This window comes from Stagnihabitans sp. (genome assembly GCF_964946895.1).
This window is the reverse complement of record NZ_CBBQHX010000031.1, coordinates 1-53,949: the sequence shown is the minus strand read 5'-3', so window position 1 is coordinate 53,949 and position 53,949 is coordinate 1. Positions and strand designations below refer to the sequence as shown.

Sequence of the window (53,949 nt, the reverse complement as noted above, 5' to 3'; positions counted from 1 at the left end):
CGTCACCCGCGTCGCCAAAGGCAGCACGGTCAACCGGAAGAACGCCCGGTTCGCCTCCTGATAATTGGCATAGGTCGCATCCCCCGGGATCCCGATCAGCATCGGCGGCACCCCATAAGCAATCGAGATCTCCCGCGCCGCCGCCTCCTTGGTCTTCTGGAACTCCATGTCGCTGGGAGAGAACCCCATCGGCTTCCAGTCCAGCCCCCCCTCCAGCAGCATCGGACGGCCCGCATTGCGCGCGCCCTGATGATGGCTCTCAATCTCGCTCACCAGCCGCTCATACTGCTCGGCCGACAGCGTGCCCTGCCCATCCGCCCCCTTGAACACCATGGCACCTGAGGGCCGCGCCGCATTGTCCAGCAATGCCTTCGACCAAGACGCCGCCGAGCCATGCACATCGACAGCCACCGCCGCCGCCTGCATCGGCGACAACCCGTAATGGTCATCCTGCGGATGGAAGCTCTTGATATGGCAAATGGGCGAAACCCCATCGCCCACCGGGAACCGATGTGTCCGTCCCCCCACCACATAGTCATAAGCCGCAGGCCATCCATCCGCCCCCGGCACCACATTCATCCGGTCGGATCGCAGCACATGCAACTCCCCCGGCAACGCCCCCGCCCCCGGCACAGCCTCGACATAGGCATTCCCGGTCAGGAGCAGAAAGCCATAAATCGCCTCAAACAGCTCCGCCCGCCCCTGCGCCCCATTCGGCTTGCGGATCAAATCCAGCAAAGGATGCAGATCATACCGTGTGTTGGCATCTTGCAGAACCAAGGGCAAAGCCGCCGCCGCCTCGGCAATCACCTTCACCGCCCGGAACCCGATCGGATTGCCCAGAAACCCCGTCTTGATCAGGCTGACCGCGTCCCGCGGACTCCACGCCACCCGCCCCGAGGAGCCCCAAGCCACCACCCGCCCGACGGCAGACGCTTTCTTCTCCACCACCACATCCGGCACCGCCCCCGGCGCCCGCCTCAGGAAGTCAAAGACCATTCCGCCTCTCCTTGTTCCGTTCAGGCAAAACCTTGCCCCCCGCAAAAGCGCAAAGGCCCGCGGCGCCACGACCAGCCCGCAAACGCGCGCCGATCCCTTTTCATTTGTTCATAAATATCCCGGGGGGTGCGGGGGGCAGGCCCCCCGCTCCGCCGGTTACAACCCGCGCACCTGTGGCCGCTTGATAGACCCCGCGTCCAGCACCAGATCGGTCAGCGCCCAGACCAGCGCATCCACCCGGTCGGGCGACCGCGCGCCCTGATAGCCACTCCGCGTCATCTGGCACATCTGTTCTTCCAGCTTGCCCAGACCCCGGACGTGCAAAACCCGTCCCTGCTCATACAAAGCCGCCACCGGCTCGGCCCGCACGATCTTGCCGCGCGTCGCGTTCACCTTCTTGAACGCCACCAGCGGGTCGACCTGACGCACGACACTTTCCACCATGTCGCCGCCCTGGTTCACCTCAACCACCATCCGGTCCGCCTTGTGCCGGTCCATCGCCGCCACCGCCGCCCGCGCCCATTGATCCGGCGAGGCCCCCTTGACCGAGGCATCTTCCAGCACAACAGCCCGCCAATTCTGCGTCGGCCCCTCGGTAAAGGCCCCCACGACGACAATCCCGCATTCGTCCGACCCCTTGGTCCCGGTGACCGGAGGGTCCACCGCCACGACAATCCGGCTCAGAGGCGGGATCTTGTCGGCCTCCACCCGATGATCGTCCAGCGCCATCCGTGTCCATAAAGCCCCATCCAGGTCCTCGACCAGCATCCCATCCAGCTCCTGCAAGCCAATCGACTGACCGGCATAGCGCGCCGTTACCTCTTCCAGGAACGACTTCGCCAGATAGGCCTTGTTCGCCGCCGTCGGCGCATGCGTGGACACTGTCGACGGATTCTTCATGATCGCCTTCAACACCGCCACATTTTGCGGCGTCGTCGTCACCACCTGCTGCGGATTGTCCCCCAGCCGCAGCGCAAACTGCAGCATGTCCCAGGTGTCCTGGCCCTTCTTCCACTTGGCCAACTCGTCCACCCAGGCCGCATCAAACTGCGGCCCGCGCAAGCTGTCGGGATCATGCGCCGAAAACACCTGCGCCGTGGCCCCGTTGGGCCAGGTCAGCATCCGCCGCGTGCCATTCCACTCCGGCTTCCGATCCGGCGGCGAACAGGACATGATCCCGCTCTGGCCGAAGATCATCACCTCCCGCACCTGATCCACCGTCTCGCCCACCAGCGCCACCCGCTTGGCCCGCCCCAGATCGGTCGGCAAAGCGCCCTCCACCTGCGCCCTCACCCACTCCGCGCCGGCCCTCGTCTTCCCCGCCCCACGACCGCCCATGATGACCCAGGTCTTCCAAGCGCCTTCCGGCGGCAGCTGATGTGGCAGCGCCCAGAACTCGAACATCCAGGGCAGCGCCAGCAACGCATTGTCACTCAGCCCCCCCAGAAAATCGTCAACCTGGCCCTGCGTCGCGGAGGCGAGCCAGCCTGCGCCCGATCTCATCCCGTGCGGCGTGAAAGTCGAGCGCTCGGGTTCCGACAGTCCCGGCAACCTGTTTGCGGAGTTTATCAAAACGGCCCCTTTCTTCCTGAACCAGTTCGAAAGCGTCTTTTACGTTGCGGGTCAAAGCCGGTGTGGCTTTGACCTCCTCCAGTTTGCCGGCCCTGATCTTCATCAGACAGCGCCCCAACTCTTCGGCCGCCTCCCGCAGAAGGCTTTCCGTCACTTCCACCAGATCGACCGGCGGTTCATCCCCAGCGGAGAAATGTATCGTCATGCCTGCTCAACCTACCCCTCCGGTTGGCCGGGAAATGAAAAAGCGGCCAGGGGCCACCCCCGAACCGCTTGCTCACCTCTTCCAGCATGTCAAAACCTCTACTCCCGACAGTTCGGAAAGTCAATATAAAACGACAATGATATCAAGGCTTTACCGTGCGTGCCGTTAACCGTTTGTTAACCCGACCCGACCCGCCCCGGACCCCTACCGCAACCCCGCAGGACCCGGCAAATTCTCGCCAGACATCCCCGATTTCATCTGTTTTGAAATATCCCGCCAAGGGTCCGGGAGGGCGCGCAGCCCTCCCGGCGCAGGGGGTTTGGGGGGCTGCGCAAGCCCCCCAAGCCGGGTCCGCCGAGCGCCCACCCCGCCCGCAGCTCAGTTCCCAGAGGTTCCCGGCAGCGTCACATCCACCGTCCCCGATCCGGTTCCAGACACATCGCCCGTCCCCGCAGCCTGCAAGGCCCGGTACTTCGCCACATTCTTGTTGTGCTCGGCCAAGGTCGCGGCAAAGGCATGGCCCCCGGTGCCATCCGCCACGAAGTACAGCAAATCCGTGCTGTCCGGCTTCAGTGCCGCCTCAATCGCCGCCCGGCCCGGGTTGCAGATCGGCGTCGCGGGCATCCCCGGAATTACATAGGTATTCCAAGGGGTTTCCTTGCGAAGTTCACTCTGCCGCAAGCCCCGCCCCAAGACCCCTTGCCCCTTGGTCACCCCATAGATCACCGTCGGGTCGGTCTGCAATTTCATGCCCTGCGCCAACCGGTTCAAAAAGACCGAGGCGACCTTGGCCCGCTCCTCTGCCACGCCGGTTTCCTTCTCGACGATCGAGGCCATGATCATCGCATCCTGCGGCGTCTTGTAGGGCAGGCCGTCGGCGCGCGAGGCCCACAATTCCGCCAGAATGGCAGACTGCGCCGTCGTCATATCCGCCAGCAAGGCATTGCGGTCGCCGCCCTTTTCCACCTCATAGGACTGCGGTGCAAGGCTGCCCTCCGGTGGCACCACCTTGATATCCCCGGTCAGGAAGTCCACCGCCTTCAGCGATTCCACGATCTGCCACGAGGTCACCCCCTCGGCCAGCGTCACCCGCCAGCGCAAGTCAGCATCGGCTTCGGCGTCAAGATAGGCCTGCGGTGCAGGCCCCGCTGCCGGATCGAACTTTGCCACATCCGTATAACCACCCGTCGTCGCGTCATAGGACCGCAGCACCACCTCCGCCCCGCCGACCCCGATGCGCAGGTTGACATCCTGCCCGCAGGTCGACTGTCCCGAGGTGGTCAGCAACTCGGCCACGGCCGCCATAGAAGCGCCCGCCGGCACCAGATAGGACCCGAACTTCAGCTTGCCGGTCTTGCCGGAATACTCCGCCCCGATCCGGAAGATCCGCGCGTCGCTCACCGCACCTTGCTGCTGCAAGGCGGCGCTCACCGCGCTCATCGTCGCGCCTTTGCCAACCTTGACGCAGATCGTCTGCGCCAAGGGGCCTGGCGCGACGTATTTTTGCTCCCCCCAACTGATCAGCCCCGCCACCAGCACGAAGCCCACGATGAACAGCGTCAGCGCATTGGAGGCGAGCGAGCGCCACATCAGCCGGCAACCTTGCCCAGGATCAGGCTGGCATTGGTGCCGCCAAACCCGAAGGAGTTCGACAGCGCCACGTCAATCCGCCGCTTCACGGGCGCATTGGCCGCAAGGTTCAGGCGCGGCGTCACTGCGGGATTGTCCAGATTGATCGTCGGCGGTGCCACCCCGTCGCGAATGGCCAGCACGCAGAAGATTGCCTCCACCGCGCCCGCAGCCCCCAGCAGATGCCCGATCGACGACTTGGTCGATGACATCACGGCATTTTCCGCCGCATCGCCCAAAAGCCGCTCCACTGCGCCCAGTTCGATCGTGTCCGCCATGGTCGAGGTGCCATGCGCATTGATGTAATCAATGTCGGCAGGCGTCAGCCCGGCCCGCTTCAACGCCATCTGCATGGACCGGAAGCCGCCATCGCCATCTTCGGCAGGTGCCGTGATGTGGTAGGCATCGCCCGACAGGCCATAGCCCAGCACTTCGGCGTAAATCTTGGCACCGCGTGCCACGGCGTGCTCATATTCTTCCAGCACGACCACGCCAGCGCCTTCGCCCATCACAAAGCCATCCCGGTCGGCATCATAAGGACGGCTGGCCTTGGCCGGATCATCCGCCCGCTTGGTGCTGAGCGCCTTGCACGCGTTGAAGCCCGCGATGCCGATTTCGGAAATCGGCGCCTCGGCCCCGCCCGCGATCATCACATCCGCATCGCCCCACTGGATCAACCGCGCCGCATCGCCAATCGCATGCGCGCCTGTCGAGCAGGCCGTCACCACGGCATGGTTCGGACCCTTGAAACCAAACCGGATCGACACCTGCCCCGAGATCAGGTTGATCAGGCTGCCCGGGATAAAGAAAGGCGAGACGCGTTTCGGCCCCTTTTCCTTGATCAGCACCGCCGTCTCGGCGATCGAGGTCAGCCCGCCGATCCCCGATCCGATCATCACGCCCGTCCGGCAGCGATCTTCCTCTGTCGTGGGTTCCCAGCCGGAATCCTTCACGGCCTGCACCGCCGCCGTCATGCCATAGATGATGAAATCATCGACCTTGCGCTGGTCCTTGGGCTCCATCCAGTCGTTGGGGTTGAAGGTGCCATCGGTGCCATCGCCACGCGGAATCTCGCAGGCATATTGGGTGATCACATTGACCGGATCAAACCGGGTGATCTTCCCCGCCCCCGACTGCCCGGCCAAGAGACGTTCCCACGTCGCCTCGACCCCGCAGGCCAAAGGAGTAACCATGCCCAATCCCGTGATAACTACCCGACGCAAGCGTGCCTCCATGCTGATCCCGGCCGGGACCAAAGCCCCCAAACCCGGCCTCTCTGTTACACGCCCTGCCCCCAAGCTGCAACCGTGGCACCCCCAGACAAGCGACAGCCCGCAGGCGCAAAAATGTTTCACCGCGTTACATCCGTCCGGTTTTCCCTTGACGTGGGCGTCAATTGCTCTAATTCCGTGAATGAACGTTCATTCTCCGACGGATTCTGTCCTGATGCAACTTGCTGCCCCGCCCCAATTGCCCAGCCACGCCGACATCCGCTCGGCCGAAATTCTGGCGTCTGTGCGGCAGGCTTTCGTGGACAAGGGCTTTGACGGTGCCTCCATGCAGGACCTCGCCCGCGCGGCCGGGATGAGTGTCGGCAATTTCTACCGCTATTTCCCCTCCAAGGCCGCGATCATTCAGGCGATGATCCTGCGCGATGCCGCCGATCTGCAGCGCGACTTTGCCGCCATCATCACCTCGTCGCAGCCGCTGAACGCCCTGCGGCAGGTCATCCACCACCGCCTGACCGATGCCGATTGCGCCAAGGAGTCCGACCTTTGGGCCGAGATCGAGGCCGCCTCGCGCCGCTCTCCGGAAATCGCCGCCGCTTCGGCCCATATGGAATCCGAGGTGATCGGCCACTTCATAGCTGTCTTCGCCGCCGAAACCGGCGTGACCCAGGCCGAGGCAGATCGCCGCTTTTCTGCACCAGCCTCGTATATTCTTGTCTTGATCAAGGCCGCTTCCTGCCTTTCCAGCGCCGCAACACTGGACCAAACCGAAGTCCGCGCCATGATCCTGCGCAGCATCGACCAGACACTGGACGCGGTGAAAGCCAACGCTCCGGTCGCCCCTCACTTCGCCGTTCCGCCATCCGCCCCGTCGCCCGTCCTGACAGAACCGAAAGACCAGCTATGCGCCTGACCGTTTCCCGCCACGCTCTTCTTCTGGCCGCAGCCCTGTCGGGTGCCGGTTTTGCCCCCGTTGTCGCCGAAACGGCGGCCGCCCCTGCAGCGACACCCGCCGCTCCGGCCATTGTTCTGCCAGCCATCACCGTCACCCCCGTCGCCTCCCGCAAGCTGGAGGATCACGTGCTGGCCTCCGGTCTGATCAGCCCGGTCGAGCAGGTCTCGGTCGTGCCGCTGATCGAGGGGCAGCCAATCGAAACGCTGGCGGCGGATGTGGGCGACACGGTCAAGGCCGGTCAGGTTCTGGCAACCCTGTCGACCGCCACCCTGACGATCACGCAAAGCCAGTTGAAGGCGGCGCTCGCCTCGGCCCAATCCTCGGCGGACGAGGCGCAGAAGACCGCCGACCGCACCGCAGCCCTGTTCGCGCAGGGCTCTACCTCCAGTGCGGCCAATGATCAGGCCCAAGCCGCCCTGATCGGTGCCAAGGCGCAGGTCGCCTCGGTTCAGGCGCAGCTGGACACGCTGACCCTGCAACTGGCGCGCACGCAAGTCATCTCGCCGGTCGCGGGCCAGATCACCGCGCGCAACGCCCAGATCGGCGCCATCGCCTCGGCGCAAGGCAACCCGCTGTTCGTCATCAGCCGCGACGGTGCGCTGGAACTGCGCGCCGACGTGGCCGAGGCTGACATGCCCCGCGTCGCCGCCGGCCAGACCGCCACCGTGACCCTCGCCGCCAACATCGCCCCGATCACAGGTAAACTGCGACTGGTCGAACCTCAGGTCGATGTCACCACCCGCCTCGGCCGCGCCCGCATCACCATCGACAAGCCCGACCTTGTCCGCGCCGGCATGTATGCCGAGGCCGATATCCTCGTGGCGTCGCATGACGCTCTGGCCCTGCCGGTCACGGCACTTGGCTCGCAAGGGACCGAAAGCACCGTTATGCTGGTCAAGGACGGCGTGGTGCACCGTGTCATCGTCACCACCGGCATCCGCGATGGCGGCTGGATCGAAATTCTGACCGGCCTGTCCGCCGGCGACACCGTCGTGGCCAAGGCCGGCGCCTTTGTCTCGGACGGTGACAAGATCAATCCCGTTCCTGCCGCAACCAATTGAAAAGGGGGCAAAGATGAACTTCTCCGCATGGTCCATCCGCAACCCCGTCGCCCCGCTGCTGGCCTTCGTGCTGTTGCTGGTTCTGGGCTACCAAAGCTTCTACGCTTTGCCGATCACCCGTTTCCCCAACATCGACGTGCCTCTGGTCGCGGTCACCGCCAGTGAACCCGGCGCCGCCCCGGCCGAGATGGAAACCCAGGTCACCAAGGTGATCGAGGATGCTGTCTCGGGCATTTCCGGCGTCAAGAACGTCACCTCCTCGATATCGGACGGTTCCTCCACCACCGTGATCGAATTCCGGATGGAGATCCCCACCGACAAGGGCGTGCAAGACGTCAAGGATGCCATCGACCGCATCAAAAGCGACCTGCCCGCCGATGTCGAGGCGCCCACCGTCACCCGCATTGACGTCGAAGGTCAGGCCATCCTGTCCTACGCCGTGACCGCCCCCTCGATGACCTTCGAGGAACTGTCGTATTTCGTCGACGACACCATCAAGCGCGACCTGCAAGGCAAGGCCGGCGTGGGCCGCGTCGAACGCTTTGGCGGGGCTGACCGCGAGGTCCGCATCGAACTTGACCCGATCAAGATGGGCAGCCTTGGCGTGACCGCACAGGCCGTCAGCCAGCAGTTGAAGATCACCAACACCAATCAAGGCGGCGGTCGCGCTGACTTTGGCGATGGCGAACAGGCGATCCGCACCATGGGTGACGCCTCGACCGTGGCCAAGCTGTCGGCCACCCCCATCGCCCTGCCCTCGGGCCGCCATGTCGTGCTGTCCGACCTTGGCACCGTCACAGACACCAGCCAGGAACTGCGCAGCTTCTCGCGGCTGGACGACCAGCAGGTGGTGACCTTCTCGGTGTTCCGCGCCAAGGGGGCGTCGGAAGTCTCCGTCGCCGAGGTCGTCAATGCCGAACTCGCCAAGATCCGCACCGCCCACCCCGAGGTCGACATCAAGCTGGTCGATGACACGGTGTATTTCACCTACGGCAACTACACCGCCGCCATCGACACCCTGCTGGAAGGGGCCTTGCTGGCGGTGATCGTGGTGATGATCTTCCTGCGCAACTGGCGCGCCACGCTGATCTCGGCCATCGCCTTGCCCCTGTCGGCGATCCCGACCTTCTGGGTGATGAACCTGCTGGGGTTCTCGCTCAACCTCGTGTCGTTCCTGTCGCTGACGCTGGCGACGGGCATTCTGGTCGACGACGCGATCGTGGAGATCGAGAACATCGCCCGCCACATCCGGATGGGCAAGACGCCGTTTCAGGCGGCCATCGACGCCGCCGATGAAATCGGCCTCGCCGTGATCGCCACCACCTCGACCATCATCGCGGTCTTCGTGCCGGTGTCCTTCATGCCCGGCATCCCGGGCCAGTATTTCCGCCAGTTCGGCATCACGGTGGCGGTGTCGGTCGCCTTCTCGCTTCTGGTGGCGCGCCTGATCACCCCGATGCTGGCCGCCTATTTCATGAAATCCACCGACGGTGGCACAGAAGAGGGTCACAAGGATGGCTGGATCGGCAAAGGCTATGTCGGCCTGATCCGCTTCTCCACCGCGACGCTGATCGCCTTCAACAATCCCTGGCGCAATGCCCGCTGGGTGCAACGGTTGCCCGACCGGATTACCTTGAAATGGCGCTACAAGCTGTCACCCATCGGGCTGGTTCTGCTGGCCGCCCTCGCGCTCGATGCCTTCGGCGTGCTGCCCTTGTCCAGCTATCTGCCGGTCCAGCGCACGGCGCTGACCTGGTTGGTGGCCTTCATCATCTCGCCCTTCGGCGTCTTTCTGCAACAGATCGTGGAAGAGTTGGCCATCTCGCTGATCAAGCGTCCGCGCTATGGCCTGCCGAACTATTACTTCGTTCTGGCGGGGGCGCTTTACGCCGTGTTCTTCTCGGTGCAACTCATGTCCACCCTGCCCAATTCCTTCATGCCGCCCGATGATACCGGCCGTGTGACGGTGTCGCTCGAGCTGCCGCCGGGTTCAACCCTGGATGAGACGGAAAAAGCCACCCATGCGATCTACGAAAAGATCAAGGATATCCCGAACATCGACAAGATCTTCATCCTTGGCGGCTCCTCGCCCACGGGGACGCTGGATGTGCGGCTGGCCACTGTCTCGGTCATCCTGACCAAGCTTGATCACCGCCTGATCCTGAAACTGTCGCAAGTGGCGCACAAGCTGCCGCTGATCGGGCCCTTCATCCCGCAAGTGGCCGACCAAGGCCGCCCGGTGCCGCAGAACCTGATCGAGGCGGAAATCTTCAAGCGCCTCGCCACGATCCCCGACATTCGCGCCCAAAAGCTGGATGACCGCGGCTCACGCCCGTTGACCTTCAACATCCTTGCCGACAACGAGGCGGATCTGGACGGCGCTGTGACCCTGCTGCTGGACGCCACGCGGGGCGAGCCGACGCTGGCCGATGTCTCGGCCGACGGTGCCCTGCCGCGCCCCGAGGTGCAGATCACCCCCCGCGCCGATGAAGCGGCCCGTCTGGGTGTCACCGCCCAGCAGATTGCCGCAGCGGTCCGCGTGGCCACCATCGGCGACTACGACGCCGCCTTGGCCAAGGTCTCGATCGACAACCGCCTGATCCCGATCCGCGTCCGTCTCGACGATGCCAGCCGCGAAAACATCAACCGCATCGCGGCGCTGAAGATCCAGACCAAAACCGGCGACATGGTCCCGTTGTCCACCGTCGCTGACGTGCGGCTGGGCGAGGGTCCGTCGTCGATCAAGCGCTATAACCGGCAGAAACTGGCCGTGATCGGGGCGAACCTGCCGGTGGGCGTGGCCTTGGGCACGGCAACCGACCGCTTCAACGCGATTGCCGCCACCGTCAAGCTGCCCGGCACCGCCCGCTTCCAGGAATCGGGTGACGCGGAAATTCAGGCTGAAATGACCGCCTCCTTCGGCAAGGCCATGCTCTTGGGTCTGATGCTGATGCTGTCAGTTCTGATCCTGCTGTTCCGCTCGGCGATCCAGCCTTTCACCATCCTGTTCTCGCTGCCGCTGTCGATCGGAGGCGTGGCAACGGCGCTGCTGATCACCAACTCTGCCGTCTCGATGCCGGTCTACATCGGCCTCTTGATGCTGATGGGGATCGTGGCCAAAAACGCCATCCTGCTGATCGACTTTGCCATCGAAATGCGCGCCCGCGGTTTTGCCCGCGCCGCCGCGGTGGTAGAGGCCGGTCACAAGCGCGCCCGCCCGATCGTGATGACCTCGATCGCGATGTCGGCGGGCATGCTGCCCTCGGCGCTTGGCGTGGGGGAAGGTGGCGCCTTCCGCGCGCCGATGGCCACCGCCGTGATGGGGGGCATCATCGTCTCGACGATCCTGTCGCTCGTCGTGGTGCCGGCCTTCTACCTGATCATGGACGACCTGAGCGCCCTTCTGGGCTTTGTCTTCGGTCGTTTGGTCGGCGAAAAGGAAGCCGAACACGAAGGCCCCGCCAGCGACATCCTGGCCGAGCGGATTGCCCTTCTGGCCGCCGAACAGGCCGACCTGCGCGAAAAGGTTGCCGATCTGACCCATCCCGCGGTGCACGGGCGACAGGGCATGGCGGCCGAATAAGCCGTCCCGCCGGAAAGAAAAGGCCCCGAACCCACAGGTTCGGGGCCTTTTTCACGCGGGATAGGCTTAGCGCCCGATCAGCCCGTATTGCCGCGCCTTGTTGCGCAGGAAGGGCAGGCCCTGCCCTATGACCTCTTCGGTGCTGTCCGCCACCGGACGCCAGACCGCCAGCCCATAGGCCAGTTCCGGCGGCATGTTGATGAAGCTTTCCATGGCCAGCCCGCCCTTGAAGCCCACGGCCTTCAGCGTGGCGAAAATCTCGTCCCAATCGCAGGTCCCCGCCCCCGGCGTGCCCCGGTCGCTTTCGGACAAGTGGATATAGCGCAGATGCTCGCGGCCATCGATGATGCCGTTGCCCGCGCCCTTTTCCTCGATGTTCATGTGATAGGTGTCCAGATGCAGGAACAGGTTCTTGGCCCCCACCTTCTCGATCATCGCGACACCCTGCCAACCGGTGTTGATCAGATGGCTTTCATAGCGGTTGATCGGCTCGATCCCCAGTTGCAGACCCAGACGGGCCGCGTAAGTCGCCACCTCGGTCAGGCCGCGCGCCACGTTGTCCAATTCCCCGGCGGTCGGAGGCTTGCCGGTCCGCTCGCCAATCCCGCCATAGGTCACGCCGGACAAAGCCTCGGCCCCAAGTGCGTCGCAGCAGTCCAGTGCGGACTTGAGGAACGCCACCCCCTTCTCGGTGTCCTTTGACAGCCAGCAGCCCTCGGGCAGGCCCAACGAGCCAACGGCGCGCAGGCCGGTGCGGTCCAGCAAGGCCCGCGTGTGCGGCCCGTCGATCCGCATAGGGTTCAAGACGGCGATTTCCACGAAATCGAACTTGTGCCGCACCGCTTCGCGGATGGCGTGGTCCGCCGCCTCTGGTGTCCAGTCCATCGTCCAGATGCTGGAATGAATGCCAAAGCCTTCCATGATCCCCTCCCCGAGATTTTGGCTCAGCATAAGGCTGCCCTGACGCAGCACAAGCGTCACGGCTGGGGGGCCAGCCCCCCAGACCCCCCGGGATATTTGGGCCTGAATGAAGGGGTCAGGCCGGGAGCGCGTCTTTCAAAAGCTGCACCACGGTGTCGGGCGGGACGTCTTCGGCCACAAATGCCGCGCCGATGCCGCGGGCGAGGATGAAGCGCAGGCGGCCGTCGATCACCTTCTTGTCTTGGCCCATCAGTGCCACCAAGGCCTCGGCACTCGGCAGATCGCCGGGAATGTCGGCAAGGTCGGTCTTCATGCCCATCGCTTTCAGGTGGGCGCGCACGCGGCTGGGGGCTTCCTGACTGCACAGGCCCAGACGCTGGCTCAGTTCAAAAGCCAAGGCGCAACCGATGGCGACACCCTCGCCATGCAGCAGGCGGTCGCCGTAGCCGGTGGCCTTTTCCAGGGCGTGACAGAAGGTGTGACCCAGGTTCAGAAGCGCGCGCTCGCCCTCTTCGGTCTCGTCGCGTTCGACGATCCCGGCCTTCATCTCGACCGAGCGCGTGACGGCCTTCAGGATCACCTCATGGTCAAAGCGCGCCAGCGCCGGACCCTTGGCCTCAAGATAGTCAAAGAAGCCGGCATCGCCCAGAAGCCCGTATTTCACCACCTCGCCATAGCCTGCCAGCAGGTCACGGGCGGGCAAGGTGTCCAGCACGTCGATATCGGCCAGCACCAGCGACGGCTGGTGAAACGCCCCGATCAGGTTCTTGCCGTGGGTCGAGTTGATCCCGGTCTTGCCACCCACCGAACTGTCGACCTGCGACAACAGTGTCGTCGGAACCTGCACAAAGCGCACGCCGCGCCGCAGGACGGCACAGGCAAAGCCCACCAGATCGCCGACCACGCCGCCGCCAAGCGCCACCACGATATCACGCCGCTCGACCTTCTCGCTCAGCAGCCACTCGACGGTGCGGGTGAACTCCGGCCAGGCCTTGGTGCTTTCCCCAGCAGGCAGCGCCATTGCCGAGGCGCTGATGCCGGCGGCGGCAAAGGCCTCCAGCACGGCGGGCAGGTGCTTTTGCGCCACGGTCTCGTCGGTGACGATCGCAACCTTCTTGCGCCGCAACAGCGGTGCAACCTCGGCCCCGATCCGGCCGATCAGCCCCTCGCCAATGCGCACCTCATACGAGCGCGCCCCAAGGTTCACCGGAACCACATTGACCATGTCAGACCGTCTCCACCACATCCGGCCTTGTGACCAAGGCCTGCGCCACCCGCTCGGCCATCTGCTCGACCGAGATGTCTGCGGCGGAATCCACCGTCAGATCGGCGGAGGCATAGGCAGGCATCCGCGCCTCGTAAAGGCCTTTCAGCGTCTCGCGAGGGTTGGCGGTGCGCAGCAGGGGGCGCGTGGTCTTGTGGCGCACGCGCTGCCACAGCAGTTCCAGATCGGCCCGCAGCCAGACCGAGACCCCCGCCTCGTGGATCAGGCCGCGGTTGACCGGTGCCAGAAAGGCGCCGCCGCCGGTCGACAGCACGCAAGGTTCGCCATGCAGCAAGCGGTTCAACACCTCAGTCTCGCGCGCCCGAAAGAAAGGTTCACCATCCCGTTCGAAAATTTCCGCAATCGAGCGGTTGGCGGCTTTGACGATCTCTTCGTCCGAATCGAGGAAGGGCACCGCCAGCAAACGCGCCAAAGCCGTGCCGACGGCAGTTTTACCCGCCCCCATCATCCCGACAAGCACCACGGTTTTCTTCAAGCGCAGCATGGTTCCCGCCCGTTCCCCCTTCCGAAAGCATGCAGGGCAGGATAATGCCGCCCTTGCATGCAACTTTCCGTCCTGAATGGCGTGAAGTTGCGGCAAATGCCATATATATTCGCGTTGTCGGATCAAGGCCCCGCAAGTGGGCTCCGGCAGAGGTGCAGGAACAGGCGATAGAGGGCGATCCATATGGGACGACTGATTACGGCGGTGCTGGTGTTGGCCATCATCGGGTTTGCGGTGCTGGTGGGCTATGCCTATCTGGCGGACCTTTCGCCTGCCACGGCCGAGGTGAAATTGCCGGTGTCGCTGCATGCCGATTAAGGGCGGGGTCTTTGCGGTTTGTCTGGCTGCCGTGCCGCTTGCGGCGCAGGCCGAACAGCCGCTGTCGGCAATCGACTGGTTGAGCCAGTCGCTTGTGACCCCCGCCGCGATGCCCAAGACGGTCGAGCCTCCGGTCAGTCAGGGCGTGGCACCCGAGGGTGTTACCGTTCAACCCTTGGGCGCTGACACCACGGACAGCCTTGGCATCCTGCCTGCCACCGTCACCGGTCTGCCGCAGGCCCTGTGGGGCATGGCAACGGTCGCCGACATCTCGACCCTGCTGGCGCAGAACACCGCCGAGGATCTGCCCGCCTTGCAAAGCCTGCTCTTGACCCTGCTTCTGGCCGAGGCGGACCCGCCAATCGGTACGCCGCCGGGCGAAAGCATGTTTCTGGCGCGGGTCGATGCGCTGATGAAGATGGGCGCGCTGGATCAGGCGCGGGCCTTGCTGGACACCGCAGGGGCGGCCCGCTCGCCGGAAATCTTCCGGCGCTATTTTGACGTGGCGCTGCTGATCGGCGACGAGGATCGCGCCTGTCAGGCCCTGAAGACCGCGCCCGGTCTGGCCCCGGCCCTGCCGACCCGGATCTTCTGTCTGGCACGGGCTGGCGATTTCGAGACGGCGCAGCTGACGCTGGACACCTCCAAGGCGCTGGGGACGGTCAGCCCGGAAGAAGCCGCCCTGCTGACGCGCTTCATGAACCCCGAACTGGATGACACCGGCATCACGCCGATCATGCCCAACCCGGTGACGCCGCTGGTCTTCCGCATCTACGAGGCGATTGGCGAGCCTTTGCCCGACACCACCCTTCCCGTGGCCTTCACCTATGCCGATCTGTCCGATCAGGCTGGCTGGAAGGCGCAACTGGACGCGGTAGAGCGGCTGGCGCGGTCGGGTTCGGTCGCGCCCAACATGCTTCTGGGCCTTTACACCCAGCAAAAGCCTGCCGCCTCGGGCGGGGTCTGGGACCGGGTGGCGGCGTTTCAGGCCGTCGATGACGCGCTGACCGCGCACAATGCCAAGGCGGTCGAACGCAGCCTGCCGCCAGCCTGGGCCATGATGAAACAGGCCGAACTTGAGGTGCCCTTCGCAACGCTGTTCGCCCCGCAACTCGCCGGACTGTCGCTGACCGGCGAGGCGGCAACCGTCGCGCGTGAGGTGATGCTGCTGTCGCCCGACTATGAAAAGCTGACGCAGGGCCTGACCGGGACCGATGCGTCGGGCAATTTCCTGCTGGCCCTGGCCCGCGGCCAGATGGCGGGGGCCACGCCCACCGATGATCTGTCGACCGCCATCTTCACCGCCTTTACCCAGCCGCAAGTCCCCACCGATCTGCAGGCCCTGATTGATCAGGGCCGCATCGGCGAGGCGATCCTGCAAGCCATGGTCCTGCTGCGGCAGGGCGAGGCCGGTGATCTGCATGCCGTGACCGAAGGCCTGTCCACCTTGCACAAACTTGGGCTGGAAGACGTCGCCCGCCGCACCGGGTTGCAGATGATCTTGCTGGACCGGCGCGGATAATGCCGGCCTCCTCCGCCCCCGGTGACAGTCAACGCTGGATTTCCACCTTCCTGCAGGCCCATGCCGCCGAACACAACGCCGCGCGCAACACGCAAGAAGCTTATGGCCGCGATCTTCTGGCCTTCGCGGCCTTCCTTGCCCCCCGAACCCTGGCCGTGGCAGAGCGCTGCGACGTCGAAGACTACCTCGTGCGCTGCGAGGCCGAGGGCCTGTCGCAAAGCACCCGTGCCCGGCGTCTGTCGGCGATCCGTCAGGTCTACCGCTTTGCCCATGAAGAGGGCTGGCGCGCCGACAATCCCGCCCTGCAAATCCACGGCCCCGGTGCCTCGCGCCACCTGCCAAAGACCCTGTCGCAGGACGATGTCACCGCCCTTCTGACCGCTGCCGCCAAGACCGGACGCAGCCCGCAAGACCGTCAGCGCAATCTTCTCTTGATGGAACTGCTTTACGCCACGGGTTTGCGGGTGTCCGAACTGGTGGGGCTGCCGCTGGCCGCGGTGCGCGGCAACCCCCGCATGATCCTTGTCAAGGGCAAGGGCGACAAGGAGCGCATGGCGCCCCTGTCCGAACCGGCCCGTGTGGCGCTGGCCGCATGGATCCTCCTGCGCGATGCACAGGAAGATGCCGCCCGCAAGGTCGGCAAAGCGCCCAACCGTCATCTTTTCCCCGGCTCGGGGGCAGACGGCCACCTGACGCGCCAGCAATTCCACGGCCTGATCAAGGACATGGCGCTGACAGCCGGTCTCGACCCGGCCCGCGTCTCGCCCCATGTGCTGCGCCATGCCTTCGCCACGCATCTGCTTGCCAATGGCGCCGATCTGCGCGTGATCCAGACCCTTCTGGGCCATGCCGACTTGTCGACTACAGAGATTTACACCCATGTTCTGGAAGACCAGCTCAAAGAGCTGGTCCTGAACCACCACCCGCTTGCGACGTCAAAGAAGACCCCGACAAAGACTTGAGGATAAAATGGACTGGATCGCCGCCCACGCCACCATCGTGCTGACCGCCTTGGCGGTGACGGGACTGCTGTTGCTGTCAGCCTTCTTCTCGGGGTCCGAAACCGCCCTCACCGCCGCCTCGCGCGGGGTGTTGAAAGCGCAAGCCGACAAGGGATCGAAAGGCGCCAAAGCCGCCCTTGACGTGACCGAAGACAGCGAGCGGATGATCGGCGCGCTGCTTTTGGGCAATAACGTTGCCAATATCCTGTCCGCCTCGCTGACCACGGCGCTTCTGACCGACCTGTTCGGCACCAATGGCGTGGCGCTGGCCACCGTGATGGTGACTGTGCTGGTGCTGGTCTTCGCCGAAGTCCTACCGAAAACCGTGGCCATCATCTCGCCCGTCCCGGTGGCCGTGCTGGTCGGCCCGGCGATCAAAGTGCTGATCCTGCTGTTCACCCCGGTCGTGTCCACGGTGCGTGCCTTCGTCCGCCTGATCCTGCGCATCTTCGGCCTGCGCGCCGACCCCAACAGCCGCATCCTTGCCCTGCGCGAAGAAATCGCCGGGGCCATTTCGCTGGGCCATTTCGAAGGTGCGGTGGAAAAGGAAGACCGCGACCGCCTGCTCGGTGCCTTGGACCTGTCAGACCGCACCGTGGATGAGATCATGCGCCACCGCCGCGAGACCGAGATGATCGACGCTGATCTGCCCGCCGAGGAAATCGTCTCGCGCGTCCTCGCCTCCTCCCACTCGCGGCTGCCGGTCTACCGCGGCAGCGACGAGAATATCCTTGGCGTCATCCACGCCAAGGACCTGCTGCGCGAGGTGGAGCGGCTGGACCACATCCATGACAGCCATCAGAAGGCGATGGAAAGCCTTGATATCGTGAAGGTCTCGATGAAGCCCTACTTCATCCCCGACACCACGACGCTGGATGAACAGATGCGCGAGTTCCTCAAACGCCGGACGCATTTCGCGCTGGTGGTCGATGAATACGGCACCCTGCAGGGCCTGATCACGCTGGAAGACATCCTGGAAGAGATCGTGGGCGAGATCACCGACGAATTCGACGTCGTTGACAGCACCCACAATGTCAAGAAAACCGAAGATGGTGGCTTCCTCGTCGATGGCGCCATGACGATCCGCGACATGAACCGCGCCACCGACTGGTCCTTGCCCGATGACGAGGCCAATACCGTGGCCGGGCTGGTGATCCACGAGGCGCAGATGATCCCGGCCCAGGGTCAGGCCTTCAGCTTCCACGGCTTCCGGTTCGAGGTGGTGACACGGCGCGAAAACCGCCTGACCCGGATCAAGGTGCGCAAGCTCTAGCGGGCAGAGGATGGGCCGGTTGCCCGGCCCGCAGCCTCACAGGATCTGGAGGGCACTGTCCAACCCGGTCAAGGTGGTCAAACCGGCCAGATGGATCTGATTGCCGCCGCCGAAGTCGAAGAAGACTTCTCCGGTGCCGACATGGGCGAATTGGCTGACCAGATCGGCCGCCGATTTGCTGCCACTCCACAGCGTGTGATCAAGGCTCAGGTGGTCGGTCTGCGCCAGGCTGAAGTCGGTGATCTTGTCGGTGCCAAACCCGGCGCTGAACACGAAGGTATCGGCCCCACGGCTGCCCGACAGCACGTCATTGCCGGTGCCGCCGTTCAGCGTGTCGCTGGCCAGACCGCCCTTCAGCGTGTCATTGCCGCCAAAGCCTGACAGCACATCGTTGCCGCCCTTGCCCGACAGGGTGTTGTTGCCCGCATTGCCATCCAGATGGTTGCCCGCCGCGTTTCCGGTGGCATTCAGATTGCCGACCCCCAGAAGATCCACATTGCGGATGCCGGAAATCAGGGTGATGTTGCCCGAGGTCATGAAGGTGGTGTCGTCCACCACGTCCAGCTTGACGTTGCCATGGCTCATGTCGACATCGGCCTGGAAGGCCACCGTGCCAGACGTGCCGGTGACCAGCGTGACGGCATTGGTTCCCGCCGCAAGCGCATAGCCGCCCGCGTCCGCCGAAACCCCGGTCGCGGTGCCAACATGGAAGCTTGTCCCGGCCTTGCCCTCGCCGATGGAGTAGAAATTGTCGTTGTTGCGGTCGGTGTAGCTGACGCCGGTGAGGAACCGGGCAGAGCCGGACAGGCCGAAATCTTCGGTCAGCATGGCAGAGTTGAAGGCGGTGTGACCCTGCGTGAAGACGCCGGTCTGAGCCCCCAGCCCCACCTCGCGGTAGACGCCGTTCATCAGGTTGGTCCGGTGTTCGGACGACAGGAACAGGTTCTGGTTCAGCGTTGCAATGCTGCCTTCCAGCGACACCGCCCCGGTCGACCCGACAAAGGCCAGATTCTCGCCCCAGGCAGAGAAGGAATAGCCCTGCGCCGAGATCCGCTGACCCGGATTGCTGCCCCCCGCCCCGGTGTGCGAGAACGTGTCCTGATCCAGCATCCAGATCGAATGGCGGTCCGCTGCGGCCTGCAGAAGGGCGTTCGGGGCCAGCACCTGCTTGGCATTCCCGGTCAGGGTGCCGGGCGCAAGGTCCTTGTTCAGATCAATCCCGAACCGCGCAGCTTCGCCCAAAGGATCAAGACGCGCGCGGTTCATCAATTCAAGCAAATACTGTTCGGCGGCTGAGAGGGTCATGTTGGCCTACTATCCACAATGGCGTTGGCCGTACTTTGCCCTCCAAAGGTGACCAAAATTCGTTTCCACTGTGGAAAATCATCTTTGGAATGTGCCGATTTGTTCAACCTTTACCGAAAAGCCCTCCCAGAATCCCCCGCACCACTGCTTGCCCGGTGCGGCTGCCCAATTGGCGGGCAAAGCTTTTGGCGAAAGCGTCGCCCAACGAGTCCGTCCGGCTGGAGGGCGCACGCGGCGCTGCCGTGGCCCCGCCGCCGACTGGGCCACCATAGCGCCGGGCGTGTTGCAGCCCGTCATTTTGCGGCTGTGGCGCGGCACCGGCACCGGTCGGCTGCGGCACCTGTGCCGACGGGCTTTGCGCCGCCGCATCGGCCCGCGCCTTCAACCGCTCGTAAGCCGACTCCCGATCCACCGTCGCCCCATATTTCGCCCCCATGGCCGAGGCCGCGATGATCGCCGCCCGCGTCGCCGGATCAATCGGCCCGACCTGCGAGGTGGGCGGGCGGATCAGCGTGCGCTGCACGATGCCCGGAATGCCCTTGTCTTCCAGGAACGAGGTTACGGCCTCGCCCGTCCCCACCTCCTGAATGGCCTTGGCCGTGTCAAAGGCCGGGTTGGGCCGGTAGGTCTGCGCCGCTTGGGTCAGGTCTTTCTGATCCTTGGGCGTGAAGGCGCGCAGGCCGTGCTGCACCCGGTTGCCCAACTGGCCCAGGATCACCTCGGGAATATCGGCGGGGTTCTGGCTGATGAAATAGACCCCAACCCCCTTGGACCGGATCAGCCGCGCCACCTGTTCCACCTTGGCAATCAAGGCCTTGGGCGCATCGGTGAACAAAAGGTGCGCCTCGTCGAAGAAGAACACCAGTTTCGGTTTGTCCGGATCGCCCACTTCGGGCATCGTCTCGAACAGTTCTGACAGCAGCCACAGCAGGAACGTCGCGTACAGCTGCGGCGTCAGCATCAGCTTTTCCGCCGCCAGCACGTTGATCATCCCCGCGCCAGAGCCATCCACCCGCATCAGATCCGCCAGATCCAGCGCCGGTTCGCCAAACATCTCCACAGCACCTTGATTTTCCAAGACCAGCAACTGGCGCTGGATCGCGGCAATCGAGGTGCCCGCCACCAGCCCGTATTTCTGCGAAATCTCGTCGGCGTGCTGCGAGACGAAGACCAGCAGCGCCTGCAAATCCTTCAGGTCCAGCACCGGCAACTGTTCTTCGTCGGCCAGCCGGAATGCGACGTTCAGCACGCCTTCCTGCGTCTCGTTCAACTCCAGCATCCGGGCCAGCAGCAAGGGCCCCATCTCGGCCACGGTGGCGCGGATCGGATGGCCGTTCGTCCCCCAGATATCCCAGAAGGTCACCGGATAGGTGCGATAGACCAGATCGTGGTGGATCACGGCCGAGCGCTTCTGGAAGGCATCGTTCAACTTCTGGCTGACCGAGCCCGCCGCCCCGATCCCCGACAGATCGCCCTTCACATCGGCCATGAACACCGGAACACCCGCCGCTGAAAACCCCTCGGCCAGCACTTGCAGCGTCACGGTCTTGCCAGTTCCGGTGGCGCCCGCAATCAGGCCATGCCGGTTGCCGTATTTCAGCAAAAGGCTCTGCGCCTCGGCATAGCCCTCACCGCCGCCGCCCACAAAAATGCTGTCCGTCATCTGAATCCCCTCAAAAAAACACCGGTCCTAGCGACAGAGAATACATTCTTAACCTTCTTCTGCCAGATTGATCTGATCAGGCCAGCGACCTGTCGCCGCCTGATACTTCCTCCCTGTCAGACTGGCCGCACCCCCGGGTGCGGCCTTTTTTCGGGTGATGCGGAATATCCATTCTTTTCAAACCGCAAGCTCATCGCGAATTGATCGAGACGGTGCAAAATCCCAGTTGACGATTTTGTGAAACCGATCTAGCGTCCCGTCATCAAGTCGGCCAGTCCGACAGGGAGCAAAAAAATACAATGAGAAAGGGCCGTGCCTCGGCCCTTTTTCTTTTTTTGAACAACGGCTTGCCGTGACTTTTTGTCACACCCCTTGCGCAAGCTTTCGCCAGTGTGCCGCAGCCTGCGATTTGGGGCCTGACGGGGCGGCCGGGGCCGTGCTAAGGCAGGCCAAACCGGAACCCAAAGCCGCGCTGCAGCTGATCAAGGACACCACCATGACACTCCCCTTTTCCCGCCTCGCCCTTGGCCTCGCCCTCTCGGTCGCCCTGACCGGATGGAGCGGTGCCGCGATGGCCCAGACCACCACCGCCACGATCACCCCGCCCGATCCGGCGCAGGCGACCGCCCCGGCCAATGGCGTGTCGATGGGTGTCACCGACGGGATCCCCGGTCAGGCGCAAGCGGCCATAGGCGGGGTCTACCTTGCCACCAAGTTCGATGACTGGGAACAGCGCTGCGTCAAGACGGCGGACGGGTCCGACCCCTGCCAGCTTTACCAGCTTTTGAAGGACCAAACCGGCAATCCCACCGCCGAAGTCAGCTTCTTCACCCTGCCCGATGGTGGCCAAGCCGTTCTGGGCGCCACCGTTCTGGTGCCGCTGGAGACGTTGCTGACCGCCAACCTGCGCATTGCCGTCGATCAGGCCGTGGCCAAGATCTACCCCTTCTCGTATTGCACGGCGGCGGGCTGCATTGCCAAGGTCGGCTTCACGGCGGATGATCTGGCGACGCTGAAGAAGGGCACCAACGCCACCGTCACCATCGTTCCGGCCGCAGCGCCCGACAAGACCGTGGTTGTGGCCGTTTCGCTCAAGGGGTTCTCGGCCGGCTATCAGGCCATCGCGGACGCAGCCGCCAAGATCAAGAAGTGATCACGCCTGCCTGAGCGCAAGCACCGCGTTCAACCCGCCAAAGGCGAAAGAGTTTGACAGGACAGCCGTCACCGCGGCTGTCCTTTTTTCTGTCACAAGGTCAACCGGACAGGCCGCATCCGGTCCAAGGTAGCCAGCGGTCGGCGCAAGGACACCGGTTTGCAGGGCCAAAAGGCAGGCCAGCAACTCCACCGCGCCGGCCCCGCCGATCAGGTGGCCATGCAGCGACTTGGTCGAAGAAACCGGCGGAGAGGTTTGAAAGACCTCAACAATCGCTTCTGCCTCGCAGCGGTCGTTGGCGGCGGTGCCGGTGCCATGGGCGTTGATATAGCCGATCTCTGCCGGGGACAGGTGGCCATCCTGCAAGGCAAGCCGCATGGCGCGCACCGCCCCCGCCACCGAAGGCTGCACCATGTCGCCGGCATCTGTCGTTGCCGCAAAGCCCGCCACCTCGGCCAAGGGCGTGGCCCCGCGCGCCAGCGCGTGATCGCGGTCCTCCAGCACGAAGACCGCAGCGCCCTCGCCCATCACCATGCCGTCGCGGCCTTTCGAGAACGGGCGGCAGGCGGTCTCTGACAGCACCCGCAACCCCTCCCAGGCTTTGATGCCGCCAAAGCACAGCATGGCATCCGACCCGCCGGCCAGCATCACCGGCGCCAGTCCGGCGCGGATCATCTGAAACGCTTGGCCAATGGCATGGTTGGACGACGAACAGGCGGAGGCCACCGTATAGCTTGGCCCCATCAACCCCAGATCCCGCGCCACCAGCGAGGCGGCTGCCGAGGCCATCAGCCGTGGCACGGTGAACGGATGGACCCGGTTCTTGCCCGCCTGATAGACCGCCCGGTAATTGTCATCCACCGTCTGCAATCCCCCCCCGGCCGAACCGATGCTCACCCCGGCGCCCGGCACCGATCCCAAGCCCGCCTGCGCCATCGCCTGCCGGGCCGAGGCCACGGCATATTGCGCGAAAGGATCCATCCACACCAGATCGCTGCGGTCAAATTCCCCTGTCCAACCCGTGACTTGCGCGCCGATCTTCACGTGAAGCCGATCCAGGTCGGCCAAAACCAGCGGTGCAATCGCCGAGTGCCCCCGGGCCATCGCCGCATAGGTGGCCGCCACGTTATGGCCCAGGGGGTTGACCGTCCCCGCCCCGGTGATCACCACCCGGGCCATCAGCCCCGCACCAAAGCCTCGACCGCCGTCACGATGGCACCGATGGTGGAGGTGTCAAAGCTGTTGGCCGCCGGGTCCTGCGCGTTGAAGGGGATCGTGATGTCGAACGCCTCTTCCAGCGCGAAGATCGACTCGACCATCGCCAGACTGTCCAACCCCAGCTCCGCCGGTCGCGCCTCCAGCCGCAGGTCGGCCGGGTCGATCAGGGCTTGCGCGGCAAGGATCTGCAAGATCCGGTCGCGGATCATTCCTCGGCCTCGTCCACGGCACCCAGACGCGCCTCGATCGCGGCCAGACGGCCGGACAGGCGCGGCAGCCGGCGCATCGCCTTTTGCAGCGCGATATGGCTGTCCATCTTGATGGCCGGATAGCCCAGCACCACACGCCCTGCCGGCGTGTTTGTCATCAGCTTGGATGCCGCCCCGGCGATCACGTCATCGCCGACGAACAGATTGTCGCCCACCCCGACCTGCCCCGCCAACACCACCCGGTTGCCGATGCGAACCGAGCCTGCAATGCCCACCATGCCGCAGATCAGGCAATCCTCGCCCATCGTCACGTTGTGGGCGATATGCACCAGATTGTCGATCTTGGTCCGATGGCCGATCGTGGTAGAGCGGATTGTGCCCCGGTCGATGCAACTGTTGGCGCCGATCTCGATATCATCGCCCAGAACGACGGCGCCCAAGGAATGGATGCGGTGCCACTCTTGTTTTCGAATATCGCCGCGAATTCCAAGGGTTGCGCGGATTTCTTCAACCCCCGAAACCTCTGGCGTCACAAAAGAGAACCCGTCCGAGCCGATCACACAGCCCGGTTGGCAGATCACCCGGTCGCCGATTTGCACGCCATGACCAATGCGCACGCCTTCCAGAAGAAGCGCATCTGCCCCAATCACAGCACCCGCCCCAATCGAGACATGCGGGGCGATCCGGGCCCGAGGCCCGATCTTGGCGCCAGCCCCAATCGTCACGAAAGGTCCAATTGCGGCCCCCGCGCCAATCTCGGCAGAGGGATCGACCACGGTCATCGGATGCAGGCCCGGCGCAATCGCTGGCCCCATGTCCAAAGCCTGCGTCAAGCCCGCCATCGCCAGCCGGCCGCGCGGCGCGAAGATCGCGGCCTGCAGGCCAAGGGCACGCCAGTCCGCGCCCGGCCACAGCAGCGCCGCCCGCGCCTGACCCAGCTTCAGCCCTTCGGCATATTTCGGGTTGGTGGCCAGCGCCAGATCCTGCGCCCCGGCCATGGCCGGTTCTGCGGCGCCTGCAATCAGCAGGTCGCCGTCGCCTTCGAAGGGCGCGCCAATCGCGGTCGCTATCTGTGCGAGTCTATGGGCCACAAGCGCCTCCGTCCGGGGGTAGATCCGCCGGTCTGATTAGCTTTGAACGCCCGCCAGCGCCACCCCGGCGTCCTTGAGCGCGGCAAAAAGCTTCGCGTCGCGGCCATAGATGTCGCGCCGATAGCCGATGCGGTTCTGATCATCCGGCCAGGCGGTAAAGTAGACCAGATGCACCGGAATCGGCTGATCCAGGTTCAGCGTCGATTCCTTGCCGGTGTGCAGATAGCTGGCGAACAGGCCCTTGGGATCGTCCGACTGCCGGCTAAGCAGGAAATACGCGAAGTCAAAGGGCGCGCCCACCCGGATGCAGCCATGGCTGAACGCCCGAACTTCCCGGGAGAACAAGGACTTGGTCGGCGTGTCATGCAGGTAGATGTTGTAGGGGTTGGGGAACATGAACTTCACCTTACCCAAGGCATTGCCATCCTCGGGCGGCTGACGCAGCGCGAAGGGGAAGTTGTCGGGCGTGAAGGACGCGAAATCAACGGTGGTGCGGTCGACGATCTGGCCGGTGCGGTCCAGCAGTTGCAACTGGCTTTGCGCCGTTGGGTCTTTCTGGAATTGCGGCAGGTATTCCTTGACGACGATGGACCTTGGCACCGACCACGTCGGGTTGATGACCATGAACTCCATCTTGTCAGAGAATTCCGGGCTTTGCGTGTCTGCGCCGATCTTGCCGATGACCACGCGGCTTTCGAAGGTCGTCGCCCCATCGTCAACCACCTTGACGGTGAAATCCGGCTGGTTGACCCAGATATGCCGCTTGCCCAGATCAACATTGCCCATCCAGCGCAGCCGCTCCATCGCGACGACGACGGATTTGAGGCGGTCTTCGGCAGGCACGTTCAGGGCCACGACGGTGCCTTTGCCGGCCACGCCATCCGGCGTGATGCCGTTGTTCAGCTGGAATCGCTGCACGGCGGCTTGAATGTCGGCGTCATAGGTGACAGTGAAGGACCGTTCCAGATGGCCTAAGGCCACCAGTCGGTCGCGCAGCGCGGTGACGGCATCGGCCGGCGCGGTCAGCTTGATCTCGGCCACCGGAATGGTCGGGCCATAGCCGCCAGCGGCGATCAGATCCTCCAACGCAAATTTCTCAGCCATCAGACGGGCATATTCCGGCTCGGACGGCGGCAGGCCGGCCAGATAGCCGGCGAAGTCATAGCCATCGGCCTGCGACAGGATCAGCGCCGGATCGGGCCGCGGGATCACGCGCTTGATGCCGTCGTCCACCTTGCCAGGCTCCAGCGCACCGGAAGACAGGTCGCGGGCGAAGGCCAGATAGGCTGACGACATTGCCACTTCCAGACGGCCAAGATCCCCCTCGGTCTGGGCATTGGAAAAGGCTTGGCGCAGGGCGGCGGCGTCATAGCGCGGCACCGGCAGGCCATGATCGGCGGCCGTGTCAAAGGCGGACAGCAGCGCCGCGCGCCGGGCGGCGTCGGTCGGGCCGGTCCACAGCGTGGCATAGGCCCGGTCGCGGTAAAAGCCCGAGATGACGGCGTCCTGACCGGCGGCCGCAGCCAAAGCCTGCGTAAAGGCCGAAGGCAGGGTCGAGGCGGAAACGACGCCAGCCCGCAGTGCCGCCCCCAAGGCCAGGGCAGAGGTCATCGCCCGCAACACATTCCGCCTGCTTGTCACAATCGTCATTGCCACAATTCCCTTGTCGGGCTTCGTGCGCGCCCGCGCTGATCTTCTGTTGCACCAAAGGTATCCGTAAATCCCTGCCTTTGCAAACCTCACCCGGGCTTTCAATCGCAGCCGCCCCGACGTCTGTCGCAATTTGATCACTTGAACTTTAAGCGCAATCTCGGCGGAATGCTGCCCTTGAATTCAGCGAATTTTTGCCTATCGCGGCCAAACTGCCCGGATGCGACAGAAATGCCTGTTGGGAGCTTGGAAAAACTATGGCATTAGAACGATGCGCTTTGGGGATGAAGCAGCAACAAAGCCGTCGAAAAGACGGTTCAGCACGGCAAACGGGACAGGCTGATCAATGATGGATACACATGACGCAGGGGTTTCGCGGCGCTCGTTGTTGCGCGTCTTTGCAGCGAGCATCGTGGTAGCGGCACCCACTTACGCCAAGGCGACCGGCTTTCTGAAGGGCGCTGGCGACGTGCGACGGGTCAACATGTACTCGGGCCGATCCGGTGAGACGGTGAATGCGATCTACTGGGTGGATGGTAACTACATCCCGGAGGTCGTCAAGCAAATCAGCCACTTCATGCGCGATCTTCGCGTCGATTCCACCATCGACATGAACCCGCACAACATGGACATCATCGCCGCGACCCACCATCTGCTGGGCGTGAAAGAACCCTACATGCTGCTGTCTGGCTATCGGACACCGGCCACCAACGCCCTTCTTCGCTCTGAATCGCATGGCGTTGCGAAAAATTCCCTTCATATCCAAGGCATGGCGGCCGACCTTCGCCTGAAATCGCGTACCGTCGGCCAGATGTACGCCGCCGCGGTTGCCTGTGATGCCGGGGGTGTCGGCCACTACTACCGTTCGAACTTCGTTCATATGGACTGTGGACCGGTTCGCACCTGGGCGGGCTGATCGGGATCAGCGACAGGACGCAAAAGGGCACCCTTGGGTGCCCTTTGTCATTTCAGCCGGATGCGCAGCTGCAATCGGGCGAAGGTCACTCCTGCGTGACGGATCCCGGCCGGCCCCGGAAGCCCTGCGCCACCACGAACTTTTCGGACGAATCAGCGCGGCTGGCGGGGGGCTTCACATTGGCCACCTTGCGGAAGGCCTTCTTCAACTGGTTCTGCATTTCCAGCTCTGCCCCGCCGGCCAGAACCTTGGCGACGAAGGTTCCGTTCTCGTCCAGCACATCGAAGGCAAAGTCCAGCGCGGCTTCCACCAGGGCGATGATGCGCAAGTGGTCGGTGCCCTTGTGCCCCGAGGCCGAGGCCGCCATGTCTGACATCACCACATCGGCCTTGCCGCCCAGCCAGCCCTTGACCAGGGCATCGGCATCTTCGGACAGGAAGTCGAGCTGGTGCAGTTCACACCCGGCAATCGGCTCGATCTCTTGCAGGTCGATGCCCAGAATGGTGCCAATCGGCTTGTTCGCCTTTTCGCCCAACGAGTTGACGCGCGGCACCGCCACCTGACACCAGCCGCCCGGCGCGCAGCCAAGGTCAACCACGCGGGCGCCCGGCTTCAGGAAGCCATACTTGTCGTCCAGTTCCATGATCTTGTAGGCGGCGCGGCCCCGGAAGCCCTCGCGCTTGGCCTTGGTCACGTAGGGGTCGTTCAATTGGCGTTCCAGCCACAGTGTTGACGAAAGCTTGCGCCCCTTCGCCGTCTTCACCTTGATCCGCAGATCACGCCGTCCCCGGCCAGAGTCATTCACTTCAGTCATTCAAACGGTCCGTCTTCCAGAACGCCATCGGCGCTCATCTGTGCATATAACAGCCCCTCGCGCAGGCCGCGATCGGCTACGGAAAGCTGATCGGTGGGCCAGATGCGCATCAGCGCCTGCAGGATGGCCGCCCCCGACATGATCAGCGTATGCCTGTCACGCCCGATGCGCGGGTCCGTCCTGCGTCCGTCCGGACCAAGCGCCAGATAGTCGCGGATGACAAGGTCGATCTGGTCGGAACTCATCACCAAACCATCGACTTTCGCCCGATCATAGCGCCTGAGCCCCAAAAACGATGCCGCAACCGTCGTGACGGTGCCCGAGGTGCCGATGATCTGGAACCCCTTGCGCGGCTGCGCGGCCGAGGCCGGAGAGAAATTCGCCAGAGATTCCTCGAAGAACCACGACATCAGGGCAAACCGCGCCGCGTCATCCTCGACATCGATGAACTGGTCCTTCAGCGTGGCAACCCCCAGCGGAACCGAGATCCAGTCCACCACCCGCGCATCGCCCGCCCCCTGCCGGTCAAAGCCCGACGACAGCCGCATGATCGAGCGCGGACGATCCTCGGGGGCCACAGCGGACAGGTCGATCCAGACCAGTTCAGTCGACCCACCGCCAATGTCGACGATCAGCAACTGTTCCGATTCCCGACGCACCAGTGGCGCGCAAGAGATGACGGCCAGACGGGCCTCTTCCTCGGCGGCAATGATTTCCACCATCAGGCCGGTTTCGCGCCGCACCTGCCGGATGAAATCCTTGGAGTTTCTGGCCCTGCGGCACGCCTCTGTTGCCACCAGCCGCATCCGGCGCACACCGTGCTTCTCGATCTTCTTCTGGCAGATCCGCAATGCCTGAATCGTGCGGCCCATCGAAGCGCGTGACAACTTCCCCGACGCCTCAAGCCCGGCGCCAAGCTGGACAGTTTTGGAAAAACTGTCCACCACCAGAAACTGACTGCCCCTTGGCTGGGCAATCAGCATCCGGCACGAATTTGTTCCCAGATCAACGGCGGCATAAAGCCCTGATCCGGTCGTAAGGGGGCCAGACATTTCAGGCATCAGGGATCCCGTCACAGGATCGACCTCATGCGCTTGTGCGTCCGCCCCCGGGGGACGCTGGGGCGTCATCGCCGCCCTCCATCTGTGGTTGCCCCCATGCTAGCCCTGATGCGCCCCATGCTCAAGCCTGCAATGGACTTCGTCGCATCCTCGCGTTCCCATGTCGAAATCCGGCATCGGCTGTCGCAAATCGGCGCTACACAGGGGGCCACATCATCACGCCGGAATCACAGACATGCCCGAAGTCACCATCGTTTACTGGCGCGACATTCCTGCCCAGATCATCGTCGGCAAGGGACGGTCCGGCGCCAAGGTCAAACTGTCGGAGCGATTCGAACAGGCAATCGACCGGGTCGCGATGAAGATCGGCGCCAAGGATGCCGACGCCTATCTGGCCGAATGGCGCAAGGCTGCACCCTTCACCGTTGAAGGCGAGCAGATGGAGGTGGCGCAAGCCGAAGCCGCCAAGATCGAAGCCACCTATGACATCGACCGTCTGAAAAGCCTCATCTCCACCGACGGTTGGGCAAAAGCCTGATCCATTTTCAGTGGTCGCGTGATCTTCGAGGAAAACCGGCGACCACCTTCCGCATCACGCCCTAAAGGACACGACATGGCCCTGTTCAACTTCCGCCGCGATACCGCGCCCGCGACCGTTTCCGACGATGTGGAGGCTTTCCTGCAAGGCTATTCCATCGAGGTGATGCCGCGCACGGCCGAGAAGGTCGAGGATTTTCGCGCCCTTCTGCCCAAGGGCACCCGCGTCTACATCGCCCATATCGAGGGCACGCCCATCGAGGACATGGTGACCACCGCCAAGCGGATCTCTGGCGAAGGGTTCGAGGTGATGCCGCACTTTCCGGCGCGGATCATCAAGGACAAGGCGACGCTGGCTGACTGGATCGCGCGCTACAAGGGCGAGGCGGGCGTGAAAGAGGCGCTGCTTCTGGGCGGTGGCGTTTCCACCCCGGCGGGTGATTTCGACAATTCGATGCAGCTGGTGGAAACCGGCCTGTTTGACGGCTTCACCCGTCTGCATTTCGCCGGCCACCCCGAAGGCAACAAGGACATCGACAAGGACGGCGGCGATGCGGTGGTGATGAAGGCGCTGGCGTGGAAAGACGCCTACACCAAGCGCTCCGATGCCAAATTCGCCTTGGCCACCCAGTTCTGCTTTGACGCGGCCCCGGTGATCGAATGGGCCAACAAGCTGTCGGCGGCGGGTGTCTCGATCCCGGTGCATATCGGCATCGCGGGCCCGGCCAAGCTGCAGACCCTGATCAAGTTCGCCATCGCCTGCGGCGTGGGTCCCTCGCTCAAGGTCTTGCAAAAGCGCGCGATGGATGTGACCAAGCTGCTGCTTCCCTATGAACCGACCGACGTGGTGGCGGCGCTGGCGGCCCACAAGGCCAAAACCCCGGGCTTCAACATCGAACAGGTCCATTTCTTCCCGCTGGGCGGCATCAAGACCAATGCCCAATGGGTGACTGACAACGGCGGCGCCGCTGGCGTTCCGGCCAACGCTTAAGAGGAAAGATCAAGAATGACCCGTACCGTCGTTGAATCCAAAACGAAAACCGTGATCATCGGTTTTGACGAACCCTTCTGCGTGATCGGCGAGCGCATCAACCCCACCGGGCGCAAGAAGCTGGCCGCCGAGCTGGAGATGGACAATTTCGACACCGTCATCCGCGACGCGCTGGAGCAGGTGGCCTGCGGGGCCAATCTTCTCGACGTGAACTCGGGCGCGGTCTTTACCAACAAGATGGCCGTGGACCCGCGCTATGCCGACAACAACTTCACCGAGCCGCCACTGATGAAGCGCCTGATTGAGATCATCCAGGGCGTGGTCGACGTGCCTTTGTGCATCGACAGCTCGGTGCCGGCGGCATTGGAGGCGGGCTTGCTGGCTTGCGAAGGTCGTCCCCTGCTGAACTCGGTGACGGGTGAGGAAGAACGGCTGGAGCGCATCCTGCCGCTGGTCAAGAAGTACAACGTGCCGGTCGTGGCGATTTCGAACGACGACACCGGCATCAGCCAGGACCCTGACGTGCGCTTTGCCGTGGCCAAGAAGATCGTCGAGCGTGCCGCCGATTTCGGCATCCCGGCGCATGACATCGTGGTCGACCCGCTGGTCATGCCGGTGGGGGCCATGGGCTCGGCCGGTCAGCAGGTCTTCGCGCTGGTCCGCCGTCTGCGCGAAGAGCTGGGCGTGAACACCACCTGCGGCGCCTCGAACATCTCGTTCGGTCTGCCGCACCGGCATGGCGTCAACGCCGCCTTCCTGCCGATGGCGATTGGGGCGGGGATGACCTCTGCCATCATGAACCCGGTGCGCGCCCCGGAAATGGAGGCGATCCGTGCCGCCAACTTCCTGATGAACCACGATGCCAATGGCGGCGAATGGATTCGCTTCGCCAAGGTGATCGAGGCGGTCGAGGCCGGGGCAAGCTTTGCCGAAGCTTCGGCGGCGGCCACCGCTGCCACTTCGGGCCGTCGAGGCGGGCGCCGGGCCCGTTCCGAGTAAACACCTTGTTAACCATGGGGCGGTTAGAACTGCCCCATGGATACACCGCGCGCCATCAACCCCGATCTTTGGCTGAACCACATCTTCAGCGCCAAATCCGCCGCTTCAGGCGGGGTTGTGCGTCGGTCCAAGCAGTGGGTCGAAGCGGAAATCGGGCTGGATGTGTTCGAACGCTCGGTGCGGGCGCGGGGCTTTCACCTGATCGAAGCCGGCAGCCAACTGGTTGTGATCTGCCATTCCGGCCCGATCGCCATCCGGTTTTGAGGCACGATTTTTCGTACGAAAAATCGACGGTCGAATTTTCGTACGAAAATTCGTTTTCTGGATTTTCGCAGAAGATCCGTTACTGCGCCGCCTTGGCCATCGCCGGCCGCACCTGGCTTTCCAGGTTCTCCGCCGTGATCGGCCCGGCCAGCCGCAGCAGAACCTGCCCCTTGCCGTCAATCACATAGGTCTCGGGCACGCCATAGACGCCCCAATCCAGCGCCATCGGCCCGGGATCCGCGCCCAGCTGCGTGTAGGGATTGCCGTTGTCCCCAAGGAACTTCAGCGCATCCTCGGGCTTGTCCTTGTAATTGATGCCGTAAATCACGACACCCTCTTCGTGCAGTTTTTCCAGCATCGGATGTTCGATCCGGCAGGGTTCGCACCAGCTGGCCCAGAAATTCAACAGCTTGACGCCGGGTTTGCGCAGATCGGCATCGGTCACCACAGGGCCATCGCCCAAAGCCAAGGCACGAACGGCTGCCGCTTCGTGCCCGATCTGCATCGAGGGCAAGGGTTGGTCGCCCTTTTGCATGCCCACCCAGAACGCCACGGCCAGCGCCGCGAAAGCCAGGGGCGGCAGCAGGATCAAAGGTCGAAATGCCATCAGGTGTTTCCTTCTCGACGCTCGACCTCGTCCAGCGTCCGTTTCATCCGCGCGCCCTGCCACAGGGTCAGCGCAATCAAAGCCACCAGCAGCGCCAAAGCTGCGCCATAGGCGCCCAGCACCGTTCCGGCATATTTCCCAAGGTCCGGCATCATGGAGCAGCCCTTTCGCGCGCGATCAGCGCCTTGATCCGGCGGGCGCGGATTTCCGTCCGGGTGCGCAGCAGGACCAGAGTGACGAACAAGAGGACAAACCCCGCAACGCAAACCGCCAAGGGCGCGCCATAGACATTGTCGACCTGATCGCTGCCCTGCACCACCGATACTGAAGCGCCCTGATGCAGCCCCTGATTCCAGAACAGCACCGCATAGCGCGACAGGAAGGCAAAGACCGACCCCACGATGCACAGGACCGAGGTCAGATCCGCCGCGGTATCGGCATCCTCCACCGCCGCCCAAAGCGCGATATAGCCCAGATAGAACAGGCCCAGAATCAGGAACGAAGTCAGGCGCGGATCCCAGGCCCACCAGGTGCCCCACATGGGCTCTCCCCAGATCGCCCCGGTCACGAGGCCAATCACCGTGAAGGTCAGCCCCACCGGGGCGGCCGCCTTGGCCGACAAGGCGCTGACATGATGGCGCCGGATCAGCCAGATCAACGAGCCCACCAGCATCATGAACCAGGCCGAGATGGCCATCATCGCACTTGGCACATGCAGGTAGATGATCTTGACCGTCGCCCCCTGCTTGTAGTCATCGGGCGTGAAGAAGAAGCCCCAAATCAGCCCGCCGCCCAGCAAAAGCACCGCCAGCCCGGACACCCAGGGCAAGGCCCAGGCCGAGGTCTGCATGAACTTCTTGGGGTTGGCATATTCCCAGATCGACATGAACTTTCCTTGCCCAAGGGGCGACGGGTTTGCAAGTCAAAGAAACGTCAGACCGTCAATTCCGTTTCGCATTTCAGATTGGCCCTCACTTCAGGTTCGCCCGTATGGCGGCACCGCAGGCGAAGGGCAGGATCGCCGCCGACCCCAGCGAAATCGCCGCCAGCAGCAACAGCGGGATCATCGCATCCGTCCCCGCCGCCCCGCGTCGCACGGCTTCTGCGCCAAAGACCAGCGTCGGCACGTACATCGGCAGCACGATCAGCGACAGGATCAACCCGCCGCGCTTCAATCCCACCGTCAGGGCCGCGCCGAACGCCCCGATCAAAGAGAGTGCGGGCGACCCCAATGCCAAGGAGGCCACCAGCCAGACATAGCCCGAGGGCTCCAAGCTCAGCAACAGCCCCAGCACCGGAGAGATCACCACCAAGGGCAGCCCCGTCACCAGCCAGTGTGCCAAGGCCTTCATCGCGGCCACGCCCTCCAAAGGCAGCGGCGAGACGGCCATCAGGTCCAGCGAGCCATCCTCGAAATCCAGCGCGAACATGCGGTCCAGCGACAGAAGACAGGCCAAAAGTGCGCCCACCCACAGAATTCCCGGCGCAATCCTGGACAGCAAGGCGCCCTCGGGTCCGACACCCAAAGGCACCAGCACCGCCACCATCAGAAAGAAGGCCAGCCCAAGGCCAAAGCCACCGCCCGCCCGCATCGCCAGACGCAGATCCCTGACCATGAGCGCCTTCATGCGAAAGCCTCGTCAAACGCACCCTTTCGTTTCTGCGAGGCCCGGAAGGGGGTCAAGTCCAGCACCTCGGCCTCGTGCAAGCCCAGATCAATATGGGTGGCGACAATCGCAGCCCCGCCCTGCCCCAGATGCCCGCGCAGCATGGCGCCGAACAAGGCGACCGAGGCCGCATCCAGCGACACCGTCGGCTCATCCATCAGCCAGAGCTTGCGTCCTGTCACCATCAGCCGCGCCAGCCCCAGACGGCGCTTCTGCCCCGCCGACAGGTCCGCCGCCCGGCGGTCGCGCAGGGATGCAAGGTTCATGCCGACAATCGCAGGCTCCACCGCACCTTGCCCGTGAACCGAGGCCCAGAAGGCCAGATTTTCCATCACTGTCAGCGTGGCCTTCAACCCATCGGCATGGCCGGAATAGGTGATCGTCTCGGGCTCGGCCGCGATATGGCCCTCCAGCGCGGGTTGCAGGCCGGCCAGGGTGCGCAGCAACGTCGTCTTGCCTGCGCCATTCGGCCCGCGCAAAATCAAGACCTTGCCGGGCGACAGGCTGAAGCCCACCCCCTCCAGCACGGCCAATCCGCCGCGCGCAACACTCAGATCCTGCACCGTCAACATGCCCCCTCCTATCGCGCTTCGCCCGCCACCGGAAGCCCTTGGACAAGACGCCGCATCAGACTAGGTTGCGCCTGCAACAGGAGAAGACCATGACCCTTACCACCAATCCCCTCGGCAAGACCGGATTTCCCGCCACCCGCATAGGCTTTGGGGCCTGGGCCATCGGCGGCACCTGGGGCGAGGTGACAGAGGTCGATGCCAAGGCCACCCTGCATGCGGCGCTGGATGCGGGCGTGAATTTCATCGACACGGCGGATGTCTATGGCGACGGGCGGTCCGAGCGGATTATCGCGGCGGTTCTGGCGGAACGGGGCCGCGATCAATCGCGGCCTTACGTTGCGACCAAGGCGGGCCGCAGGCTCAACCCCCATGTGGCCGAGGGTTACGACCTTGCCCATCTTGAAGCCTTCATCGACCGCAGCCGCGCGAATCTGGCGATGGATTGCCTTGACCTTGTGCAACTGCACTGCCCCCCGACCGCCGTCTATGGCGATGCCCGGGTCTATGAGGCCCTCGACACCCTGAAAGCCAAGGGCAAGATTGCCGCCTACGGCGTTTCGGTCGAGAAGATCGACGAGGCGCTGGAGGCGATCCAGCACCCCGGCGTGGTGTCCGTGCAGATCATCTACAACCTGTTCCGCCAGCGCCCTGCCGACGCCTTCTTTGCCGCTGCCAAGGCCGCGAATGTGGCGGTGATCGCCCGTGTGCCGCTCGCCTCGGGGCTTTTGACCGGCAAGATGTCCGCCGCCTCGACCTTCGCCGCCGATGACCACCGCAGCTTCAACCGCAATGGCGAGGCGTTTGACAAGGGCGAGACCTTCTCGGGCGTGCCCTATGACGTTGCCCTGCAAGCGGTCGAGGAACTGCGCCCGCTGGTCCCCGATGGTGCCACAATGGCCGCCTTTGCGCTGCGCTGGATTTTGATGGCGGATGCCGTGTCAGTGGTGATTCCCGGCGCGAAATCCCAGGCGCAAAGCCAAGCCAACGTCCAGGCCGACGCCCTGCCCGCGCTTACCCCCGCCACAATGGACGCCGCGCGCGACATATACAGCCGCCTCATCGCGCCCCACGTCGCCCATCTGTGGTGATTGCCCCTTCATCCGGGCTCAAATATCCACCTTCGGCGCCTGTCACAGGCGGCGGAGTTGGATATTTGGACCTGGATGAATTGGAAAGGTCAGGCGCGGTCTGACAGGTCGAGCCATTCTTCTTCCGCGGCAGCGAGGGCCTCTTGCCGTTCGGTCAGCATGTCGGAGGCTTTCTGGAACTTCACCGGCTCGCGCTTGTAAAGCTGGGGGTCCGACAGCAGGTCCTGCAGCTTGACGATCTCGGATTCCATGCGGGCGATCAGGCCCGGTAGGGTATCGAGGCGCTTTTTCTCGGTGAAGGTCAGGCCCTCGGCGATGATCTTCTTGACGGGCTTGGGCGGTTCGGCGCTGCTTCGGGGCGCTTGGGCCACCGGGCCGGTCTCTTTCTTGCCGCGTTGGGCGGCGTAGTCTGACCAGCCGCCGGGATAGACCATCGCATGGGCGTTGCCCTCCAGCGCCACGGTTGTGGTGGCCACCCGGTCGATGAAATCGCGATCGTGGCTGACCAGCAGCACCGTGCCGTCATATTCGCCGAGGATGTCCTGCAACAGGTCCAGCGTTTCCACGTCAAGGTCGTTGGTCGGTTCGTCAAGGATCAAGAGGTTGGAGGGCTTGGCCATCAGCTTGGCCAAGAGAAGCCGCGCCTTTTCGCCGCCCGACAGGGATCTGACCGGAGCGCGGGCCTGCGCCTCGTCAAACAGGAAGTCTTTCAGGTAGGCCACGACATGCTTGGGATTGCCGCGCACCATGACCTGATCGGAATTGCCCGACACCGCCATCAGGGGATCGGAGGTCAGATTGTTCCACAGGCTGGCCTCGGGGTCGAGCCTTGCGCGGCTTTGGTCAAAGACCGCGATGTCCAACGAGGTGCCCAAGGCCACTGTGCCGGTATCGGGGGCCAATTCGCCGATCAGCATCTTCAGCAGCGTGGTCTTGCCAACGCCATTGGGCCCGACAAAGGCCACCCGGTCGCCGCGCAGGATGCGCAGGTCGAAGTCCTTGAACAGAACCTTGTCGCCGAAGGCTTTGCCCACTCCCTTGGCCTCGATCACCTTCTTGCCCGACGTGGTGCCCGAATCGAACTCCATCAGGGCCGTGCCCTTGCGGCGGATCTGGCTGGAGCGTTCGTCGCGCAATGCCGCCAGCGCGCGGACCCGGCCCTGGTTGCGCTTGCGGCGGGCGGAAATGCCTTCGACAGCCCAACGCGCCTCGGCCTTGATCTTGCGGTCCAGCTTGTGGCGGGCCTCGTCCTCGGCCTCCCAGGTCTCTTCGCGCCATTCTTCAAAGCCAAGGAAGCCCAGTTCCCGCCGCCGCAGCACACCGCGGTCAAGCCAGAAGGTCTGGCGCGTCAGGCGGTTCAGCAGGGCGCGGTCGTGGCTGATCAGGACATAGGCGGCGCGGGTTTCGTTCAGGAAATCTTCCAGCCATTCGATGGCGGCGATGTCGAGGTGGTTGGTCGGTTCGTCGATCAGCATCAGTTCCGGCGCTTCGGCCACCAGCTTGGCCAGCGCCGCCCGACGTTTTTCCCCACCCGAGGCCGAGGCCACCGGCGTATCCGGCTTGAAGCCCAGCCCTTCGGCGGCGACATCGACCCGGTAGCCCTCATCCTCGGGGATGCGGCTGCGGGCATAGTCGCCCAAGGTCGCAAACGCCGACATGTCGGGGTCCTGTTCCATATAGCCGACCGTCACGCCGGGCGAGACGACCCGCAGGCCCTTGTCGGCCTCGACCTGACCGGCCATCACCTTCATCAGGGTGGACTTGCCAGAGCCGTTGCGGCCCACCAGTGCCAGGCGGTCGCCGGGCTGGCAGGTGAGGGTGATGCCCTCGAACAAGGGGTTGCCGCCAAAGGTCAGCGACAGATCGGAGAGTTGAAGAAGGGGTGCGCGTGCCATGATGACCTGCCCCTAAGGCCAAGTGCTGCAAGGGTCAACCGATTAGCGCCCGGCAATGGCACGCAAGGCACGCGCACGGGCTTGGGGGACCTCTGCGATGGGCAGTGCCGTGAAGACATGCAGCGTGTCCAGATCGCGGTCGATCACGGCATGGTCCGAGACCCAGCCGCCCATCGCCAGATAGGTCCGCAACAGCGGCGGCAGGCCCAAGGGCGCGCCGGGACCTTTGGGCAGATCCACCCGCTCGGCGGCGCGGGGGGCGGGGATCAAGGCCGGGGGGCCGATGTGGCGGCGCAGGGCCGCCAGGGCCGGCAGGTGCGGTGCCGGGTCCGCGCCGACAAAGCTGGAGCAGCCGAACAGCAGCGCGACCTTCTCCTCATCGACAATCGCGGTCAACGCCCCCCAGATCAGCCGCAGGATATCGGGATCATGGTGGCCGGGATGCAGGCAGAACCGGCCCATCTCCATCCGCGCGCCCGCAAACCGGGCCAGCCGGGTCAGGTCATAGACCTGTGCGGCATAGCTGGCCGACAGGCTTTCGCCATCGGCAAAGCCAAGGATGCGGCAGCAGGCAACCAGCGCGCCGGCGCTGTCGCGCACGAGCAGATGGCGGCTGACCGGGTCGAAGGCGTCGCTGTCATGACCGCGAGCGCCCGCAGCCCCGGTGTCACCGCCGATCGGACGGCGAAAGGCCAGATGCCGCAGCGCCTGCGCCTCGGTCAAATCGGCGTCGCCGGACACCAGGCAGACGGTGTAGAGCCCCCGGGTGATGGGCTGCATGGGGTCTGTCTTCCTTCACGCTTGCGCGGGCTGCCTTGAAGGGCGCTTGCACGCGGGCCGCAACGCCCTAGATTTGGCCCACATAGTCTGGAGGATGCAATGGATAAGGTCGTGAAAACCGATGACGCGTGGCGCGCAATGCTCGATGACCTCGCTTACAAGGTCACCCGCAAGCATGCGACCGAACGTGCGGGCACTCATGACGCCTTCCCCAAGGGCCCGGGCATCTATCGCTGCGTGTGCTGTGATGCGCCCCTGTTCGATCAGGCGACCAAGTTTGAAAGCGGCACCGGCTGGCCCTCGTTCTACGCCCCGCTGGATGCCGAGATGGTGGGCGAGCAGTCCGACAATTCATGGTTCATGAAGCGGACAGAGGTGCATTGCAACCGCTGTGCCGCCCATCTGGGCCATGTCTTCCCCGATGGTCCGGCCCCTACGGGCTTGCGGTATTGCATCAACGGCGTGGCCCTGACCTTCGAGCCGAAGGACTGAGCCACCTGCCTTTGCCCGCCGTGTCCCCCTTGGGCCGCGCCATCATGCCGGGGCGGGCAGTCTGCCCGCGCCGCAGTCCGGCTGCGCCGCGGCGTCATGCCGTGACAGTGTTACTTCTTGAGCATCGACGCCGGGTCGATATGGCCGATGTTGGAGAAGATCTGGGCCAGTGCGCTGCGGCCCTTGATCGGCTCGGTGGTGATCCGGCGGGAAATTGCGATGACCTCGCCCTTCTCCAGCCCGAATCGCTCGATGTTGGAAACCTTGCCGTTGGCATCAAAGCTGATCGCCACCACCTGCCGGTCGATTTCCTTCGGCGCATGCGCCCCCACGGTCTTCCAGCGGCTTTGGACGTAGAACCATTCCACATCGCCGATCAGCCCCTCGGCCGACGGACGGCCGAGGAAGGCCGAGACCGAATCACGGGTATCGACCCCGGTCTTCAACTCGGCAAGGTCCTTGTCGTCAGGCACATAGCCGTGATTGGCGTAAAGCGGCACGCAGGCGGCGGCCACGACCACCGCAAGTATGGCCAAACCCCTGCGAAAGGCCGTCCCGAAGGGGCCCGCGACACCTGTCAAGATCGCGGCTTTGCGCCTGCGGCCCTGTCCATCTTCCTGTCCTGCCTCAAACGCCATGCCTTCCCCTGCCCTGTCAGGTCTAGATCTGTCTTCCTAAGCCCAAGCCGTCGCGCCCTTTCAGACACGCCGCCTTGGCCAAGCCGATCTTTCGAACCATCGCCGGGCCAGCGATCCCTCTGAATGCGAGGCTTACATCATTGAGGGGGCTTGGTTCAAGAAAGGAACGCTTGACCCCTGCCCCGCAGCAGTTCTAAGCCCGCGCCAACCGTCTCGCGCCCTTCCAAGGAGCTTCGCCATGACCCATTCCGCAAATCCGCCCGCCCCGCCCGCTGATGTCGCCCTGCCCAGCCTGCCCTTCAAGGTGGCCGCCATCGCCGGGCGCACCTCGACCCATGTGCGGTTTCGCCCCTCGGCCCCCGAACGCAAGCTGATCGCCGATGCGCTGGATCTTCTGGATCTGCCGCAGCTGGAATTTGACGGCGAGATCCGTCCCGCCGGCAAGCGGGACATGGAGCTGACCGGCAAACTGGTGGCCCGGGTGGTGCAACCCTGCTCGGTCACGCTGGAGCCGGTGACGACGCCGATTTCGGAACAGGTCCGCCGCCGCTATCTGTCAGACTATGTGGTGCCCGAAGACAACGAGATCGAAATCCCCGAAGATGACAGCCAGGAAGCCCTGCCCGAGGTGATCGACGCCGCGGCCGTCGCAATCGAGGCGCTGGCGCTGGCGCTGCCGATGTATCCCCGCGCCCCCGGTGTGGAATTGGGCGAGGCGGTCTTTACCCAACCCGGCCTCGCACCGCTGCGGGAAGGCGATCTGAAGCCCTTTGCCGGCCTTGCCGGTCTGGTGCTGAAGCCCAAGGGCGAGGCGGACGGAACCAAGTGACGGCGCCCGGCCGTGGCGCGGCATCCGGTCCAACAAAAGGACTTGCGCCCGGCCAAAATCCGTCTATGTTCCGCGCCTCATTCACAGGCATCCAATTGGCGCGGCCTGACCGGGCTTGCCCGTTGAAAGTGCCAAGAAAACAGGGGCCTGTCCCCAAGAACCTTAGGTGAGACATGGCTGTCCCGCAGACCCGCACGACCTCCTCGAAAACCGGCATGCGTCAATCGCATGACGCCCTTGTGGCCGCCAACCCGGCAGAATGCTCCAACTGCGGCGAGCTGAAGCGCCCGCACCACGTCTGTGGCGCTTGCGGCCATTACGATGCCCGCGAAGTCGTGGCAGCCCGCTCCGCCGTGGTTTCTGACGAGGACGCGGCGTAAGCCGCTTCCGTCGGGCAGTTCCCATGTCCCAAGCGAGCCAAGGCCGTGACGCCGAAGGCACGTCCAAGACGGCGATGGGAGCCATTGGCCTGACCTCGGATCGTATAGTACTTTCGGTCGACGCCATGGGCGGCGACCGTGGACCGGCGGCAGTTGTCGCCGGTCTTGCCATTTGCGCCCCCCTGATGCCGGATGCCGAGTTCATCCTGCATGGCGAAGAGGGCGAACTGGCCAAGCTTCTGGCCCGCCAGCCGGTTCTGACCGGTCGCGTTCTGATCCGTCATGCCGCGCGCGTCGTGACCATGCACGACAAGCCATCTCAGGTGATGCGGCACGGCGACGGCACCTCGATGTGGGGCGCTATCGACTCGGTCCGGTCGGGCGAGGCCAAGGTGGCGGTGTCCTGCGGCAACACCGGTGCGCTGATGGCCATTGCGATGATCCGCCTGCGCAAGCTGCCCGGCGTCAACCGCCCGGCCATCGCCTGCCAATGGCCCAGCCGCAATCCCGGCGGCTTCAACCTGATGCTGGACGCTGGCGCCGACTACAAGGCCGACGCCGCCGACCTGTTGCAATATGCCATGATGGGCGCCTCTTATGCCCGCAACGGCATGGGTCTGCAACGGCCCCGGGTTGGCCTGCTGAACGTGGGCACCGAGGAACACAAAGGCTCGGCCGAACTGAAGGCCGCCGGTGACCTGATCGCCGCCGCCGCCACCAAGGGTGATTATGAGTATATCGGTTATGTCGAAGGTGTGGATTTTCCGTCCAACCGGGTTGATGTCATCGTGACGGACGGGTTCACCGGCAACGTGGCCCTGAAGACCGCCGAAGGCACGGCGCGGCTGATTTCCGATTTCCTGAAAGAGGAACTGAACGCCACGCTGTTCTCCAAATTGGCGGCGGCGCTGTCGATTGCCTCGCTCAACCGTCTTCGCAAGCGGATGGATCCGCGCCGCTCGAACGGCGGGGTGTTTCTGGGGCTGAACGGAATCGTCGTGAAATCGCATGGCTCGTCGGATGCCACCGGGGTCGCTGCGGCGGTGGACATGGCCTATAGGCTGGCAAAAAGCGGTTTCCGCGAAAGGCTTGCGGCGCGGGTTGCATCCACCCTGCCCTCGGGGCAGAGTGCCGCCGAAGGGGCCGCCACAATGCCCCGAGACGTGGGAGCGGGGCAACCGGAATGACATTGCGCGCCGTGGTCCGGGGCGTCGGGCATTATCTGCCCGAACGCGTTGTGCCCAATGCTGAACTTGAAACGCTGGTCGAAACCAGTGACGAGTGGATTCGCAGCCGCTCTGGCATCGAACGCCGCCACTTCGCGGCGGAGGGTCAGACGACCTCTGATCTGGCCACCCAAGCCGCCTTGGCTGCCCTGGCCAATGCCGGGCTGCAGGGGTCCGATATCGACGCGATCGTGCTGGCCACCTCGACCGCCGATCTGACCTTCCCCTCTGCCGCCACCATGGTGCAGGCCAAGATCGGCATGACCGGCGGCTTTGCCTTCGATCTGCAGGCGGTTTGCGCGGGCTTCGTCTATGCCCTGTCGACCGCCAATGGCATGATCCTGTCGGGTCAGGCCAAGCGCGTGCTGGTGATCGGGGCAGAGACCTTTTCCAAGCTGATGGACTGGAACGACCGCGGCACCTGTGTGCTGTTCGGCGACGGCGCCGGCGCCCTGGTGCTGGAGGCGCAGGACCTGCCCGGCACCTCGGCGGACCGCGGTGTGCTGGCGACAGACCTGCACTCGGACGGGCGCTTCAAGGACCTGCTTTATGTCGATGGCGGTGTGTCGACCGGCGTCACTGGCAAACTGCGCATGCAGGGCAAGGAAGTTTTCCGCCACGCCGTGGAAAAGCTGGCCGAGACCGCGCATGCCGCCTTGGACAAGGCCGGATTGACGGGCGAGGATGTTGACTGGATCGTGCCGCATCAGGCCAATATCCGCATCATCGAAGGCACGGCCAAACGCATGCAGGTGCCGATGGACCGCGTCGTGGTGACGGTGCAGGACCACGGCAACACCTCGGCCGCCTCGATTCCCTTGGCGCTGTCGGTGGGCGTGCAGCGCGGCCAGATCAAGCAAGGCGACCTGATCGTGACCGAAGCCATCGGTGGCGGTCTGGCCTGGGGCGCGGTGGTTCTGCGCTGGTAACGCGGGACTGCGGGGTTTCAGACGCTCCGGTCCCGCGATCCGGTCCCGTCACGGCCACTTTCTGCGTCGGGTGAAATCGACGTTCCTGTCCTGTTCCCTCCATTGCATGGCATCTAAAGAACGCGTCCCAAGCCATTGTTATTGACTCGCAATTTGATCCGGCCCATCCTTTGCGCGCAACATTCGGGGGGACAGCATGGCTGAAAAGACACTGACACGTATGGACCTGAGCGAATCGGTGTTCCGCGAAGTGGGCCTGTCGCGCAATGAATCCGCGCAACTGGTGGAATCGGTGCTGCAGCATGTGTCAGACGCGCTGGCCGCCGGTGAGACGGTGAAAATCTCCTCCTTCGGCACGTTCTCATTGCGCGCCAAGACCGCCCGCGTCGGTCGCAACCCCAAGACCGGGGACGAGGTTCCGATCTCACCGCGTCGGGTGCTGACCTTCCGTCCCTCGCATCTGATGAAGGATCGCGTGGCGGGCGGCGGCAAATAAGGGCGGTCAAGCCGGATGGACAAAGCCCCGGACGCCTTCCGCACCATCTCTGAAGTCGCCGAAGTGCTGGAAACGCCGGCCCACGTGCTGCGCTTTTGGGAAAGTCGGTTTCCCCAGATCAAGCCGGTCAAGCGGGCGGGCGGGCGGCGGTATTACCGCCCCGCCGATGTTGCCTTGCTGTCCGGCATCCGCCAGCTTCTGCACACCGAGGGCATGACGATCCGCGGCGTGCAAAAGGTGCTGCGCGAACAGGGGGTGCGCCATGTGGCCTCCTTGGGCGGTGATGTCAGCGATCTGGATCTTGAGTCCGGCGACGATCTTGATCTGGTGGCAGAGCCTGTCGAGGAACTGGTGGCCCCGGTGCCGCGCCCGGTCGTGGTGCCGATGATCAGCCCGCAGCGCCGCCCGCCTGACACCCCCCCGGCCCAAAGTGCAGCGGTTGAACCGCTGTTCCCGTTGGAGGAGCCGGTCCCCGCGCCCGAACCCCTTGCCGGCGCGGGTCCGCTGCGCCGCACGCCCGAAGTGCCGCGTGACGGTGATGGCGGCTTCATCGCCTTCTCCAGCCCGCGTGGCCCGCGCCAGAAGCCCGCAGCGGACCCCGCCCAGCCCTCTTTGCCCTTCGAGGCGGAAGCCCCGCATGTCTGGGTCGAGCCGGAACCCCAGCCGGGGGCCGAGGTGACAGCCTTCCTCCCCAGCGCGGCAGAACCGACCGACGCCGATCCCACCCCGGACGCGCCTGTCAACATCGCCGCACAAGTGCCCGACCTTGCAGGCATTTCCGCCCGTCTGCGCCAACTGGCCCGACCGCTGTCGCCGCAAGGTCTGGCGGCACTGGCCGACCTGCACTCACGGCTGGGCCTCTTGCATGCCCAGATGGCCGAGACGCAGCGCCTGCGCCGTCCCACCGTTTGAGAAGATGAATTTTCCCGCTTGCCCCCGCCCGGATAATTGCTATGAAGCGTCACGATCGTCGGGTCGTAGCGCAGCCTGGTTAGCGCGTCCGTCTGGGGGGCGGGAGGTCGAGAGTTCGAATCTCTCCGGCCCGACCATTAACAAATCCGCTCGTGAGGTTTCGGCCTTGCGGGCGGTTTTTTGTTTGAAATGGCTGGCTTGGCCGGACAGTCCCAGCGGAAGGCGTGCCTGATGATCCCCACCGGTGTTCTGCCTGCCCAGGCGCTGCGCGAGTTGATCGCGGTTGGGGCCATTGCCGCAAACCCTGCGGTCGAGCCCGCACAGGTCCAGCCCGCCAGCCTGGATCTGCGGCTGGGCGCCAAGGCCTACCGGGTGCGGGCTTCGTTTCTTGCCGGGGCCGGCCGCAAGGTCGCCGACCGGTTGGACGAATTCACCATGCACGAGGTGGACCTGACCCGCGGCGCGGTGCTGGAAAAGGGCTGTGTCTATGTCATCCCCCTGATGGAGGCGCTCGCCCTGCCCGAGGGGCTGTCGGCGGTGGCCAATGCCAAGTCCTCCACCGGGCGGCTTGACCTGCTGACCCGCACCATCACCGATGGCGGCGCCGAATTCGACCGCATCCCGGAAGGCTACCACGGCCCGCTTTATGCCGAGGTTTGCCCGCGCAGCTTTTCTGTCCTGGTCCGTCCCGGCCAGCGCCTGAACCAGATCCGCTTCCGGCGCGGCCATGCCACGCTGTCAGATGCGGCACTCCGCCAGCTGCACGACGCCGATCCGCTGGTCTCCGGTGACCCCGTCATCTCCGAAGGCCTGGGGTTTTCTGTTGATCTGCGCCCCGCCACCGGGGATCTACTGGGCTACCGCGCCAAGCCGCACACCGGGGTGATCGACCTCGACAAGATCAGCCACTACCCCGCGCGTGAGTTCTGGGAGGAGGTCCGCGCCACGAACGGCCAGATCATCCTCGACCCCGGCGCCTTCTACATCCTTGTCAGCCGGGAAGCCGTCACCATCCCGCCCGACTACGCCGCCGAAATGGCGCCCTATCTGGCCATGGTCGGCGAATTCCGCGTCCATTACGCCGGATTCTTCGATCCCGGCTTCGGCCACGCCACCGCCGGCGGTGCCGGTTCGCGCGGCGTGCTGGAAGTCCGCTGCCACGAGGCGCCCTTCGTTCTGGAACACGGCCAGGTCGTGGGACGCCTTGTCTACGAACGCATGGCGACCCGCCCCGACACGCTCTATGGCACCGGCATTGCGTCGAACTATCAGGGCCAGGGCCTGAAACTCGCCAAGCAGTTCAAGCTCGGCTGACGCCCCTTTCATCCAGGCGAAAATATCCCACGGGGAGCGCGAGGGGTGTGAAACCCCTCGCTTCTGGGCGTGGAGCGCGAGAGGGGCAAACCCCTCGCTACGCCCTCGCCCCTCGTCCCCAGCGTCACGCGCGCAGCAACCGCACCACGCAGGCGCCTTGCACAAGGATCTGCGGCAACCAGATGGCCCGCTCGGCGCTGGCCGGTGTGATGGCCAGCAAGGCCGCCTCCAGGCCCAGAAACAGCGCCACCGCCCAAAGACTGGCCGGCGGGATCCATGTCACCGCAAGGTCACCCGCCTCGGCCACGATCCGCCCCATGACCAGCAGCACCGCGATCGACACTGCCGCGGCGATGCGCCCGGCCACGGGCAGCGCACCGGGCCAGCGACCGGCCATCGTGGCCGCGCCGAACGGTGCCCCCAAGACCAGCGCCGTGTGAAACAGCAAGGTCACCGCCGCCAGCGCCAGATAGATCCGCGCGGCGGTGGTTCGGGTCATTGGATCGCCGGAGCCTCTCCGCCTTCCGGCTCCGGCCCCTGCCCCACCGCCAAGGCTTCGGCGCGCAGGATGCGGGCGATGACGACGCAATCCTGCGGTGTGAAGGTCAAGGGCAGGCGCAGGTCGATCAGACTGGCCAGGATGCGGTCGGTCTGGGCCAGGCTTTGCGGGCTGGCATAGCGCCAATGGTCATAGCGCGAGGTAAAGGCCACCGGGTCCTGCGCGCCAAACCATTTCACCTCAACCCCGCGCGCCACGCAGCGCTGCAAGAACAGGGCGATGCGGGCGGGCGACCAGTCTGGCAGGCGGAACTGGAACGAGGAGCCGACGAAGCTTTCCGCAGCCGGCCGCTGCACCAGCACCAGCCCCGGCGTGGCCTGCAGGCCGGCCTCCAGCGTGCGGTACAGCGTGTGCCAGCGCGCCACCCGGTCGCCCAGCTGTTTCAACTGCGGCCGCAGGATCGCCGCGCGCAGATTGTCCATCCGGCCCGAGACATTGGGCGTGACCATCCGCACCGCCTCGAAAGCTTCGGCCGGGGGGGCGGCCAGATGCTTGCCGTACAGCATGTAGCTGCCCGACAGCAGCACCGCCCGCGCCATCAGCTGGGCATCATCCGAGATCAGGAAGCCACCCTCACCGGAATTGATGTGCTTGTAGGTCTGCATCGAATAGCAGGCCACCGCGCCATGCCGGCCCGAGGCGACGCCGTTCCACGATGCCCCCATCGTATGGGCGCAATCCTCGATCACCGTCAGCCCCAGACCGTTGCACAGGGCCATCAGCGCCTCCATGTCACACAGATGGCCGCGCATATGCGACAGCATCAGCAGACGCGCGCCCGTGGTCCGGGCCTTGGCCGCCAGATCCGCAAGGTCGATAACCAGATCTTCGGTCACCTCGACAAAGATCGGGCTGCCGCCGACGGCGGCAATCGCCCCCGGCACCGGGGCCAGCGTGAAGGCGTTGGTCAGCACCGGCTCGCCCGGCCGCAGATCCAGCGCCCGCAGCGCGCAGCCAAGCGCATAGCCACCCGAAGCCACTGCAAGGCAATAGGTCGCCCCGGTCAGGGCGGCAAACTCCTGCTCCAGCAGTGCGGCCTCGGCCACTTCTCCGGCGGCGGTGTTGTAGCGGTGCAGACGGCCGTGGCGCAGGACCGCCACGGCGGCCTCGATGCCCTCGTCCGGGATCGGCTCCTGCTGGGTGAAGTTTCCGGTAAAGCGTTCCGTCATGCGGCTCCCTCTTCGCGGTCATGTCCGATCAGCCACAAGAACAGGCCAAGTGTAACAAGCATGCCAGCCCCGGTGATGAAATACGACACGTTGGGCGATTGGATCGGGGCGGCGTCTGTCATGAAAAAGCCGAAGGCCTGTGCAAAGAACACGGTTCCCAGCAGCATCGCCACATTCATCAGCGCCGACAGGCCGCCCTGCAACTCGCCCTGTGCATTTTCCGGCACGCGTTTGGACATCAGCGCGGTCAGCATCGGATGGATGAACCCCTCGGGCCCATGCACGAACATCAGCACGATCACCATCGGCAGCGAGGTGACCAGACCATATCCCGTCGCCGCCAGCCCCGCGCACAAAAGCCCGATGGCAACCGAGCGTCTTTCGCCAAACCAGATGACAAAGCGTCCGGTCAGCCCGCCCTGAAACCCCGCCATGATCACGCCAAACAGCGCCAGAGACCCGCCGATCATCGCCTCGGACCAGCCAAAGCGCACCTTGGCCCAGAAGGGCCAGATCGCCGGGTAGATCGAGGTGAAGAAGAAGAACAGCGCCAGCACCAGACACATCGGCACCACGCCATGATATTGGCGGAACACCTTGAACGCCCCGAACGGGTTGGCCCGTGCAAGGCTGAACGGGCGGCGGTTGGCGGGGGCCAGGGTCTCGGGCAGGACGAAGATACCGTAGATCAGGTTCAGGCCGGACACCGCAGCAGCGGCATAGAACGGCACGCGGGCGCCAAACTCGCCCAGCAGGCCGCCAATCGCCGGGCCGATGATGAAGCCCACGCCAAAGGCGGCACCCAGGGTGCCAAAGGCCTTGCCGCGCTCTTCGGGCGTAGTGATATCGGCGATATAGGCGTTGGCGATCACCCAGGACGCGCCACAGATCCCGGCCAGCGTGCGGCCAAAGAACAGCCAGCCGACCGAAGGCGCCAGCGCCTGCGCCAGAAAATCCACCCCAAGCCCGAAGATCGCCAAAAGCAGCAGCGGCCTGCGCCCGAAACGGTCCGACAGGTTGCCGATCAGCGGGCCGAACAGGAACTGGGCCACCGAATAGGCCCCAGCCATCCAGCCGCCGATCTTGGCTGCCTCGGCCAAAGACACATGCGCCACCTCGCCGATCATCTTGGGCAATACCGGGATGATGATGCCAAAGCCCACCATGTCCAGAAGCACCGTGATCAGCACAAAGGTGAAGGCATGGCGAGAGGGGGCAGCGGTCATGGAGGCTCCAATGCAGGCAAGCCTTGGACTGTCTCAGGAAATCAGGCGTTGGGCAAGCGCGGGCAGGTCGTGGTAATGGTGCAGCAGCGCGTCGGGTTCCAGGCGGGTGATGGCATGGCCCTCGGGGCCGAAGGTGACCAGCACGATGGGCACCCCTGCCGCCCGCGCCGTATCGCGGTCGGTTTGCGTGTCGCCGATCAGAAGCGAGCGGGCCAGCTTGCCCCCGGCCCGCTCCACCGCCGCGACATAGGGCAAGGGATCGGGCTTGCGCACCGGGAAAGTATCGGCCCCGACCAGCGCGTCGAACAGATCCGCGATGCCAAGGCGCTTGACCAATTCCACGGCCAGACCCTCGGGCTTGTTGGTGCAGATCGCCGTGGCATAGCCCGCCTGGCGCAGCGCCTCGACTGCGGCGATTGCGCCGGGATAAAGCTGGGTCTCGCGGTCCAGCACCTCGGCATAGGTGGCCAGAAGGCGGGGGTATTCGCGGCTGACGTCGTCCTCGGTCCAGCGCAGGTTCAGGCGCGAAAATCCCAGCCGCAGCATGGCGCGTCCGCCATGAAACGCCGTCAAGGCGTCCTGCGGCCCCAGCATGGGCCCATGTCCCAGCCCTTCAAAGCAGGCGTTCGCCGCCGCCAGCAGATCCGCACTGGTATCTGCCAAAGTTCCGTCCAGATCAAAGACCACGGTCCGCATGATACCTCCTATGGACAAGCGCCCTACCCCACTGAAACATGACGTGAGCCTCTGCCCCCTTGCAGTGCAGCCCTTGCGGGGTAAAACGAGGGAAAGACAAAGGAAAGAGGCATATGCAGGTTTCATTGATCGTATTGGCGGCGGGCATGGGCACGCGGATGAATTCCGACATCCCCAAAGTGCTGCATCCGCTGGCCGCTGTGCCGATGCTGCACCACGCACTGTCGACCGGCCGCGCGCTGGAGCCGTCGCGGGTGGTGGTGGTGACGGGCCATGAGGCCGAAGCCGTGGCCAAAGCCGCCCGCGGCTTTGACGAAGCCATCGAGACCGTGGTGCAGGACCCGCAACTTGGCACCGGCCACGCGGTGGCCCAAGCCGCGCCATTGCTGGCCGAGGCGGAGGGGGAGGCCATCGTGCTCTATGGCGACACGCCTTTCGTGCGGGTGGAAACGCTGCAGGCGATGCTGGAAGCCCGCGCCCGCCATGCCGTGGTGATCCTTGGCTTCGAGCCGAAAGACCCCGGCCGCTATGGCCGCTTGATCGTCGAAGGCGAAGAGCTGAAAGCCATCGTCGAGTACAAGGAAGCGACCGAGGCGCAGCGGGCGATTACCCTCTGCAACTCTGGCGTGGTCTGCGCCGAGGCGAAGACGCTGTTCCGGCTGGTGGCGCTGGTCAAGAACGAGAACGCCGCCAAGGAATACTACCTGACCGACATCGTCGAACTCGCCCGCGCCGAGGGCCTGTCGGTCGGCTATGTCACCTGTCCCGAGGCCGAGACGCTGGGCATCAACACCCGCGCCCAACTGGCCGAGGCCGAAGCCGCCTTCCAAGCCCGCGCCCGCTTTGACGCGCTGGAGAATGGCGTCACCCTGACCGCCCCGGAAACCGTGTTCTTCGCGCTCGACACCTGGATCGGCCGCGATGCCGTGATCGGCCCCAATGTGATCTTCGGGCCGGCGGTGACCATCGAATCCGGGGCCGAGATCAAGGGCTTCTGCCATCTGGACGGCTGCCACATCTCTCGCGGCGCCACCGTGGGCCCCTTTGCGAGGCTGCGTCCGGGCGCGGAACTGGCGGAGGATGTCCATGTCGGCAACTTCGTCGAGATCAAGAATTCCGTGCTGGATGAAGGCGTCAAGGTTGGCCATCTGACCTATCTCGGTGACACGCATGTGGGGGAATTCACCAACATCGGCGCGGGCACGGTGACCTGCAACTATGACGGCGTCCTGAAATACCATACCGAGATCGGCAAGAACGCGTTCATCGGCTCCTCCACCATGCTGGTGGCGCCGGTGACGGTGGGCGATGGGGCGTTGACTGCCTCGGGATCGGTCATCACGCAGGATGTCCCGGCCGAGGCCATGGCACTGGGCCGCGCCCGCCAAGTCAACAAGCCGGGCCTTGCCACCAAATTGTTTGACCGTCTCAAGGCGATCAAGGCCGCGAAAGGGAACGCATAATGTGTGGAATTGTGGGCGTTCTTGGTCTGAACGAAGTGGCCCCCCTGCTGGTCGAGGCGCTGAAGCGGCTGGAATATCGCGGCTATGATTCGGCCGGAATCGCCACGGTCAACCAGGGCGCGCTGGACCGCCGCCGCGCCGTGGGCAAGCTGATCAACCTGTCCGACCTGCTGGTCCACCAGCCGCTGGCCGGCAAGTCCGGCATCGGTCACACCCGCTGGGCGACGCATGGGGCGGCCACCACCTCGAACGCCCACCCGCACAAATCTGGCCCGGTCGCCGTGGTCCACAACGGCATCATCGAGAACTTCCGCGAGTTGCGCACCGAATTGACGGCGGCGGGACTGTCGTTCGAATCGGAAACCGATACCGAAACCGTGGCCCTGCTGGCCCGATTCTACATGGATCAGGGCCGCACGCCCGTCGAAGCCGCCCGCGAGACGCTGAAACGCCTGCACGGCGCCTTCGCCCTCTGCTTCCTGTTCGACGGCGAAGATGACCTGATGATCGCCGCCCGCAAAGGCTCGCCGCTGGCCATCGGGCATGGCGACGGCGAGATGTACGTGGGTTCGGATGCCATCGCCCTCGCGCCGATGACCGACCGCGTGACCTATCTGGAAGAGGGCGACTGGGCGGTGATCACCCGCAAGGGCGCGCAGATCTTCGACGCCTCGGACCGGCTGGCCAACCGCGCCGAGACCCGGATTCAGATCGACAGCACCCGGATCGAAAAGGCCGGCTACAAGCACTTCATGGCGAAAGAGATCGCCGAACAGCCCGTGGTCATCGCCGACGCGCTGCGCCATTACGTGGCAGGTGGGGTAAGCAACCCCACCCTACGCTTGCCTTCCGGCGTTGATTTCACCGCAGTAGACCGGCTGACGATGGTGGCCTGCGGCACGGCTTCTTACGCCTGCCACGTGGCAAAATACTGGTTTGAGCAGATCGCGGGACTGCCTTGCGAGGTCGATATCGCCTCGGAATTCCGTTACCGCGAACCGCCTTTGTCGGACAAGGGCTGGGCGTTGTTTGTCAGCCAGTCGGGCGAGACGGCGGATACTCTGGCAGCCCTGCGCTATGCCAAGGAGAAGGTCGCCAAGGTGGTGGCGGTGGTCAATGTGCCGACCTCTTCCATCGCGCGGGAATCCGATCTGGCTTTGCCGATCATGGCCGGGATCGAAGTGGGCGTAGCCTCGACCAAGGCCTTCACCTGCCAGTTGACGACGCTAGCCCTGCTGGCCTTGAAGGCGGCGGTGGACCGGGGCCGTCTGGACGCCGCAGGTCTGGCGCGGCACTTGGGCGACCTTGCCGCGCTGCCGGGGCTGATGAACCACGCGATGGGGCTTTCGGGCGAAATCGCCATGATCGCCGAAGAACTGGCCGAGGCGCAGGACGTCTTGTTCCTCGGGCGCGGCGCCATGTATCCGCTGGCGCTGGAAGGCGCGCTGAAACTCAAGGAAATCAGCTACATCCACGCCGAAGGTTATGCGTCAGGCGAACTGAAGCACGGGCCGATCGCGCTGATCGACGCCCGGGTTCCGGTGATTGTTCTGGCCCCTCGGGACACCCTGTTCGACAAGACCGTGTCGAACATGCAAGAGGTCATGGCCCGCCACGGCAAGGTGCTGTTGATTTCCGACGCGCAAGGCGTGGCAGAGGCGGGCAAGGGTGTCTGGCGGGCGCTGACCATGCCGCAGGTCTCGGGCCTCTTCGCGCCGATCCTCTATGCGGTGCCGGCGCAGCTTCTGGCCTATCACACGGCCATCGCCAAAGGGACGGATGTCGATCAGCCGCGCAATCTGGCCAAGTCGGTCACGGTGGAGTAGCCTTTCGCATCAGCACCGGGGGCAACATGGCCAAGCAATTCGACGGTTTCACCGAGGATCACCGCGCTTTCGTGGCCGAACAGCACATCTTCTTCGTCGCCACCTCAGCCCCCGATGCCCGCCACAACCTGTCGCCCAAAGGGATGGATGCGCTGCGCATCCTGTCCCCCAACCGGCTGATCTGGCTGAACCTGACCGGCTCGGGCAACGAAACCGCCGCCCATCTGCCGCTTGACCCGCGCATGACGGTGATGTGGTGCAGCTTCGGTCCGCGCCCGCTGATCCTGCGCGCCTATGGGCAGGCGCGGATCCTGCATCAGGACGATGGGTCGCTGACCTCGCAGTTCCCCGCCACGCCCGGCGCAAGGCAGATCGTGGATATGGCGGTGACCCTGGTGCAAACCTCGTGCGGCTATGCCGTGCCCACGATGGACTCCCCCGCCGAACGCCCCGTCCTGCGCAGCTGGGCTGAAAAGCAGGGGCCAGAGGGGCTGCGCACCTATTGGGCCACCCGCAACCGCCAGTCGATTGACGGCCTGCCAACTGGGATCGAGGCCAATCTTTAGCCGCGCGCCGGTTGTAGCGCAGGCCGCAATCGGGCAGAAGGGCCCGGTGGCGGGCACTGCTGCCCCCCTGACGAGGAAGCTGGACATGACCCTTCAAGACGCGCTGGCCCAACTGGAGTCGCTTGCCGACCCGACGCGTGCCGAGGGCTCTGCCGCCTATCACAAGGTGGCGCGGCGCTATCTGGGGGTGACGGTGCCGCAAATCACCGAATGCGCCAACGCGTGGCGGGCCGAACTGGATGTGCCGGGCCGCGTGGCGCTGGCCTCTGCCCTGTGGGACACCGACATTCATGAAGCGCGGGTCGCGGCGGCGAAGCTGCTGACGCAGGCGCGGATTGCCGAGGATGGCGCGGTCTGGGCCTTGATCGCCTCCTGGGTGCCGCAGTTCGATGCCTGGGCGATTGCCGATCATGTCTGCGATGCCGGTGGGCGGCGGCTGATGGCGGACCCCTCGCGTCTGGACGAGGTGGAGGGCTGGACCCTGTCGCCGCTGATGTGGGCGCGCCGCGCAGCCCTGGTCATGACCCTGGGCTGGACCAAGCAGAATTTCCCCAAGCCCGCCGACCTTGCCGCACGCGAGCGAGTGTTGGGCTGGGCTGCCCTTTACACCGCCGACAAGGATTGGTTCATCCAGAAGGCCATTGCCTGGTGGCTGCGCGATCTGTCCAAACACGACCCCAAGCGCGTGGCGCTTTGGTTGGCCGAACACGG

54 protein-coding genes and 1 tRNA gene are annotated in these 53,949 nt (G+C 64.6%); 27 read left to right on the top strand and 28 right to left on the bottom strand.

The features are described from left to right. The 5 genes from AC1Y2B_RS17525 to fabF all read right to left on the bottom strand — a co-directional run. The coding region (locus tag AC1Y2B_RS17525) for a phage portal protein (protein WP_482254407.1) at window positions 1–999 on the bottom strand (999 nt) is incomplete at its 3' end. 156 nt (window positions 1,000–1,155) lie between these two features. Then, window positions 1,156–2,502, bottom strand: coding sequence for a DNA-packaging protein (locus tag AC1Y2B_RS17520; RefSeq protein WP_482254406.1), 1,347 nt, complete (start codon window positions 2,500–2,502; stop codon window positions 1,156–1,158). Next, window positions 2,453–2,776 (bottom strand): hypothetical protein, encoded by a 324-nt coding sequence (locus AC1Y2B_RS17515; protein ID WP_482254405.1) that lies wholly within the window; start codon window positions 2,774–2,776, stop codon window positions 2,453–2,455. Before AC1Y2B_RS17515 ends, AC1Y2B_RS17520 begins: the two co-directional genes overlap by 50 nt. Window positions 2,777–3,154: 378 nt before the next feature. Then, on the bottom strand, window positions 3,155–4,366 hold the full coding sequence (gene mltG, locus AC1Y2B_RS17510) for an endolytic transglycosylase MltG (RefSeq protein ID WP_482254404.1): 1,212 nt from the start codon (window positions 4,364–4,366) through the stop codon (window positions 3,155–3,157). Further along, window positions 4,366–5,628, bottom strand: coding sequence for a beta-ketoacyl-ACP synthase II (gene fabF, locus AC1Y2B_RS17505; protein WP_482254403.1), 1,263 nt, complete (start codon window positions 5,626–5,628; stop codon window positions 4,366–4,368). The genes mltG and fabF overlap by 1 nt, the downstream gene beginning before the upstream one ends. A gap of 223 nt (window positions 5,629–5,851) precedes the next feature. On the opposite strand from fabF, the gene AC1Y2B_RS17500 reads away from it, so the two are divergent. The 3 genes from AC1Y2B_RS17500 to AC1Y2B_RS17490 are packed head-to-tail and all read left to right on the top strand — an operon-like array spanning window position 5,852 to window position 11,233. Beyond that, window positions 5,852–6,547 carry a TetR/AcrR family transcriptional regulator gene (locus AC1Y2B_RS17500; RefSeq protein ID WP_482254402.1) on the top strand — a complete coding sequence of 232 codons (696 nt, stop codon included), beginning with the start codon at window positions 5,852–5,854 and terminating at the stop codon, window positions 6,545–6,547. Continuing rightward, window positions 6,538–7,650 (top strand): efflux RND transporter periplasmic adaptor subunit, encoded by a 1,113-nt coding sequence (locus AC1Y2B_RS17495; RefSeq protein ID WP_482254401.1) that lies wholly within the window; start codon window positions 6,538–6,540, stop codon window positions 7,648–7,650. Before AC1Y2B_RS17500 ends, AC1Y2B_RS17495 begins: the two co-directional genes overlap by 10 nt. Before the next feature lie 13 nt (window positions 7,651–7,663). Beyond that, window positions 7,664–11,233 carry an efflux RND transporter permease subunit gene (locus AC1Y2B_RS17490; RefSeq protein WP_482254400.1) on the top strand — a complete coding sequence of 1,190 codons (3,570 nt, stop codon included), beginning with the start codon at window positions 7,664–7,666 and terminating at the stop codon, window positions 11,231–11,233. 66 nt (window positions 11,234–11,299) lie between these two features. Here AC1Y2B_RS17490 and AC1Y2B_RS17485 read toward each other — a convergent pair whose 3' ends face one another. From AC1Y2B_RS17485 to AC1Y2B_RS17475, 3 genes are all read right to left on the bottom strand, one after another. Then, complete coding sequence (locus AC1Y2B_RS17485; RefSeq protein ID WP_482254399.1) at window positions 11,300–12,154, bottom strand: sugar phosphate isomerase/epimerase family protein; 855 nt, start codon at window positions 12,152–12,154, stop codon at window positions 11,300–11,302. Window positions 12,155–12,269: 115 nt separating this feature from the next. Next, window positions 12,270–13,379 (bottom strand): 3-dehydroquinate synthase, encoded by a 1,110-nt coding sequence (aroB, locus tag AC1Y2B_RS17480; protein WP_482254398.1) that lies wholly within the window; start codon window positions 13,377–13,379, stop codon window positions 12,270–12,272. Between the two features lies 1 nt (window position 13,380). After that, a complete protein-coding gene (locus AC1Y2B_RS17475; RefSeq protein ID WP_482254397.1) occupies window positions 13,381–13,923 on the bottom strand; it encodes a shikimate kinase in 543 nt (180 codons plus the stop codon). A 183-nt stretch (window positions 13,924–14,106) separates the two neighbouring features. Between AC1Y2B_RS17475 and AC1Y2B_RS17470 the strand changes: the two genes are divergently transcribed. From AC1Y2B_RS17470 to AC1Y2B_RS17455, 4 genes are read left to right on the top strand one after another with little or no spacing between them, the layout of a single operon-like run. After that, complete coding sequence (locus tag AC1Y2B_RS17470) at window positions 14,107–14,241, top strand: hypothetical protein (protein ID WP_482254396.1); 135 nt, start codon at window positions 14,107–14,109, stop codon at window positions 14,239–14,241. Further along, window positions 14,231–15,763, top strand: a complete 1,533-nt coding sequence (locus tag AC1Y2B_RS17465) for a hypothetical protein (RefSeq protein ID WP_482254395.1) — start codon at window positions 14,231–14,233, stop codon at window positions 15,761–15,763. Before AC1Y2B_RS17470 ends, AC1Y2B_RS17465 begins: the two co-directional genes overlap by 11 nt. Then, window positions 15,763–16,725: a site-specific tyrosine recombinase XerD gene (locus tag AC1Y2B_RS17460; RefSeq protein WP_482254394.1), complete on the top strand. Its 963-nt coding sequence runs from the start codon at window positions 15,763–15,765 to the stop codon at window positions 16,723–16,725. The genes AC1Y2B_RS17465 and AC1Y2B_RS17460 overlap by 1 nt, the downstream gene beginning before the upstream one ends. Window positions 16,726–16,732: 7 nt before the next feature. Beyond that, on the top strand, window positions 16,733–18,037 hold the full coding sequence (locus AC1Y2B_RS17455; protein ID WP_482254393.1) for an HlyC/CorC family transporter: 1,305 nt from the start codon (window positions 16,733–16,735) through the stop codon (window positions 18,035–18,037). Window positions 18,038–18,073: 36 nt separating this feature from the next. Here AC1Y2B_RS17455 and AC1Y2B_RS17450 read toward each other — a convergent pair whose 3' ends face one another. Then, window positions 18,074–19,342, bottom strand: a complete 1,269-nt coding sequence (locus tag AC1Y2B_RS17450) for a CAP domain-containing protein (RefSeq protein ID WP_482254392.1) — start codon at window positions 19,340–19,342, stop codon at window positions 18,074–18,076. 103 nt (window positions 19,343–19,445) lie between these two features. Continuing rightward, a complete protein-coding gene (locus tag AC1Y2B_RS17445) occupies window positions 19,446–21,005 on the bottom strand; it encodes a helicase HerA-like domain-containing protein (protein ID WP_482254391.1) in 1,560 nt (519 codons plus the stop codon). A 496-nt stretch (window positions 21,006–21,501) separates the two neighbouring features. Here AC1Y2B_RS17445 and AC1Y2B_RS17440 point away from each other — a divergent pair, with 496 nt between their 5' ends. Next, a complete protein-coding gene (locus tag AC1Y2B_RS17440) occupies window positions 21,502–22,158 on the top strand; it encodes an invasion associated locus B family protein (RefSeq protein ID WP_482254390.1) in 657 nt (218 codons plus the stop codon). Here AC1Y2B_RS17440 and AC1Y2B_RS17435 read toward each other — a convergent pair whose 3' ends face one another. From AC1Y2B_RS17435 to AC1Y2B_RS17420, 4 genes are read right to left on the bottom strand one after another with little or no spacing between them, the layout of a single operon-like run. After that, the gene (locus AC1Y2B_RS17435) at window positions 22,159–23,337 is read right to left on the bottom strand and encodes a beta-ketoacyl-[acyl-carrier-protein] synthase family protein (RefSeq protein ID WP_482254389.1); all 1,179 of its coding nucleotides are present in this window, start codon (window positions 23,335–23,337) and stop codon (window positions 22,159–22,161) included. Beyond that, the gene (locus AC1Y2B_RS17430) at window positions 23,337–23,585 is read right to left on the bottom strand and encodes an acyl carrier protein (RefSeq protein WP_482254388.1); all 249 of its coding nucleotides are present in this window, start codon (window positions 23,583–23,585) and stop codon (window positions 23,337–23,339) included. Before AC1Y2B_RS17430 ends, AC1Y2B_RS17435 begins: the two co-directional genes overlap by 1 nt. Next, window positions 23,582–24,676 (bottom strand): UDP-3-O-(3-hydroxymyristoyl)glucosamine N-acyltransferase, encoded by a 1,095-nt coding sequence (gene lpxD / locus AC1Y2B_RS17425; RefSeq protein WP_482254387.1) that lies wholly within the window; start codon window positions 24,674–24,676, stop codon window positions 23,582–23,584. Before lpxD ends, AC1Y2B_RS17430 begins: the two co-directional genes overlap by 4 nt. A 36-nt stretch (window positions 24,677–24,712) precedes the next feature. Then, window positions 24,713–26,326, bottom strand: coding sequence for a L,D-transpeptidase family protein (locus tag AC1Y2B_RS17420; RefSeq protein WP_482254386.1), 1,614 nt, complete (start codon window positions 26,324–26,326; stop codon window positions 24,713–24,715). Window positions 26,327–26,672: 346 nt separating this feature from the next. On the opposite strand from AC1Y2B_RS17420, the gene mepK reads away from it, so the two are divergent. Beyond that, the gene (gene mepK / locus AC1Y2B_RS17415) at window positions 26,673–27,242 is read left to right on the top strand and encodes a peptidoglycan L,D-endopeptidase MepK (RefSeq protein ID WP_482254385.1); all 570 of its coding nucleotides are present in this window, start codon (window positions 26,673–26,675) and stop codon (window positions 27,240–27,242) included. Between the two features lie 85 nt (window positions 27,243–27,327). On the opposite strand, the gene AC1Y2B_RS17410 is transcribed toward mepK, so the two are convergent. Together AC1Y2B_RS17410 and AC1Y2B_RS17405 are read right to left on the bottom strand one after the other, a co-directional pair. After that, window positions 27,328–28,056, bottom strand: a complete 729-nt coding sequence (locus AC1Y2B_RS17410; RefSeq protein WP_482254384.1) for an RlmE family RNA methyltransferase — start codon at window positions 28,054–28,056, stop codon at window positions 27,328–27,330. Continuing rightward, entirely contained in the window at window positions 28,053–29,117 is a 1,065-nt protein-coding gene (locus AC1Y2B_RS17405; protein ID WP_482254408.1) for a Ppx/GppA phosphatase family protein, read from the bottom strand. Before AC1Y2B_RS17405 ends, AC1Y2B_RS17410 begins: the two co-directional genes overlap by 4 nt. A 235-nt stretch (window positions 29,118–29,352) precedes the next feature. Between AC1Y2B_RS17405 and AC1Y2B_RS17400 the strand changes: the two genes are divergently transcribed. The 4 genes from AC1Y2B_RS17400 to AC1Y2B_RS17385 all read left to right on the top strand — a co-directional run bounded on the left by AC1Y2B_RS17400 (window position 29,353) and on the right by AC1Y2B_RS17385 (window position 31,908). Next, the gene (locus AC1Y2B_RS17400) at window positions 29,353–29,655 is read left to right on the top strand and encodes a virulence factor (RefSeq protein WP_482254383.1); all 303 of its coding nucleotides are present in this window, start codon (window positions 29,353–29,355) and stop codon (window positions 29,653–29,655) included. 75 nt (window positions 29,656–29,730) lie between these two features. Further along, a complete protein-coding gene (locus AC1Y2B_RS17395; RefSeq protein WP_482254382.1) occupies window positions 29,731–30,645 on the top strand; it encodes a methylenetetrahydrofolate reductase in 915 nt (304 codons plus the stop codon). Between the two features lie 15 nt (window positions 30,646–30,660). Next, window positions 30,661–31,644 (top strand): methyltetrahydrofolate cobalamin methyltransferase, encoded by a 984-nt coding sequence (locus AC1Y2B_RS17390; protein ID WP_482254381.1) that lies wholly within the window; start codon window positions 30,661–30,663, stop codon window positions 31,642–31,644. Window positions 31,645–31,680: 36 nt separating this feature from the next. Further along, window positions 31,681–31,908 carry an N-(5'-phosphoribosyl)anthranilate isomerase gene (locus AC1Y2B_RS17385; protein ID WP_482254380.1) on the top strand — a complete coding sequence of 76 codons (228 nt, stop codon included), beginning with the start codon at window positions 31,681–31,683 and terminating at the stop codon, window positions 31,906–31,908. Between the two features lie 79 nt (window positions 31,909–31,987). On the opposite strand, the gene AC1Y2B_RS17380 is transcribed toward AC1Y2B_RS17385, so the two are convergent. The 5 genes from AC1Y2B_RS17380 to ccmA form a co-directional block, all read right to left on the bottom strand. After that, window positions 31,988–32,515 (bottom strand): DsbE family thiol:disulfide interchange protein, encoded by a 528-nt coding sequence (locus AC1Y2B_RS17380; RefSeq protein WP_482254379.1) that lies wholly within the window; start codon window positions 32,513–32,515, stop codon window positions 31,988–31,990. Then, window positions 32,515–32,670, bottom strand: coding sequence for a heme exporter protein CcmD (ccmD, locus tag AC1Y2B_RS17375; protein ID WP_482254378.1), 156 nt, complete (start codon window positions 32,668–32,670; stop codon window positions 32,515–32,517). Before ccmD ends, AC1Y2B_RS17380 begins: the two co-directional genes overlap by 1 nt. Continuing rightward, window positions 32,667–33,401, bottom strand: a complete 735-nt coding sequence (locus AC1Y2B_RS17370; protein WP_482254377.1) for a heme ABC transporter permease — start codon at window positions 33,399–33,401, stop codon at window positions 32,667–32,669. The genes ccmD and AC1Y2B_RS17370 overlap by 4 nt, the downstream gene beginning before the upstream one ends. Before the next feature lie 85 nt (window positions 33,402–33,486). Then, window positions 33,487–34,143 (bottom strand): heme exporter protein CcmB, encoded by a 657-nt coding sequence (gene ccmB / locus AC1Y2B_RS17365; protein ID WP_482254376.1) that lies wholly within the window; start codon window positions 34,141–34,143, stop codon window positions 33,487–33,489. Then, entirely contained in the window at window positions 34,140–34,754 is a 615-nt protein-coding gene (gene ccmA / locus AC1Y2B_RS17360; RefSeq protein ID WP_482254375.1) for a heme ABC exporter ATP-binding protein CcmA, read from the bottom strand. Before ccmA ends, ccmB begins: the two co-directional genes overlap by 4 nt. A gap of 89 nt (window positions 34,755–34,843) precedes the next feature. Here ccmA and AC1Y2B_RS17355 point away from each other — a divergent pair, with 89 nt between their 5' ends. Further along, window positions 34,844–35,842: an aldo/keto reductase gene (locus AC1Y2B_RS17355; protein WP_482254374.1), complete on the top strand. Its 999-nt coding sequence runs from the start codon at window positions 34,844–34,846 to the stop codon at window positions 35,840–35,842. A gap of 89 nt (window positions 35,843–35,931) precedes the next feature. Here the strand turns inward: AC1Y2B_RS17355 and AC1Y2B_RS17350 are convergent, their stop codons facing one another. Then, window positions 35,932–37,737, bottom strand: coding sequence for an ABC-F family ATP-binding cassette domain-containing protein (locus tag AC1Y2B_RS17350; RefSeq protein WP_482254373.1), 1,806 nt, complete (start codon window positions 37,735–37,737; stop codon window positions 35,932–35,934). 42 nt (window positions 37,738–37,779) lie between these two features. After that, window positions 37,780–38,517 carry a GNAT family N-acetyltransferase gene (locus tag AC1Y2B_RS17345; protein WP_482254372.1) on the bottom strand — a complete coding sequence of 246 codons (738 nt, stop codon included), beginning with the start codon at window positions 38,515–38,517 and terminating at the stop codon, window positions 37,780–37,782. 99 nt (window positions 38,518–38,616) lie between these two features. Between AC1Y2B_RS17345 and msrB the strand changes: the two genes are divergently transcribed. Then, window positions 38,617–39,009 (top strand): peptide-methionine (R)-S-oxide reductase MsrB, encoded by a 393-nt coding sequence (gene msrB, locus AC1Y2B_RS17340; RefSeq protein ID WP_482254371.1) that lies wholly within the window; start codon window positions 38,617–38,619, stop codon window positions 39,007–39,009. Between the two features lie 110 nt (window positions 39,010–39,119). Here msrB and AC1Y2B_RS17335 read toward each other — a convergent pair whose 3' ends face one another. Then, complete coding sequence (locus AC1Y2B_RS17335; protein ID WP_482254370.1) at window positions 39,120–39,647, bottom strand: outer membrane protein assembly factor BamE; 528 nt, start codon at window positions 39,645–39,647, stop codon at window positions 39,120–39,122. Between the two features lie 238 nt (window positions 39,648–39,885). Here AC1Y2B_RS17335 and AC1Y2B_RS17330 point away from each other — a divergent pair, with 238 nt between their 5' ends. The 8 genes from AC1Y2B_RS17330 (at window position 39,886) to AC1Y2B_RS17295 (ending at window position 45,733) form a co-directional block, all read left to right on the top strand. Beyond that, on the top strand, window positions 39,886–40,476 hold the full coding sequence (locus AC1Y2B_RS17330; protein WP_482254369.1) for a YceD family protein: 591 nt from the start codon (window positions 39,886–39,888) through the stop codon (window positions 40,474–40,476). A 173-nt stretch (window positions 40,477–40,649) separates the two neighbouring features. Further along, window positions 40,650–40,856: a 50S ribosomal protein L32 gene (gene rpmF, locus AC1Y2B_RS17325; RefSeq protein ID WP_482254368.1), complete on the top strand. Its 207-nt coding sequence runs from the start codon at window positions 40,650–40,652 to the stop codon at window positions 40,854–40,856. A 23-nt stretch (window positions 40,857–40,879) separates the two neighbouring features. After that, on the top strand, window positions 40,880–42,043 hold the full coding sequence (gene plsX, locus AC1Y2B_RS17320; protein WP_482254367.1) for a phosphate acyltransferase PlsX: 1,164 nt from the start codon (window positions 40,880–40,882) through the stop codon (window positions 42,041–42,043). Next, window positions 42,040–43,011, top strand: coding sequence for a beta-ketoacyl-ACP synthase III (locus AC1Y2B_RS17315; RefSeq protein WP_482254366.1), 972 nt, complete (start codon window positions 42,040–42,042; stop codon window positions 43,009–43,011). The genes plsX and AC1Y2B_RS17315 overlap by 4 nt, the downstream gene beginning before the upstream one ends. A gap of 196 nt (window positions 43,012–43,207) precedes the next feature. After that, window positions 43,208–43,507: an integration host factor subunit alpha gene (gene ihfA / locus AC1Y2B_RS17310; protein WP_482254365.1), complete on the top strand. Its 300-nt coding sequence runs from the start codon at window positions 43,208–43,210 to the stop codon at window positions 43,505–43,507. 15 nt (window positions 43,508–43,522) lie between these two features. Beyond that, the gene (locus AC1Y2B_RS17305; protein WP_482254364.1) at window positions 43,523–44,419 is read left to right on the top strand and encodes a MerR family transcriptional regulator; all 897 of its coding nucleotides are present in this window, start codon (window positions 43,523–43,525) and stop codon (window positions 44,417–44,419) included. 59 nt (window positions 44,420–44,478) lie between these two features. Continuing rightward, window positions 44,479–44,556, top strand: a tRNA-Pro gene (locus tag AC1Y2B_RS17300). A gap of 94 nt (window positions 44,557–44,650) precedes the next feature. After that, entirely contained in the window at window positions 44,651–45,733 is a 1,083-nt protein-coding gene (locus tag AC1Y2B_RS17295) for a 2'-deoxycytidine 5'-triphosphate deaminase (RefSeq protein ID WP_482254363.1), read from the top strand. A gap of 124 nt (window positions 45,734–45,857) precedes the next feature. Here the strand turns inward: AC1Y2B_RS17295 and AC1Y2B_RS17290 are convergent, their stop codons facing one another. From AC1Y2B_RS17290 to AC1Y2B_RS17275, 4 genes are read right to left on the bottom strand one after another with little or no spacing between them, the layout of a single operon-like run. Continuing rightward, window positions 45,858–46,232, bottom strand: coding sequence for a hypothetical protein (locus AC1Y2B_RS17290; protein ID WP_482254362.1), 375 nt, complete (start codon window positions 46,230–46,232; stop codon window positions 45,858–45,860). Next, window positions 46,229–47,461 carry a DegT/DnrJ/EryC1/StrS family aminotransferase gene (locus AC1Y2B_RS17285; protein WP_482254361.1) on the bottom strand — a complete coding sequence of 411 codons (1,233 nt, stop codon included), beginning with the start codon at window positions 47,459–47,461 and terminating at the stop codon, window positions 46,229–46,231. Before AC1Y2B_RS17285 ends, AC1Y2B_RS17290 begins: the two co-directional genes overlap by 4 nt. Further along, on the bottom strand, window positions 47,458–48,687 hold the full coding sequence (locus AC1Y2B_RS17280; RefSeq protein ID WP_482254360.1) for a TCR/Tet family MFS transporter: 1,230 nt from the start codon (window positions 48,685–48,687) through the stop codon (window positions 47,458–47,460). Before AC1Y2B_RS17280 ends, AC1Y2B_RS17285 begins: the two co-directional genes overlap by 4 nt. Window positions 48,688–48,720: 33 nt before the next feature. Beyond that, complete coding sequence (locus AC1Y2B_RS17275; protein ID WP_482254359.1) at window positions 48,721–49,383, bottom strand: HAD-IA family hydrolase; 663 nt, start codon at window positions 49,381–49,383, stop codon at window positions 48,721–48,723. 113 nt (window positions 49,384–49,496) lie between these two features. On the opposite strand from AC1Y2B_RS17275, the gene glmU reads away from it, so the two are divergent. The 4 genes from glmU to AC1Y2B_RS17255 form a co-directional block, all read left to right on the top strand. Next, entirely contained in the window at window positions 49,497–50,846 is a 1,350-nt protein-coding gene (gene glmU / locus AC1Y2B_RS17270; RefSeq protein WP_482254358.1) for a bifunctional UDP-N-acetylglucosamine diphosphorylase/glucosamine-1-phosphate N-acetyltransferase GlmU, read from the top strand. Then, entirely contained in the window at window positions 50,846–52,672 is a 1,827-nt protein-coding gene (glmS, locus tag AC1Y2B_RS17265) for a glutamine--fructose-6-phosphate transaminase (isomerizing) (RefSeq protein WP_482254357.1), read from the top strand. Before glmU ends, glmS begins: the two co-directional genes overlap by 1 nt. Before the next feature lie 26 nt (window positions 52,673–52,698). Then, entirely contained in the window at window positions 52,699–53,238 is a 540-nt protein-coding gene (locus AC1Y2B_RS17260; RefSeq protein WP_482254356.1) for a pyridoxamine 5'-phosphate oxidase family protein, read from the top strand. An 85-nt stretch (window positions 53,239–53,323) separates the two neighbouring features. Next, the coding region (locus AC1Y2B_RS17255; protein WP_482254355.1) for a DNA alkylation repair protein at window positions 53,324–53,949 on the top strand (626 nt) is incomplete at its 3' end.

Excerpts from the sequence above, each read along its gene's own strand:
- AC1Y2B_RS17520 (WP_482254406.1), bottom strand. The coding sequence starts at position 2,502 with ATGAGATCGGGCGCAGGCTGGCTCGCCTCCGCGACGCAGGGCCAGGTT.
- AC1Y2B_RS17515 (WP_482254405.1), bottom strand. The coding sequence starts at position 2,776 with ATGACGATACATTTCTCCGCTGGGGATGAACCGCCGGTCGATCTGGTG.
- mltG (WP_482254404.1), bottom strand. The coding sequence starts at position 4,366 with ATGTGGCGCTCGCTCGCCTCCAATGCGCTGACGCTGTTCATCGTGGGC.
- AC1Y2B_RS17500 (WP_482254402.1), top strand. The coding sequence starts at position 5,852 with ATGCAACTTGCTGCCCCGCCCCAATTGCCCAGCCACGCCGACATCCGC.
- AC1Y2B_RS17495 (WP_482254401.1), top strand. The coding sequence starts at position 6,538 with ATGCGCCTGACCGTTTCCCGCCACGCTCTTCTTCTGGCCGCAGCCCTG.
- AC1Y2B_RS17490 (WP_482254400.1), top strand. The coding sequence starts at position 7,664 with ATGAACTTCTCCGCATGGTCCATCCGCAACCCCGTCGCCCCGCTGCTG.
- AC1Y2B_RS17485 (WP_482254399.1), bottom strand. The coding sequence starts at position 12,154 with ATGGAAGGCTTTGGCATTCATTCCAGCATCTGGACGATGGACTGGACA.
- aroB (WP_482254398.1), bottom strand. The coding sequence starts at position 13,379 with ATGGTCAATGTGGTTCCGGTGAACCTTGGGGCGCGCTCGTATGAGGTG.
- AC1Y2B_RS17475 (WP_482254397.1), bottom strand. The coding sequence starts at position 13,923 with ATGCTGCGCTTGAAGAAAACCGTGGTGCTTGTCGGGATGATGGGGGCG.
- AC1Y2B_RS17470 (WP_482254396.1), top strand. The coding sequence starts at position 14,107 with ATGGGACGACTGATTACGGCGGTGCTGGTGTTGGCCATCATCGGGTTT.
- AC1Y2B_RS17465 (WP_482254395.1), top strand. The coding sequence starts at position 14,231 with ATGCCGATTAAGGGCGGGGTCTTTGCGGTTTGTCTGGCTGCCGTGCCG.
- AC1Y2B_RS17460 (WP_482254394.1), top strand. The coding sequence starts at position 15,763 with ATGCCGGCCTCCTCCGCCCCCGGTGACAGTCAACGCTGGATTTCCACC.
- AC1Y2B_RS17455 (WP_482254393.1), top strand. The coding sequence starts at position 16,733 with ATGGACTGGATCGCCGCCCACGCCACCATCGTGCTGACCGCCTTGGCG.
- AC1Y2B_RS17450 (WP_482254392.1), bottom strand. The coding sequence starts at position 19,342 with ATGACCCTCTCAGCCGCCGAACAGTATTTGCTTGAATTGATGAACCGC.
- AC1Y2B_RS17445 (WP_482254391.1), bottom strand. The coding sequence starts at position 21,005 with ATGACGGACAGCATTTTTGTGGGCGGCGGCGGTGAGGGCTATGCCGAG.
- AC1Y2B_RS17440 (WP_482254390.1), top strand. The coding sequence starts at position 21,502 with ATGACACTCCCCTTTTCCCGCCTCGCCCTTGGCCTCGCCCTCTCGGTC.
- AC1Y2B_RS17435 (WP_482254389.1), bottom strand. The coding sequence starts at position 23,337 with ATGGCCCGGGTGGTGATCACCGGGGCGGGGACGGTCAACCCCCTGGGC.
- AC1Y2B_RS17430 (WP_482254388.1), bottom strand. The coding sequence starts at position 23,585 with ATGATCCGCGACCGGATCTTGCAGATCCTTGCCGCGCAAGCCCTGATC.
- AC1Y2B_RS17420 (WP_482254386.1), bottom strand. The coding sequence starts at position 26,326 with ATGACGATTGTGACAAGCAGGCGGAATGTGTTGCGGGCGATGACCTCT.
- mepK (WP_482254385.1), top strand. The coding sequence starts at position 26,673 with ATGATGGATACACATGACGCAGGGGTTTCGCGGCGCTCGTTGTTGCGC.
- AC1Y2B_RS17410 (WP_482254384.1), bottom strand. The coding sequence starts at position 28,056 with ATGACTGAAGTGAATGACTCTGGCCGGGGACGGCGTGATCTGCGGATC.
- AC1Y2B_RS17405 (WP_482254408.1), bottom strand. The coding sequence starts at position 29,117 with ATGCCTGAAATGTCTGGCCCCCTTACGACCGGATCAGGGCTTTATGCC.
- AC1Y2B_RS17400 (WP_482254383.1), top strand. The coding sequence starts at position 29,353 with ATGCCCGAAGTCACCATCGTTTACTGGCGCGACATTCCTGCCCAGATC.
- AC1Y2B_RS17395 (WP_482254382.1), top strand. The coding sequence starts at position 29,731 with ATGGCCCTGTTCAACTTCCGCCGCGATACCGCGCCCGCGACCGTTTCC.
- AC1Y2B_RS17390 (WP_482254381.1), top strand. The coding sequence starts at position 30,661 with ATGACCCGTACCGTCGTTGAATCCAAAACGAAAACCGTGATCATCGGT.
- AC1Y2B_RS17385 (WP_482254380.1), top strand. The coding sequence starts at position 31,681 with ATGGATACACCGCGCGCCATCAACCCCGATCTTTGGCTGAACCACATC.
- AC1Y2B_RS17380 (WP_482254379.1), bottom strand. The coding sequence starts at position 32,515 with ATGGCATTTCGACCTTTGATCCTGCTGCCGCCCCTGGCTTTCGCGGCG.
- ccmD (WP_482254378.1), bottom strand. The coding sequence starts at position 32,670 with ATGATGCCGGACCTTGGGAAATATGCCGGAACGGTGCTGGGCGCCTAT.
- AC1Y2B_RS17370 (WP_482254377.1), bottom strand. The coding sequence starts at position 33,401 with ATGTCGATCTGGGAATATGCCAACCCCAAGAAGTTCATGCAGACCTCG.
- ccmB (WP_482254376.1), bottom strand. The coding sequence starts at position 34,143 with ATGAAGGCGCTCATGGTCAGGGATCTGCGTCTGGCGATGCGGGCGGGC.
- ccmA (WP_482254375.1), bottom strand. The coding sequence starts at position 34,754 with ATGTTGACGGTGCAGGATCTGAGTGTTGCGCGCGGCGGATTGGCCGTG.
- AC1Y2B_RS17355 (WP_482254374.1), top strand. The coding sequence starts at position 34,844 with ATGACCCTTACCACCAATCCCCTCGGCAAGACCGGATTTCCCGCCACC.
- AC1Y2B_RS17350 (WP_482254373.1), bottom strand. The coding sequence starts at position 37,737 with ATGGCACGCGCACCCCTTCTTCAACTCTCCGATCTGTCGCTGACCTTT.
- AC1Y2B_RS17345 (WP_482254372.1), bottom strand. The coding sequence starts at position 38,517 with ATGCAGCCCATCACCCGGGGGCTCTACACCGTCTGCCTGGTGTCCGGC.
- msrB (WP_482254371.1), top strand. The coding sequence starts at position 38,617 with ATGGATAAGGTCGTGAAAACCGATGACGCGTGGCGCGCAATGCTCGAT.
- AC1Y2B_RS17335 (WP_482254370.1), bottom strand. The coding sequence starts at position 39,647 with ATGGCGTTTGAGGCAGGACAGGAAGATGGACAGGGCCGCAGGCGCAAA.
- AC1Y2B_RS17330 (WP_482254369.1), top strand. The coding sequence starts at position 39,886 with ATGACCCATTCCGCAAATCCGCCCGCCCCGCCCGCTGATGTCGCCCTG.
- rpmF (WP_482254368.1), top strand. The coding sequence starts at position 40,650 with ATGGCTGTCCCGCAGACCCGCACGACCTCCTCGAAAACCGGCATGCGT.
- plsX (WP_482254367.1), top strand. The coding sequence starts at position 40,880 with ATGTCCCAAGCGAGCCAAGGCCGTGACGCCGAAGGCACGTCCAAGACG.
- AC1Y2B_RS17315 (WP_482254366.1), top strand. The coding sequence starts at position 42,040 with ATGACATTGCGCGCCGTGGTCCGGGGCGTCGGGCATTATCTGCCCGAA.
- ihfA (WP_482254365.1), top strand. The coding sequence starts at position 43,208 with ATGGCTGAAAAGACACTGACACGTATGGACCTGAGCGAATCGGTGTTC.
- AC1Y2B_RS17305 (WP_482254364.1), top strand. The coding sequence starts at position 43,523 with ATGGACAAAGCCCCGGACGCCTTCCGCACCATCTCTGAAGTCGCCGAA.
- AC1Y2B_RS17295 (WP_482254363.1), top strand. The coding sequence starts at position 44,651 with ATGATCCCCACCGGTGTTCTGCCTGCCCAGGCGCTGCGCGAGTTGATC.
- AC1Y2B_RS17290 (WP_482254362.1), bottom strand. The coding sequence starts at position 46,232 with ATGACCCGAACCACCGCCGCGCGGATCTATCTGGCGCTGGCGGCGGTG.
- AC1Y2B_RS17285 (WP_482254361.1), bottom strand. The coding sequence starts at position 47,461 with ATGACGGAACGCTTTACCGGAAACTTCACCCAGCAGGAGCCGATCCCG.
- AC1Y2B_RS17280 (WP_482254360.1), bottom strand. The coding sequence starts at position 48,687 with ATGACCGCTGCCCCCTCTCGCCATGCCTTCACCTTTGTGCTGATCACG.
- AC1Y2B_RS17275 (WP_482254359.1), bottom strand. The coding sequence starts at position 49,383 with ATGCGGACCGTGGTCTTTGATCTGGACGGAACTTTGGCAGATACCAGT.
- glmU (WP_482254358.1), top strand. The coding sequence starts at position 49,497 with ATGCAGGTTTCATTGATCGTATTGGCGGCGGGCATGGGCACGCGGATG.
- glmS (WP_482254357.1), top strand. The coding sequence starts at position 50,846 with ATGTGTGGAATTGTGGGCGTTCTTGGTCTGAACGAAGTGGCCCCCCTG.
- AC1Y2B_RS17260 (WP_482254356.1), top strand. The coding sequence starts at position 52,699 with ATGGCCAAGCAATTCGACGGTTTCACCGAGGATCACCGCGCTTTCGTG.